The organism is Acidobacteriota bacterium (genome assembly GCA_038040445.1).
GTDB lineage: Bacteria > Acidobacteriota > Blastocatellia > UBA7656 > UBA7656 > Onstottus_A > Onstottus_A frigus.
The window spans coordinates 29,301-86,971 of record JBBPIG010000025.1; the positions used below are offsets into that span (position 1 = coordinate 29,301).

The following is a 57,671-nucleotide window of genomic DNA, read 5'->3' on the forward strand; positions in this document are numbered from 1 at the left end:
CGTAGTCCGTGGTCCGTGGTCCGTGGTCCGTGGTCCGTGGTCCGTAGTCCGTAGTCCGTGGTCCGTAGTCCGTAGTCCGTGGTCCGTGGTCCGTGGTCCGTGGTCCGTGGTCCGTAGTCCGTAGTAAGCGGTCAACAGTTGTCTACTGACCACAGACCACTGACCACCGAACTACGGACTACGGACCACGGACCACGGACTAAGGACTTCCGACCACTGACTACTGACAACTGACGCTTCATCCCTTAATATGTCTGCTATGCGACAGAAGACCGCGGCCATCGTCGTCATCGGCAACGAGATTCTGACGGGCAAATCCGAAGACCAGAACGCCAGCTTCCTTATCGGGGAGATGTACAGCCTTGGAGTGGCGCTCCGCCGAATCGTCACCATTCCCGACGACATCGACGTGATCGCGGCTGCGGTTCGCGAATGCGCCGAACAATTCGATTACGTGTTCACCTCAGGCGGAGTCGGGCCGACTCACGACGACGTGACTATCGAAGGCGTAGCTCGCGCGTTCGGCAGACCGGTCGTAAGGCATCCGGAGCTGGAGGCAATGCTGCGCGGCTACTTCGGCGACGGCATTGACGCCGCCCGATTGCGGATGGCCGATACGCCAGATGGCGCCGAGCTGATCCGGCAGGTCGATATGCGGTGGCCGGTGCTTGCGATGAAGAACGTCTATATGCTCCCGGGCGTACCCGAGTTGTTTCGCAAGAAGTTCGAGGCAATGCGCGAGCGCTTCCGTGCGGAGCCGTTTCACAGTCATACCCTCTACACTCGCGAAGACGAATTCGATATAGCACCTCGTCTTGACGAGGTTGCCGCCACTCACCCTGATGTAGACATCGGTTCGTACCCGACTTTTACTCGCGACGACTATCGGGTGAAGATCACCATCGAGTCAAAAGATCAGGCTGCGGTCGAACGCGCCCGCGATCAGTTGCTCACGCTGCTGGACCCCGCATCTCTCGCGCGGATCGAGTGACGAAGTGAACGTGGCTCCGACGGCACCGCTCAAATAGACAGAGCGGATTTCCATTCTCGCGGTCGGGCGGTGACCGGCAGTTTTGCAAAAGGAATATCAGCGGGCGGTGACTGGAAGTTTACAGACGAGTATCTGCGATTTGAGACGACCTATGAAGAAATCGATGACTGCTGCCGGCATAGTGCTCGCGCTGATAGCGTTTTGCACGCCACCTCAAAGCGCGCGGACGGCAGCGCTACGATTCGAAGTAACAATCGCACCGGGTCTGATCCCATCTCCACAAAACGGACGACTGTTCGTAGTGATGAGTCCCAAGAGTCAACCCGAACCGAGGCTCACCATAGGCCAGACTGGGCTTGAGGCTTCACCGGTGTTTGCTCGTGACATCAGCAACTTTGCGCCCGGCGCCGCAGGCTCAATCGATGAAAAGTGCGCCGCCTTTCCCCTGGACAGCCTCGCGCGTTTAGCTGCCGGCGACTACTTCGTGCAAGCGTTGTTCGATTCAAACACTGATCTGAAATCGGTGAACGCGCCCGGCAATCTCTACGGCACACCGCGGAAGGTTCATCTCGATCCCGCTCAAGGGGCGACGGTGAAGCTAGAGCTCACCGAGAAGGTCGCCCCCGAGCAGTTACCGCCGAACACCGAGTACGTCAAGTTTGTGAAGATTCAATCAACTCTGCTTAGCAAGTTTCACAGGCGGCCAATCTATCTGCGAGCCGGTGTGATACTTCCGCGTGGCTTCGACAGCGAGCCCGCCAAGCGTTACCCGTTGCGCGTCAACATCGGCGGCTACGGCGCGAGGTTTACTCGCGCGCAAAGAATGATGAGAGAGGGTTCGGGCTTTAGAAACACATGGCTCGCCGACGGCACGCCGCGAATGATCTTTCTACATCTGGACGGCGACGGCCCTTACGGCGATTGTTATCAAGTGAACTCCGACAACAACGGCCCGTACGGCGACGCGATCACTCAAGAGCTGATACCTTACGTCGAGCAGAAGTTCCGCTGCATCGGTCAGCCCTGGGCGCGCATGTTGGATGGAGGCTCGACGGGCGGCTGGGTCTCGCTCGCGCTCCAGATCTTCTACCCTGATTTTTTCAATGGGACGTGGTCGGGGTTTCCGGACGGCGTCGACTTTCGAGCATTTCAGCTCATCAATATCTACGAAGATCAGAATGCATACCTCAACAAGCACGGCTTTGAGCGGCCAAGCGCGCGCGACTTGAATGGAGATGTGCGCTTTACGATTGCACACGAGTGCCAGATGGAGAACGCGATGGGAGTCGGCGACAGCTACACCATGTCAGGCGAGCAGTGGGGCGCGTGGAACGCGACGTATGGACCCCGCGGAGTAGATGGCCGCCCTGCCCCGCTGTGGGACTCGAAGACTGGAAAAATCAATCGGGAGCTTGCAGAGCACTGGAAGAAGTACGACCTCCGAATGGTTCTCGAGCAGAACTGGAAGACGCTTGGACCGAAGCTGCGCGGCAAGCTCACGATCTGGGTGGGCGAGGCGGACGAATACTTCTTGAACAACGCGGTGCATCTGCTGGACGCGTTTCTTTCCAAGGCCGATCCGCCTTATGAAGGGAAGATCATCTACGGCCCCGGCAAGGGTCACGGTTGGATGGCCTTCAGCGAACGCGAGATGATGGATCAGATGTCGGCTGCAGTTGAAAAGGCCAGAAAATAGACCGCGGATGAAGCTGGTTTGACTGACGATTACGGATCCGATCCGCCTGAATCCGTCGCATCCGCGTTATCGGCATTCAATTCGGAGCGTGAGATCATTGTGAAGAAATCCGCCCTCAATCAATTTCTGCTCGAGCACTGCCTTGATGTGCTGCTGATCTTCATCCCGGTCGCGGCTGTCCTTCACTACTCGCACGCGCCGGAAATATGGTCGTTTATCGCCTCAGGGCTCGCGATCATCCCACTCGCCGGATGGATGGGCAAGGCGACGGAAAGTCTGGCGGTGAAACTGGGCGCGGGCGTCGGCGGGTTGCTAAACGCCACGTTTGGGAATGCCGCGGAAATGATCATCGCCGTTCAAGGTCTGCGCGCAGGTATGACCGACGTGGTCAAGGCATCGCTCACGGGCTCTATTCTCGGAAACATTCTGTTGGTGCTGGGCTTGAGCATATTGGCCGGCGGGCTCAAACATCGGCATCAGAAATTCAATCGCACCGCGGCTACGATGAGCGCGACCCTGATGGCGTTGAGCGCGATCGGGTTGCTGGTGCCGGCTCTCTTTCACTGGGTCACGCTCGGCTCGTCGGGAAGCGCGGAGAGGAACATCAGTCTCGAGATTTCGGTCGTGTTGTTTGTGACTTATGTTCTGAGCCTGGTCTTCGCCCTTCGCACTCACAAGGACCTGTATCTGGGACCCATCGGCGAGCACAAAGAGGCGGCGTCGATGCGGCCGAAGACTGCAGGTGTAGTACTACTGGGCGCAACCGCGCTGGTCGCGTGGATGAGCGAGCTGCTTGTGCACGCCGTCGAGCCCGCGTCAAAGGTCTTAGGACTAACAGAAGTCTTTGTCGGGGTCATCGTAGTAGCGATCATTGGCAACGCCGCCGAGCACAGTTCCGCAATACTCGTGGCGATGAAGAATCAGATGGACCTGGCATACCACATCGCCGTCGGGTCGAGCATGCAGATCGCCCTGTTTGTCGCTCCGGCGCTCGTGTTCTTGAGCTATGCGATCGGTAGTCCAATGGATTTGCTGTTCACTACATTTGAAGTGATAACAGTGGGGCTCGCGGTCGCGATCGTAAGCCTGGTCGCGGCCGACGGCGAGTCGAACTGGATGGAAGGTGTGCTGCTCATCGCCGTTTACCTGATCTTTGGTATTGCGTTTTTCTTCCTACCGGCGTCGCTTCCGGCAATGTAACAGAGCGAGACTCGACTGGGCAGTTGGCGTCACTGCTGGGCCGGAAGCATGGGCCGGCTCGCGGGGGCCACCTCGCGTCTCCGAAGGGCCAACAGGCTGAGTGCAGTTATCCCTCCAAGGATCGCACTCAGGAGCACCAGGCCGTCCACCCCGTTCCAATCGGCGAAGTAACCGCCCGCCGAGGTTCCAAGCAATTGACCAACGCCGAGAAAGACCGAGTACAGCCCCATTATCGAGCCGCGATCCGCCGCGTAACTCTCGGTCACATCCGCCAGATAGGTGAGCGCGGCAGGTGTGAACCCGCTTAAGATCAGGAGCTCAATCAGCAAGGTGCCGAGCAGCGAATAGTAGAACGGGCTGGAGAATGTCTCGAGGTGATTCAGGCCGAAGACCGTCAGCAGCAACGCGAACAGAGCAAGCGTGCTGATCAGCATGACGCTGGTCTTGCGAAAGCGGCCGAGGACGAAGCTCCAGGCGAGGATGCCTAACGCGAAGAAGCCTGCCAGCGTCGCGAACCCAACGCCGAACTTCTCCGGGGCCATCGCGCCGGTAAGCAGTTGCCCTTGAAAATGATCTTTGCCGGTCAGCAACCCCACGCTATGGTTAGTCCATACGCCTACAATCGAGAAGATCGAAATCCACGCCGGGCTAAACATCCACACCGTAGGCGACTTGAAGACTTCGTAGTAATGCTTCAGCCGTCTGTGCGCAGCCGCCGCATGGGAAATCACGCTCGGGTCAACAGGGCGGCGTGCTCGTCGCTTCTTATCCCGAAGTCCCCATGCAAAGATCGCCAGACTTGTCGCGAAGATCAGTCCATTGATGCTGAATGCCGGGCTGATCAGCTTGATTCCAGCAACTGTCCGCTCTTGGCCGAAGAACTTCCACAAATAGCCCCCGATGACCGCGCCTAAACCGATGCCTCCAACCAGCGTTATCTCGAACAGACCCATTACTCGCGCGCGGAGGTTCGGACGCCCCACGGTTGCTTCCGAAATGTAGCCCAGCGTTGCAGGCACCGAACTTCCGGTCGAGAGCCCGGCAAGCAATCTAACGAAGACCAGCAGCCACAGCGCTGACGTCATCGCGGTTATCTGAACCGCGATGGCGCCGAACACCGGGCCGAGGATAATAAAGATCTTCCTGCCGTAGCGATCGCTCATCGCGCCAAATACCAGCGAGCCGAGAAGTTCGGTGATGAAGAACGCAGCAATGACATAGCCCCGGGTCGTGTAAGAAATAGGATAGTAGTGGCGGCTGATGTGATCGAGGTAGAATTGAGTCATCTGCCCCATAGTCTGACTTGCGAGCCGCAAGATAAGACTGCCGACAAGGACGGCTATCAAAGAGCGGAGCAGGGATCGGCCAATTCGGCGCCGGGGCGACTTAGGGACTGGCGGTAGTCCGCCGGTTAACGAGTCAGAGGGTAGGGCTTGATCCGTTCGTCCAACCTCATCGCCGTCACGAGCTGAGAGATTGGTAGCGTCGGCGCGTGGAAGCTGGTTAGCATCGGCCATTCTCGTCTTAGTTTACTGAGACCCTGTTCGTCTTCACCGGAGTCACCGGGCGGCTTCTCTCGCCCCTTGGCGTCATTGTAGTTGGCGCGGTGACTATCCGGTCAACTACATCCATACCTTCAGTGACACGACCGAATATCGTATAGTCCGGCGCCAACTGACTCAATGAGCGATCGCCATGCATAATGAAAAACTGGCTTGACCCGGTTTCCGGCGTGCCCTTGTTCGCCATCGCTACCAGACCCCGACGGTAGCCGCCTTGATAGAGCGGCGAGTTTCGATTGATCTCGTTCGGAAGCATCGCGCCGGTCGCCGTCTGGCCCCCGGTCCCATCGCCGTTTGGATCGCCACCTTGAATCATGAAGCCGCTGATCACCCGATGAAAAATAGTCCCGTTGTAGTAACCGCGATCTGCCAGTAGACGAAAGTTCTCCGCTGTCTTCGGGGCTTCGTCCTCGAGCAGCTCGAACTTTATCGTACCGAGGTCGGTTTCGATTACGGCCGTTCGATTGGGGTGATTTGCGCTGGCGGGTTTCGGGGCGCCGCTTTCCTTCTCGCTGCAACCTGCCATCAAAATCGCCAACATCGTCACCAATGCGGCCGCGCCACTGCGTCTGCGTTCGCCCTTCCCTGCTTCACGATGTTGTGCGCGAGCCGGAGCGCCACTAAAGCTCATATGCTTCATCCCTCCAATGCAGAAGCGGCGAGCTATTGCGCGCGATGTGAATGCGCGACGCGCTCGCCGCTTGGTTTTCTCAAGTTCATTTGCCGGGTTCGGCTAGTGCAGCGTTCACAGAGGGACTCGATCACTTTGCCGTCGGATGGTCCTTCTTGTACGTCTCGACGCAATGATCGCAGCAGAAATAAACCTTGCGTCCTTCGAACTCCACTGACTTGGTTTTGTCGATGGGCTCTTTCGACACAGGACAAACTTCATTGATCGCAATCGCGTCTCGCTCTTCCTTGGACATCTTTGCCACAAAGGACTCGGGGTTCTTGTTGAACCCGGTGAGGCATCCTTCGCAGCAGACATAAACGTACTGCCCCTTATATTCCGTGCGGTACTTCTCACTCACCGGTCCGCCGCTCACGGGACAGATCTTATTAGTCACGTTCTTATTCTCGGTCCCATCGGGCGATGCGCTGGCGGCGACCCCGGCCGCGCTCGCAAGCATCCCCACCAAGAGAATCGCCAAAGCAATTTTTCGCATGAGCTTAGTCTCACTCCTCAGTTTATTCGATTGGCCAATAGCCGGGTTGATTATACTGATTGTCGTCGCGGCACGCAAAGCCGGCTCGCACGCGGCGCGGAGCTCCGGCGTTTAAGCAACGGCTGAAGCTCATCAAGCTACTCAGTGTAAGTAGATTTCAAGCACGCGATTCTGAAGCTGAGGATCGTAAATGACCGACACCACGTCCCCCTCGTTCAGCTCGGCAGCGGTTATCGTCTCGTCGTCGTGCGTGTCGTCGGACAGCAGACCCAGCAGGTCCGGCTCCCCGGATCTTCCGACGCCGGCGCCGACGAGATCGTTCTCGCGCGCAAGCACGGTCACCTCCTGAAATTCCTTCGCTGGTCTTACCGTGATCAACAACATGCCCTTGCCGGAGGGCGTCATCTTCAAGATCGCACCGCGAACCGCGGCGAGCTGTCTGGGGGGGCCCGCGCGTTGGCTCCGCTCGACTCTATCCGTTGGGTCGGGCAAGGTGTCGCGCTGGAGTGAAGGCACGACTGTAAGCAAGAGCGACATGCTCCATACCATCGCGAAGGTTTGCATGTAGTTAGTTTTCCTTAGGTTGATCTGCTCTGGAAGAAAGCTGGTTCGTGCCGTTGGGGAGAACTAGGAGAACGCCGTTATGCTACTACGGTGCCGTGTCGGGCTTCAAGTCTTTTGGCAGTTCTATACAGCATAGGGGTGACGGCGAGTGTCGGGTTGACGCTCTTTGTTACGCTCTGTTAGGTTCAAGCGTCGAATTTCTAGGCGCGTAGCTCAGGGGTAGAGCACTACCTTGACACGGTAGGGGTCTGGGGTTCAAATCCCCACGCGCCTACCATTACTTTTTAGATGGGACAAACTTTGCGGACCTCGACGGGTGGAACCGCGCTCAACTGCGCGTCCCTTGCCGAGCGCCGAGGCGCTTTGGTAGTATTTGCGCTTGAGATCAGCATGGCAGAAGTAGTGGGTCGAATCCACCATCGCTGCCATCGCGAACTTTCAGCTCTCACAAGAGAGACTGAGATCGTTATTTTACGTCAGCTCCGGAAGTCCTGAGGCTTTCGAACAACCCTCTGCTACAGACGGTAATGCCGAAGGCGCTGACGTAAGATCCGACCAAAGTGGTAGAAGGTAAACCGACGCTCGACAGATCAAACATTGGCCTTTCGTTGAACGGCGACGTTTTGCCTTCCGCGTGGACCAACGCGATGTTGCGCAGTGCTTGGAAAGTGTTCGCGCATTCGTGTCAACCCATACTGGCCGTTGGTAAGCCATGCGGCTAACGTTTAAGACTGTCAAACCAGCAATACCGGTTTAGGAGGATTCAATATCAGCAGCTTTCAGCGAAGAGGATTTAGAGACAGAGGACCCCGTGTCCCATCGGTCCGCGTCAATGAGCGGATACGGACTGCTGAGGTTCGGGTGATCGATGAGGACGGGGCCCAGATCGGCGTAATGCCGCCGCGACAGGCGCTGGAAATCGCTCGCGGAAAAGGCCTGGACCTCGTCGAAATTGCGCCGCAAGCTCAACCGCCGGTTTGCCGCATCATCAACTTCGGCAAATACCAATACGAACAAAAGAAGAAGCAGAAAGAAGCGAAGGCTAAACAGACTTTCATTACCGTAAAAGAGATCAAGTTCAGACCGGGCACTGACGAGCACGACTACGACTTCAAGAAGAACAACGCCGTGCGCATTCTTCACGACGGGGACAAGGTCAAGGCCACCGTTCACTTCCGCGGCCGGGAGATTACGCACAAAGAGCTTGGCTTCTCGTTGCTACAGCGGCTCGAGCAAGACCTCGCCGAGGCGGGAACAGTAGAAGTAAGGCCCAAGCTCGAAGGAATGAACATGTTTATTATGCTGGCGCCTAAGAAGAAATGAATCTCATAGATGTACCGTAGGTTTGTCTAACCTGCGGCGAGACTGCGAAGCAACCGCAGGGTAGGCAACCTACGACACATTTTTACAGGAGGAATAATGCCAAAACTCAAAACCCATAAGGGCGCTGCCAAGCGGTTCCGCCTCACGGCAACCGGCAAGGTCAAGCGGGGACATTCCCACGCACGCCACATCTTGACTAAGAAGTCTACCAAGCGGAAGCGTCATCTCGACATCGACGGCCTGGTCGCGAAACCTGATGAAAAACCGACCAAGAGAATGCTTCCTTACGGCCGGGACTAGAATCGCGATGCCATCCGTGAAACCGGCTCGTGACTTAGTGAAGATGGCGATAATTGGACCAATGTAATCATAGGAGGGACTTATGCCTCGCGCTAAACGTGGAAACAAGCGTCTGCAGAAACGAAAAGGTATTTTGAAACTCGCCCGCGGCTATCGCGGCACCAAGAGCAAGCTATATCGTCACGCGAAGGAGCAGGTCGAACGCTCGTTGAATTTCGCGTTCACGGGACGCAAGCTCAAAAAGCGAGACTTCCGCTCGTTGTGGATCGTCCGCATCGGCGCGGCCGCGCGCTTAAACGGACTCAGCTACAGCCAGTTTATGCACGGGCTGAAGCTTGCCGAGATCAAGCTTGATCGCAAGATCCTTGCTGATCTGGCGGTCCACGAACCCGCGGCGTTCACTGAGATATCCGGCAAGGCGAAGCAAGCCATTGAATCACACCGCGCTACTGCCGCTTGACATGCCGAACGAGTGAGGATGCGGGCGAGGCAGTAGCGTTGCTACCTGCCTCGCCCGCTACCGCGTATGGACGAGAATCTAGCGAAACTTCGTGAGCAGTTCATCGACGACTTGCGAGCTGTTTCAACCGCAGACGATTTGAGCGCGCTGCGCGACAAGTATCTTGGCAGAAAGTCCGGACTCATCGCCGCCGAGAAGAAGCGCATCGGATCTCTCTCTTCCGCCGAGCGCGCGGAGTTCGGCCGCCAGGTGAATGAGATCAGTGCCGAGGTAGAAGCCGAGATCGGTCGCCTGAGCGAACAGTTTGCGGCACAAGCGGAAGCCGGCGCGCTCGAGCGTGACAGGATCGATATCACGTTGCCAGGCACGCGTCCCAGACAAGGGCACCTTCATCCGATCACACTTGTTCGCCAGAAGATCGAAGACGTCTTCGTCTCGATGGGATATTCAGTGGAGGACGGACCCGAGATCGAAACGAGTTTCTATAACTTCGACGCGCTCAACATTCCGCCCGGCCACCCGGCGAGGGACTCGGCGGACACGTTCTACGTTTCCGAAGACCTTGCGCTGCGAAGCCAGACTTCTACGGTTCAAATACACACGATGCAGCGGCAGAAACCACCGCTCCGAGTCATCGCGCCCGGACGAGTGTTCCGCCGCGACACGCCCGACCCGACGCACAATCCCATGTTCTTTCAGGTCGAAGGACTCAACGTGGATCGGCACATCACGCTTGCCGATCTCAAAGGAACTCTGCAAAAGTTTGTCGAAATGATGTTCGGAGTAAACGTACGGACTCGTTTTCGGCCATCATATTTCCCGTTCACCGAGCCCTCGGCTGAAGTTGATTTCAGTTGCTACGTATGCGGCGGGACAGGGTGCCGCATTTGCAAGGGCTCGGGCTGGATCGAGCTTGGCGGAAGCGGGATGGTTCACCCCAACGTGCTCGAGAAAGTCGGCATCGATCCGGAAGAGTTCTCGGGTTTCGCGTTCGGACTCGGCATCGACCGCATGGCCGGATTGATGTATGACATCGATGATATCCGGCTGCTCTTCGAGAACGACATCAGGTTCCTCGAACAATTCGCGTGAACCCTGTTCCGGGTTCAGGGTTCAGGGTTCTGCATTTAGATGTACCACCCCAGACCTGCGAGAACCAAGAACCAGGAACCCAGAACTCGAAACCCTGAACCCTGAACCCTGAACCCTGAACTAAATAGATGCAGGCAAATTCAAATCAACCCTTAGATAAGACCGTATTCATCCTCGGCGGCGCCGGTCTTGTCGGCACGCAGATTTGCTATCAAGTTGCCCAAGACCTCAAGCCCGGGAAGATCATCATCGCCTCACTGTTTCAAAAAGAGGTTCGCGAGCTTGCTCACGAACTTCGCAAGGAATTCCCCTCGGTTCAGTTCATCGAGCTTTGGGGCAACATCTTCGTGCGATCCGAGTTCGCACGAGCTGATCGAGATGAGCTTCTAACCAGCGCCGTTCGCCGCCGGGGGTTGTATGACGACTTGTTCGGTCCGCTCGACGGCGCATACGAAAGATCAATGCTTGCCGCCTCGCTCCGCGAGCACGGCGCCGGCGTGTTGATCGATTGCGTCAACACGGCGTCCGGGATCAGCTATCAAGATGTATATACGAACTCGATCGAGGTTCGAAAGTCTCTCGACTTCATCGAGGAGCGCATCGAGGACCGCGACTTCAAACAGATCTCAGACAATCGCAAGCAAATAGAGCGCACGTTTGAAACGCTGTTGCTGTCGCAATCAATCCCGCAGTTGATCCGTCACACCCAACTGATCTACCGCGCGATGGTGGAGGTGGGGACTCGAGTCTACGTCAAGGTCGGCACTACCGGCACGGGCGGAATGGGACTCAACATCCCCTACACTCACGGCGAAGACAAGCCCTCCGCGAAGCTGATGTCCAAGACCGCGATTGGATTCGCCCACACTGGGTTGATGTTCCTGATGGCGCGCACACCGGGCGGGCCGATCGTCAAGGAGATCAAACCCGGGGCGATGATCGGCTACAAGAAGGTCACTTTTCAGTCGCTCAAGCATCATCGTGACAACACACCGATACACGTTTATGCGCCCTGCACTCAGCGCTTCGACGGTGAGCTCGAGCTCTCACTGCCAAATCAGGAATTCACGAAGCTCGGCGAGCTCGAGATGGTCGGCGTCGACACAGGAGAGAACGGCTTCTTTGCCAGAGGCGAGTTCGAAGCGGTGACTTCGATCAACCAGATGGAGTTCGTAACTCCCGAAGAGATAGCCAGCAACGTCGTGCTCGAGATCAAAGGCAGCAACACCGGCGTGGACGTGATCGCGGCCATCGATTCGGCGATAATGGTTCCGAGCTACCGAGCCGGTTATCTGCGCGGCTCGGCGATCGAAGCGATGCGAAGACTCGAACACGAAACCAACTCGCATTCGATCGCGACCGGCGAGCTCGGTCCGCCTAAGCTCACCAAGCTTCTGTACGAGGTTCACCTGTTGAAGACCAAGTACCGGACGCTTCAAGCAGTCGTCGAACAGGGCGCGGAAGAAATCTCCGAGGCGCTGTGGCGATACGTCCAGCGCAACCATAATCTGCGAAACACGATCATCTCAATCGGCATCCCGATACTTCCACCCGAGGGCGATCGCCTGATTCGCGGACCGCGAATCAACGTGCCCGAGTACGCGGGTCAAACGAAGCTGCCGGTTACTGAACCCTCCATCAACGAATGGGCCGAACGGGGTTGGCTCGACTTGAGGCCAAGGAACATGCGCCGCTGGCAGGAGCGTTTTAGCCGAATGCTGCGGTCAGCGCAAACGATTCACCGCCAGGGCTCGGCTGCGATTACAATGGAAGCATACCGGAGCGAGGAGATCAGAATCGGCGAAGTGGTGGGCTGGATTTTCAACAACGAGGAAGAGGGTTATCGGATCAAATGAAGATCAGTTACAACTGGCTGGGTGAGCTCGTTACCCTCACCCTCAACGCGAAAGAGCTTGCCGAAAGACTCACCATGGCCGGCCTTGCGGTCGAAGCCGTCGAGCGGATTCGCGACGATCACATTCTGGATTTCGATCTCACTTCGAATCGCCCCGACGCGCTCTCGCATCTGGGCATCGCTCGCGAAGCAGCGCTTATCTGCGGCACTTCTCTCGTTCCGCGAGCGGTCACACCAAAGGAAAGCGATGAACCCGTCGAAGCGGCCGCTTCGGTAGAGATTCTCGACCCGGACCTTTGCCCGCGTTACGCCGCTCGCGTTGTTCGAGGAGTGAGGGTCGCGCCGTCGCCGAAGTGGCTAGTTGATCGCCTCGAATCGATCGGCCAACGCGCGGTCAACAACATCGCCGACATCACCAACTATGTGATGTTCGAGATGAATCAACCCACTCACGCATTCGATCTGAATCTCTTGCACGGTCATCGCATCATCGTCAGACGCCCGCGCGCTGGCGAAGAGATAACCACGCTCGATGGACTCACCCGCGAGCTTTCTCCCGAGATGCTGGTTATCGCCGATGCCGACCGCCCGGTCGCCATAGCGGGTGTGATGGGAGGGTTCGACACCGAGATCAACGAGCAAACCAGTGACGTGTTGATCGAGAGCGCTTACTTCAACCCGGCGTCTATCCGTCACACCGCTCGATCGCTGGGGATGGACTCCGAGGCTTCATACAGGTTCGCTCGAGGAGCGGACTACGAAGCGCAGGTTCGCGCCGCCGATCGCGTTGCTCAAATGATCGCGGAGATCGCGGGCGGACAGTTGCTCAAAGGCGCCATCGATGTCTATCCCGCGCGCATTTCTCGAGATGCTGTTTCCTTGCGTGAATCGCGCATCGAACGGCTCACCGGGTTGAAGGTCCCAATCGAACAAGCCGCCGGGATTCTGCGCGCGCTCGAATTCGAAGTCGAGCTTCGCGAGGGCGAGAAACACCTGCGCGCCGCCGCGCCGTCCTTTCGCATAGACATCTCGCGCGAAGAAGATCTGGTTGAAGAAGTCGCGCGACACGTCGGGTACGATCTGGTTGACACCACGCTGCCAACCTGGAGTGGAACTGGAAGCTACCTCAGCGGAGACAAACAACGCCGCAGCGTCAGGCGCGCGCTAACGGCACTGGGCTTCGACGAAGCTTACTCGTTCAGCTTCGTAAATGGCGAACGCGATAGATTGTTTCGTCGAGACGATCAACCTGTCGCCACCCTTTCAAACCCCATCGACGTGAATCAATCCGAAATGCGAGCTTCGCTTGTCACCGGATTGCTCGAGGCGGTGCAGCACAACTTCAATCAAGGGACGCGCGATGTGAAGCTGTTCGAGATCGGCCGCGTGTTCGGAGCTGCAGGACCGGGCGAGCGGCCCGCTGAACGTGACCTTCTCGGCGTCGCGATGACCGGTTCGGTGTTGCCCGACGACTGGCGTGGCGCGAAGCAACTCGAGTATTACGACCTCAAGGGCGCTGTGGAAGTTGTGATGTCCGCGTTGAACATCTCAGGCTTTACAATTGATCGAGCCCGTGTAGAATACCTCCATCCTGGACAGTCGGCGGTGCTTGCCCGCGACGGAGAAGAGATAGCGCGATTCGGACGGCTGCATCCGCGGGTGGCCTCTCTCTATAAGTTCCGCCAGCCGGTCTTTATCGGCGAGCTCGAGTTTGAAAAGTTACTCGCGCTTCCAGCGGACCGAGTGCGCTACAGCGCGCTGGCCAGGTATCCGGCCGTGTCGCGCGACGTATCGGCGCTGGCGCCCGATACGGTGATGTGGGGCGACATCGAAAAGGCCGTGCGCGACCTCGGGATTCTCGAAATAGTTTCAGTGCGCGTCTTCGATATGTACAAGAGCAAAGAGATGCCTGAAGGTTTCCACTCCCTGGCGTTCAGGGTGACCTATCGAGGAAAAGGCCGCACTCTCAAGGATGAAGAAGTAGCTGGAATGCACGAGCAAGTGAGGGCGTTACTAGGAGATCGCTTCGGCGCGCAACTAAGATAGCGGTTCAGGGTTCAGGGTTCAAGGTTCAGGGTTAGGCTGCTGCACAACGTCTCGCAACCCCGAACCAGAAACCACGAACCAGAGACCCGGAACTCGGAACCCTGAACCCGGAACCGGCACGGAGGTCAGGTGAGCGGAATCTACGGTCTGGAAAAGTTCTCGCACCTCGAAGACAAAATCTATCGCACCATCGAGCAATTCAAGCGCGAGCGGCAGGAACGCGAGGCGCTCGAACGCGAGGTGCTGAGCCTCCGGCGCGAGATGAGCCGGGTGAGCGATGACAAAGAGCGGCTCGAGCGGCAGGTCGAGCATCTGATCACCGAGCGCGACGCGATAAAGCTCAAGGTGGAAGGGATGCTGGACGCCATCACCGGGCTGGACGTGGAAGCGGTGTGAGTGCGAAGAAATGAGGGCGCGTCGGCTCGCTGGGTATTGAAGCCTGCGGCCAACGCGGACGAATATGGACAACAATCCAAGCCAATCACATAAAGTTGTCATCTACAATCAGACATACACGCTTCGAAGCAGTCACGAGTCCGAGTACATTCAGGAACTCGCCGAGCACGTCAATAAACGGATGAACGAAATCGCCCGCGCGACGATGACCGTTGATTCGCTTCGCGTCGCGATACTGGCGGCGATTCAGGTCGCCGATGAGTTGTTTCAATCGCGGCGAGAGATGAAAGAGACCGAAGAAGAAATAGCCGAACGCAGCGCAAAGTACGCAGAGTTGCTCGATCAGTTTTTGCGCTCAGCTGAGATTAAACAAGAGCCCGCCGCCTCGAAGTGACTTTCGAACACATTCATCCGTCTTCCCTTGGATCCGGGTTTTCGAGTATCTTCGCAGCTTGAGCGTCGCGGTAGTCCCGAACGGCGTTTCGAAATTCCGGATGCTTTCCCCCAAGTATCGCCGCTGCGAAGAGCGCCGAATTCACTGCCCCGGCTCGTCCGATGGCAAGCGTCCCCACCGGAATTCCGGCTGGCATCTGGACCATCGACAGCAGCGAGTCCAACCCCTTCAACGCCTTCGATTCCATTGGAACTCCAAGCACCGGCAGAAGAGTCTTCGCCGCAGCGACGCCTGCCAGGTGCGCTGCCCCGCCTGCTGCCGCGATGATGACTTCGAGTCCTCGTTTCTCGGCTGAAGCAACGTACTCGAACAATTGATCCGGAGTGCGATGCGCGGACAGAACCCGCACTTCGAATGGGATGCCGAGAGTTTCTAGAGTCTGCGCAGCGTGGGACATCGTTTCCCAATCAGACTTCGAACCCATGATGATTCCGACTAAAGGTTGCATGATGTTTTTCACCGTCGAGCAGTTCTTGCGAGCTTCACTGACTTATTTGAAGATTTGGATTATAGCTTGCGAATGCAACGAAGGCGAATCAGTCAGCGATGAAGGCCGGATGCGCTCCGCCTTGATAGCCCGTCACCCGCTTCCTATAATCGTTGGGTTCATGACTTGCTCCAACAGGAGACTGTATGGCTATCACTAAAACCGATGTCGAGAAAATCGCAGAGCTCGCCAGGCTTGAGCTTACGCCGGAGGAGACCGACTTGTTTACTGAGCAGCTCAGCTCGATCATCGGCTACGTCGAGAAGCTGAACGAGCTCGATACCACGGATGTGCCGCCAATGTCGCATTGTTCTCCAGGGGGCGGCGACACCGAGTACGCGAAGCGCGACGATGAGGTTCGGCCCAGCCTGGGACAACGACTCGCGGTCGAGAATGCCCCTGATGCCGAAGCAGGATACTTCAAGGTCCCGAGGGTAATTGGCGGATGAGCATTGGTTTTCCGAGCACCGATTTTGGTCGGGAGGTTTCGGTGAAGCGAAAGCCCGATTCAAGTCAGTACTCTGAACACCCAATTGGTTCGACATTGGAGAACATCTTTGGAACTCAAAGGCCTATCGATCGGCTCGGTTCATGAACGCATTGCGTCAGGCGAGGTCAAAGCTGTCGACGTTTGCCGCGCGGCGCTCGACCGCATCGAGCGTCTCTCGGAGCTTAACGCATTCATAACGGTCACTGGCGATGCGGCGATAGCTCAGGCTCAACAAATTGATCGCCTGGTCGAGCGAGGCGAGCAGCTTCCGCCGCTTGCCGGAGCCGTGATCGCAATAAAAGACAATATGGTGCTGCGCGGCGTGCGGACCACCGCCGGCTCGCGGATTCTGTTCAACTACAAGCCGCCTTACACCGCGACTGCTGTCGAGCGCTTGCAGTCAGCGGGCGCAATCATTGTCGGCAAGACGAACCTGGATGAGTTCGCCATGGGATCGTCGACCGAGAACTCAGCCTATGGAGCGGTCAAGAATCCCTGGGACACTACGCGAGTGCCCGGCGGGTCGTCTGGTGGATCGGCCGTTGCAGTCGCCGCCGGGATCGCGATGGGCGCGCTGGGTTCCGACACCGGCGGCTCAATTCGTCAGCCCGCGAGCCTCTCAGGTGTTGTCGGGCTCAAGCCTACCTACGGTCGAGTATCGCGCTACGGCTTGATTGCTTTCGGCTCATCGCTCGACCAGATCGGGCCGTTCGGGAACTCTGTCGAAGATGTCGCGCGCATTCTGAACATCATCGCCGGACACGATCCAAACGACTCGACTTCGAGCAACGTCGAAGTCGACGACTATGTTGCGGCAATATCGGGCGACGTGCGCGGACTACGCGTGGGCGTGCCAAGCGAGTACTTCGGCGAGGGACTGGACCCCGAAGTGAAAGAGAACATCCAAGCCGCAATCAAGAAACTTGATGAGCTGGGAGCCGAAATCGTCGACATCAGCCTTCCTCATACTGAATATGCGGTACCGGTCTACTACTTAGTCGCGACCGCCGAAGCCAGCTCGAACCTGGCTCGCTTTGACGGCGTGCGATATGGCTTCCGCGCGGAAGAGGCGTCGACCTTGAAGGAGATGTACAGCCGCACGCGCGATCAGGGATTCGGCGCCGAAGTGAAGCGCCGAATAATGCTTGGCACTTATGCGCTGTCGGCAGGTTACTACGATCAATACTACGGCAAAGCGCAAAAGGTGCGTTCGCTCATCGAGCGCGATTTCCACAACGCCTTCCAGAAGTGCGACGTGATAGCTACGCCGACCTCACCCACATCTGCGTTCAAGCTGGGCGAGAAGACTGACGATCCGCTCGAGATGTATCTGTCCGACATCTACACGATTACGGCGAACCTGGCGGGCGTGCCGGCGTTAAGCCTGCCTTGCGGTCTAGCGTCAAACGGCTTGCCGATTGGAATACAACTGATCGGTAAGCAGTTCGATGAGGGGCGATTGCTAAGAGCTGCTCGTAACCTGGAGCAGGCTCTGGGACTTGAATTCGTGCCACCTGCGATTAGGAATATCTGAGCATCGATTCTGTCGAGTAAGCGTGTAGGGGCGGCCCTCCGTGGCCGCCCCTTTTCGCAAAAGGCGTCATTCCGTGATAACGAGGGCCGCCACAAACGGCCGCCTGTGCCTGGATCAATCGAATGTCAGAGACGGCGAAACAGACGCGGGCTCAGACTGAGGAGACTCAAACGAGCTTCGGCTCGACCGACTTGCTGTTGCTGTTGATGACCCTCATCTGGGGATCAAACTTCACGGCGATAAAGTACTCGCTCGAGGACTTGCTCCCGCTGAGCTTCAATGCGCTTCGATTCACCTTGGCTTCAATCGTGATGTTGATCGTCGCGTTCCTGGCGCAAACCGGCTTTAAGCTTGCGCCCGGAGATGGACGGCGGCTGTTTGCTTTGGGTCTGCTTGGGAACACTTGCTACCAGTCTCTCTTCATAACCGGGATGGCTCATACCGGAGCGGGCAACGCGGCGCTGATCCTGGCTACGACGCCGCTGTGTACGGCGATACTCGGGCGGATTCGCAAACACGAGTACTTCACCACACGCGGCGTAGCCGGATTGCTCCTGGCCTTCGCCGGGATTGTGATGATCGTAATCAGCGGGCGCGGTGAAGTTTCGCTCGGCGAAGCCGTGTTAGGGGACTCCTTACTCCTGGCATCCACGGTGTGCTGGTCTTTGTACACCGTCGGGTCGAAGCACCTGGTGCACAAGTACGGCTCGATGAAGGCGACCACCATAATGATGACCAGCGGTACGCCCTTCTTGCTCCTTCTATGCACGCCGTCGTTGATCAGACAGGACTGGTCGCGAGTTCGTCCGATGGCCTGGGCCGGACTCGTTTACAGCGGGTTGTTTGCTATTGCGCTCGCGTACCTCATCTGGAGTTATGGAGTTCGAAAGATCGGCTCAACGCGCACTGCGATCTATTCAAACATTACGCCGGTCGTAGCGTTGCTGGTGGCCTGGCTCGCGCTCGGCGAGACGCCGACGTTGGGACAACTCGCGGGCGCGATAGTGATCTTCGCAGGGATATACCTCGTGCGTCATGGATTGATTGCCGTCGCGCCCGCCGAAGCGATCGAAGAGGAGTTCGAGGGAGCTTCGCTCGGACCGGGCAAGAACTGATCAGCCCAAGGGTCCGGATTGATGGGCGCTACAGATCGGATCACCACCTACCGCCAGACTTTGTGAAAACCCCCAACTTCAGTTGGGGGATCGTTAGGTTCAGCCTACGTTGTGAGTGATGCTTGCCGTAGGTAGAAATGAAACATCCCCCAACTGAAGTTGGGGGGGTTCACACGGTCACTGCGTCACTCGGATTGTTCCACGTTCTGTCAACGAAACGATAACCCGACACGGAACTGAAAAAAGTGTGGGCTGTCGCTTGAGAACACGTGGTCCCGGAATTCGACACGCAATCCCAAGTGGTCCTTCATCCAATACTGCACGCCACCGCCAAAGTTCCCGCCGCTGCTTGTACCGTTCCGAAAAGCCAGCGAGTACCCTCCGGTCACAAAAGGGACCAACTTCGACGAGCCGTTCGAGAAGTGATATGACACGTCCGGGGATACGATTCCGAAGCCGTCGCCGGCGCTTCGGAACGGCGCGATGTATCCAACCTCCGCGCCCAATCCGAGCCCCTTATAAACCAACCCTTCGCCCCCGGCGCCGACAGAGAAGAAGGCTGTAGAAGACCCGCTGCCTGACGCGCCACCAACACCACCGAATCCGTAGCCCCAGCCTCTAGGCGGATTCGAACCCTGCGCGAGCGCGACTCCCGAAGCCACCATCAAGAACAAAACTCCTACAATGATCTTTCGCATGATTGCCTCCCGGTCATTTGATTTGGCGCCATCGTCTCCGACGCGCCCGACTTGTTCATTGCAACACGTATTCCACGTCAACGCCAGCTTCGTGGAGTGCATTTCGCGGGTTTTACTCCGTCCGAAAATCTAGCCGCAGTGATCGCGCGTCGCGTGTGGCCAGAATGTTGCGCCGCTTGGGGTGTAAGAGTTCTCAGCACTCGTCCAGCAGGGACCCAATTTCGTTTTACATCTCTGACCCACCGAATTACAATGACCCCGCTCTTCATTCGTCAATCTCAGGACAAATACAAAACAGATGGAAGATCACAAGCCACAAACGCTTGTTGAATTACTCAAGGAAGCAGTCGCAGCCGAGCCCGAAAGAGAGGCGCTCAGATACAAGCAAGATAAAGTGTGGGTCGGCATGACGGCCGAGCGATTGCTCGATCGCGTCCGCAATGTGGCGCTGGGACTCTATGGTCTTGGAATTCGCAAAGGCGCCCGGGTCGCGGTACTAGCCGAAAGCGGGCCGCTGTGGACCATCAGCGACTTCGCCGTCCTGTCGAACGGCGCGGTCAACGTTCCGATCTATCCGACGCAGCCGCCCCATCAGGTCGAATACATCTTGCGCGAGTCCGAACCAAAGCTTCTATTCGCTTCGACCGAGCGCCAGTTGCGAAGGGTCGATTCTGCGCTTAAGAAATTTCCGGACCTTCGCATTGTCTCGTTTCAAACGATAGCGGACGGCGAGAACTTGATACCGTTCGACTCGGTTGAAGAAGCCGGCGCCAAGCTCGGCGCAGAACGGCCGGAGATCTTCGACCTGATCGCATCCGACGTACACGCCGGCGATCTGGCTTCGATAATCTACACATCGGGGACGACCGGCGAGCCGAAGGGCGTGATGCTCACCCATGAAAACATCACCTTCAACGCGCTGGCGTCAGGCGACTTTCTCCGAATCGAGCCCGGCGGAGTGATGCTTTCTTTTCTTCCGTTGTCGCACATATTCGAGCGCATGGTCTTGTATCTTTGCCTGCACCGAGGAGTGCAGATTAACTACGCGACCGGCATCGAAACGGTGGCGGCGGATATCCAGGACGTGCGGCCTACGCTGATGTCCACCGTCCCACGATTATTGGAAAAGATTTACGCTCGCATGCAGAAGAACGCGGCTGACGGCGGACGACTGAAGAAGAAAATCTTCGAGTGGTCGCTGGGCGTCGCGCGCCGGTGCGCGCAGTTGTCCACGATGGGCAAGGCGCTGCCGCCTCTGCTTCAGCTTCAGAGGGAAGTCGCCGACGAACTGGTGTTCAAGAAGATTCGTGAAGCAGTCGGCGGACGAATAAGGCGCATGGTCTCGGGAGGCGCGGCGCTTCCGTCCGACATAGCGCTGGTGTTCACCGGCGCGGGAATACCGGTGCTTCAAGGATACGGTTTGACTGAGACGTCACCGGTGATCGCGGTCAACTCGCTCGAGCACAACCGCGTCGGATCGGTGGGACTCCCGCTGCCCGGCCTCGAAACGAAGATTGCAGAAGACGGCGAGATACTCACGCGCGGGCCTCACGTGTTTCAGGGCTATTTCAACAAGCACGAAGAGACCGCTACTTCGTTTGAAGAAAACTCCGGCGCAGGAGAGCGCTGGTTCAAGACCGGCGACATCGGTCACTTCGATTCGGATGGCTTTCTATTCATCACCGATCGCAAGAAGGATTTGATCAAGACTTCGAGCGGCAAATACGTCGCGCCTCAGATGATTGAAGGGATGATCAATCAAAGCGAGTTCATCGAACAGGCGGTCATCGTCGGAGACAAACGGAAGTATGTCTCGGCGCTGATCGTACCCGACTTCGAGCGGCTGCGCGCGTGGGCGAAGGAACAAGGAGTCCCGACTAGCGATAAGCGCGAACTGATCGCCGACCGCCGGGTAGTCGATATGATCAAGGCTGACGTGAATCGACTGACGCGGGAGCTTGCGGATTACGAAAGGGTGAAACGAATAGGACTGCTCGCTGAGGAGTTCAGCATCGACGGCGGCGAGCTTACGCCGACGCTCAAAGTGAAGCGGCGAGTGGTTGAAGAAAAGTATGGCGAGTTGATTGAGTCACTGTACTCCGGTGGCGAGTGAGACAGATAGAGGTTTACGACCTCAAAACGCGTTCACGCAAGGTCGTCTTCCCGGAGAATCCTTCGCGGCTTCGGCCAATGCTTCTACTTCCTTGAGCTGTCGCACTATCTCAGCGTCTAGCTCGGCCTGGTGGTCATAGTAGTAGGTAAGAGCGGCGTGAATCTGTGCTAAAGAAAGAGTCGGATGCTGAAAATGAATCTCTTCAGGGCTCCATCCATACGCGACCCTGTCGAGAACTACCTCGATGACTTTCGTGTTGGCGTCGGTGATCCATGCGACGCCGCGATCATCAATCTCAATATGTGTGGTCGCAACGCTCGACATCAAATTCCCCCGGTTCCAAGGTGAATCATAATCTATCACGGCTTTTCGATCAAAGAGGGCCTGACAGCTTCGCTCTCTCGACGCTGTTCTGTCCAAATAACAAAGGCTAAGTACTGAGCAGCAAGCTTTGAGGTTCGTTTCCCTTCCGATATAGTGAGTCATATCAACGGCTCACATTTTGACAAAGGTATATGAGTATGAACGTCTCACTAACCCCTGAACTCGAACAGCTCGTGAATGATGAAATCAAGAGCGGTGACTACAAGTCTGCAAAAGAAGTCGTGCGTGAAGGCCTGCGGCTCGTGCGACTCCGCAGAGAGAAGCTCGCGGGTCTGAGACGGGAAATCCAAATCGGGGTCGATGAGATCGAACGTGGTGAATACGTCGAGTACACTTCCGTCGAAGAGTTGTTTGAAGACATTGAAGCCGCAGTCGCAAAACGCATCCCAAAAAAGCCGAAACCGCGTTAATGAAACGCCTTGTCCTCTCACCCACTGCCCGCTCTGACCTCATGAACATTAGGGTGTACATTGCTTCTGAGAACAAGCCAGCGGCCAATCGCGTCATTCGCGAGATCAAGGCAAGGTTCAAAACACTACTTAGCTTTCCCGAATCAGGCAGACGGCGCGACGAACTGAAGAAGGGACTCCGCAGTTTTCCGGTGATACGTGGTTTTCTACTTCGTCATCAAAGACGGCGTTAAGATTGTCCGTGTACTGCACAGTGCACAAGATATTGAAAGCATATTCAACGAGTAAACGCTGCTCCGATTCTGCAAGTCTTAGCTCGGTATAGTGGCGGCGTTATGAAAGCGGTCGTCCGGCGGAGCAGAGCGTCATGGTGCCAGCGGCTCCATCATCGCGAACGGCTTCGTGAGAATATGCGCCCAGCGCAGCCGGCCCACCTGGCGCGCGAGAATCTGACGCCCACCCCCCTGCCAAAACTCGCTTTTACCCGGTTCGCACTCCGTGGTAAATTCGCTGCATGGCGCGGATGGTTGTTCGAAGCTGCGCAGTACTAATCGCCCTGGCCCTCGCAGGTTGTGTTGTGTGCGCCCAGACTCGGTCGTCAGTCATACCCTCCGAACAGAACACACGAAGCGTCGCGCCACGGAACGCGAGAATAATTTCACTGGTCGAGCAATTGGCCGATCAAGCGCGCGCATCCGATGATCTGACTTTTGCAGTGCGCGCCCAGTCACAAGCGGCGAAACTGCTTTGGCCGCTAGACCCTGAGCGAGCGCGTGCGATATACAGAAGGGCCTTTCAGTCACTTGCCTCGGGAGCCTCCAAGGAGGCTCCCGAACAGGCCGCGAACGCGAACCCCTATTCCACGTTTGAACCCAGTCGGGCGTTGATTCCCACACCAAACCCGCAACTGCGCAGCGAGCTGCTCAATCAGATAGCCGCCTGCGACCCTGAACTTGCCGAAGAGTTCGCCCGCGATCTAGCCGCTTCAATGGAGAGCTCAAAAACCGGATGTGCTGATTGCAATTCCAATGGCGGCGGCTCGTCCTGGCCCTTCGGCCAGGTTGCGGCATCTGCCCGCGAAGATGCCGAGCGTTGCGAGTTGCTGATGAGCGCGGCGCTACAGGTGGTCGAGCGCCAGCCGCAGCAAGCGATGGCATTCGCACAGATGAGCGTCGCATTGGGGATATCTTCGAATCTCGCACGGCTGCTTACGCTCATGCGAACGGTAGACGCGGAGCGCGCGGATTTGCTCTTCGCCAACGCAGTGGCGAGACTCGAGCAGTCTTCGCGAGTGGATCTCAAAGATATTCACACGCTGGGCTCGTACGTCGTCTCGACGATCAACTCATCAACCAGGCACCCTATGGGCAAGGCGTCCATAGTCCGGTTTTTGAACCTCGCTCTTAAACAAGTCGGGCAGATCGGGCAAAACCTGAGTGCGCCGCCGGCAAGCGGCGGGCGAGGCGATTCGGCGGTGCTGTACTTTATTGAGCGGCAACTCACTGACCTGCTGGCAAGCTATCTGCCTGATCGTCTCGATCAGTTGCAGCGCTACACGAGCGCCACGCGGGATGCGGGCACGTACGAGGCGATCGATCCGGAAAAACTCCGAATCAGCTCGCCCGGCGACATCGCTCGGGAAGCGAGCGAAGCTGCCGAAGGCGCCGAACGCGATTCGCTCTACGCCAGAGCGGCGCTTGCCTGGCTTGCGCAAGGCGAACCGGGAGAGGCGCAAGCCGCGGCGCTGAAGGTCTCGGCTGCCCCGATGCGCGATCGAGTGCTTATACAGATAGTGCGCCGGCTCGCCTCCGGGAAGCGCATCGAAGAATCGATTGGTCTGACTCGCCGGATAACCGGCCAGACCTCGCGCGTCGATCTTCTGGTGATGCTGAGCGCTGCGTCGCGGGCTTCAAACGACAACGTGCGAGCGGTTGAGTTGCTCAATGAAGCGGAGTCGTACTCTACGAAGCAGCCGCCCTCGATCGAGCGCGCGCGTTCGCTTGTCAAAATTGCCGGCAGCTTTTCCTCCTTCGATGCGTTGCGCAGTTTCGAGGTGCTGCAAACTGCAGTCAAGGCGATCGACGAAATCATCAAACAGCAGCAAGCCTTGAAGGATGACCCATCGGCTCACGGAACGCGAGCGACGGTTGCTCAAGTGTTCACTCTCGACGAGATGTACGGCACGAGTTTTGAAAGAACGCTCATAGAGCTGGGCAAGGCAGACTTCGACCGCGCGCTGTTTCTTGCTCAGCAGCTCACCGGAGAAGAAGCGCCGGTCATTGCGCAGTTGGCCGTTTGTCGAGGCGGGCTTGTTGAGAACCCGCCATCCGGACAATCAGCAGCCGGCGAGGAGGGCGACTCCGGCGTAAATCATTGACGCGTCCCGAAGGTTCGGAATTCAGAGTCGCAGCTTCAGATGGCCGCCGGCCCGAGCGCGCCTCGTTCAACAAAGAAGATGGAGAGGTGAAGATGAATTTGCTGATGGCTCGTGTTCCTCACTCGCGAGGCGAGATCTCCGCTCTGGAGCATTCCTGGTTTGGCCGGTGCGTTCGCAACCAGCATCACTCGAATCGGCGCGGCTTGGTGCGGGCGGCGGCGCTTCTGGCGCTGACCCTGATCGCCTCCGCGCCATCATCGACGGGGCAGTCGCTCTGGCGTTTTCGAGGACAGCCCGATCAAAGCGTATCCGCCGCCGAATTCTCTCGACTGTTCCGGGATCTATCGGAAGATGGGGGTTACTTTCGGTCGGACAACTTCACATCCAACGAGACCTCTTATCTGCACGTGGTGGACAAACTGCGCGCACTTGGCGCGGCCGGCGGCGCCTATATTGGCGTCGGACCTGAGCAGAATTTCACGTATATCGCCAAGGTTCGGCCACGGATCGCCTTTATCATCGACATCCGGCGGCAAGCGCTGATTCAGCATCTGATGTTCAAGGCGATTTTCCATCTCGCGCCAACCCGCGCCCAGTACCTTTCCTTACTGGTGAGCAAGCCGTTGCCAAAAGAGAAGTCTCCGGCGCCGGACGCTTCGGTGAATGAAATACTCGGCTCAATCAGCCAGGCCGCGGCGGACGATCGCGCGTACGCCGCGAATCTCGCCGCTATTCGCAAAGCGATACGAGAAGACTTTCAGGTCCAGCTTTCTGAGGCGGATCAGACGAGCCTCGAGTATGTGTACAAGAGTTTCCGCGACGACGGACTGGATATCGCTTACCGGATGGAGGGCTCGCGCGGCGGCTGGTTTCCGACTCTGAAAGAACTCGTCTTGCAGCCAGACCAACACGGAAAGCTCGGCAACTTCCTCGCTAGCAAAGACGACTATGAGTTTGTGCGCGACCTGCACCGCAAAAATCTCATCGTTCCTGTGGTTGGCGATTTCGGTGGAAAGAAAGCGCTAGCGGCGATTGGAGATTACTTGCGGAACAGCGGCTTCACGGTCACTGCATTCTACACATCGAATGTGGAGCAGTACCTGTTTCAGAATAGCGTGTTCACCGCTTTCGCTGAGAACGTGCGGAAGCTTCCAATCAATGATAAGAGCCTCTTCATCCGCGCCGTCCCCAACACTCGCTTCACACATCCGGCTCAACTGCCCGGGCATCGGACGACGACGTTGTTGCAACAGATGACTGTCTTCTTGAAGGACGTCGGCGAGGGGCGCTATCAGACCTACGCTGATCTGGTTATGACGCACTACATAGCCGCCGAGAGCCCTCAGTAGCTCAACTGACCTTGGCGGCTCGTCCGTCTGGCTAAATCGGTCTAGCCCGGCCAAATCATCAGGGCGACCGTTGTCACCACGAGCGCGACCAGGACCGTCAGCGGCGTGCCTACCCGCACAAAGTCCATGAATTGATAACGTCCTGGCCCGTACACCAACAGGTTTCCGTGATGACCGATCGGAGTAAGAAACGAAGTGACTGCCGCCATCGCCACGGTAACGACATACGGTTCAGGTGAATGGCCGAGCGCCTGCGCCAGAGCAAACGCTACGGGCGCGAATACGGCGGTCGTGGCGGCATCAGACAGGAACTGCGTTACCACCGCTACAATCGCGAAGATCGCCAGTAATACCAGGATTGGAGGCCACTGGCCAACGGCCTTTTCTAACCCTGCTGCCAGAAGCGCTGCCGTTCCGCTCTTTTGCATTGCTGCTCCAAGTGGAATCGCACCTGCAATGAACACGTAGATTCGAGCATCAATTGCCCGGTAGGCTTGACGCGAAGCGATGCAACCAAACAACACCATCGCTGCCGCGCCGGCAAGGGTTATGATGTCGAGGCTTAGGAAATTGAACGCGGCCAGAGCGATGGTCCCCAGCATGATCGCGGCTGTAAGACCGGCTTTCTTGCGCGCTCGTGATTCGCCGTGGAACGGAACGATGAGGAGAAAGGCGGGATCGTTGGCAATAGTGGCCAGCGATTGCTCATCGCCTTGAAGCACGAGAACGTCGCCCGGCTTAAGCTTGACCTGGGCCAATTGCTGCTGCACGAGGCCCTTTCGCCGCCAGAGTCCGATGACGATTGCTCCGTAACGGCGCTTGAAATCTATCTCGCCGAGAGTGCGCCCTATGAGTTCGGACCTGGGCGCGATCACGGCCTGAACCAACTGGTCGGAAATGTCCTCGAGGTTTGCCTCTGAAGCACCGTCGTCGTCTGCGTATTTTTCAACCGGGTGCAATTCGATGCCGCTGCCCTGCCGAAAACCAACAATATCTTCGGGCGTTGCGTGGACCAGCAGCACGTCCCCGTCCCTGATCTGCGGCCGGCCAAACGGCCCGCGAAGTCGCCGCCCCTCTCGCATCCATCCCACCACCGTGAAGCGATAGTGATCATCCTTCTTGATTTCATCCAGGGTCTTTCCAATGAACGTCGAGTCCGGCAGGATCTTGAGCTCGGTCAAGTAGCTGTCGAGGCGAAACCGGTCGCTCAGATCTTCCACGCCGTGACGCGACGGTAACAGGAAGCGGCCGATCAAAACCATAAACAGAATTCCGACGACCGAAATACTCAACCCAATCGGAGCGATCGAGAAGATTCCCAGTCCTGGCCGGCCGCCGCGTTGAAGCACGTCACTGGCGACGAGAAACGCAGGAGCGCCAATGATAGTTATGGATGTGCCTAACGAGGCTGCAAACGAAAGGGGTATTAGCAGCTTTGAAGCTGGGATGTCGCGTTCGCGTGACAGACTTAAGGTGACAGGCAGCATCACCGCGGTAGTCGTAACGTGGTGTGTGAAAGCTGACAACAGCGCGACCGAGGACATCAGCACAACGACTATCCTGCTGTAGCCCTTCCCCGCCAGCTTTCCAATCCTCAGGCCGATTGTTTCCGCCAGACCTGTTAGATGGAAAGCCGCGCTCATCACGAAGATGCACACGACGACGATGGCCGGCTCGCTGCCGAATCCGGATAGCGCTTCCGAGGGGCTCAATACGCGGGTGACTGCCAGCGAGAGCACGATTAGAACAGCGACAAGATCGCTCCGAATGCGCTCCGAAATAAGGAACACGAAAGCTAATGCGAGAATTATTAAGAAGCTGAGCTGTTGCGGGCTCAAATGCATTGATAGATCTCAGGGTTTCTTCAACTCAGCCTTCTGACGAGACGCATCTTTTACCAGCGCCTCGATGTTCTGTTCCTCCACCCCCGCCAGCGCTTCATTCTTCGAGCGGTGGTGCCGGGACGATCAGGTGGGTGCTCCAAACTCATCGAGAAACCTCGCCGAGAAAGTCTGAAAGATTGCGCCTGGGCTGTCGGCCGATTCGAGCAGCGCGAACAGACTATATCCGGATCGATAACCACGCAACCATCCCGTCAAACCTTGTGCGATCAAGTTGTAGGAGCGAAAACAATCGCGGGCGACGTGTTGAGCGGCGTCGGTTTCAGCGTTGTTCGAACGGCTCCATTACTAACAATGCACATACCCGAGCAGCCAAAAGACGATTATGAAAATGATGATCGTGGAAAAGATTCCGCCACCAAGCTTCCAGGAAATGAGCCCGGCCAGGCATCCGCGTGCAGGCCCTTCCATAGTAGATCGCTCCTTATCAGTTATGGTTGGAGATGAACGTTCAGAGTTCAAACTTTCGCTTGCGAAGTGAGGTTAGCAAGCTTCCACTGCTCCGTATCTTTCGGGCTGGAGCCGAGCTCTTTCAAAAGCTGCTTCACGACGTGGTGTTCCTCAAAAGCTTTGAACGGACCGCGGATCATCTCCGCGGCCGTATGCCCGCGTTTCTCTTCAGCCTATTCAGAAGACTGAACGGATATGTTGTTCGTAACGCTTCGGACGCCCTTGACCGTCCTGGCGATTGTTTCGGCTCGCGTCTTGAGTTCTTCGTTCGGTACGCGACCGCTGAGCACAGCAGTCCCTCCGTTGACCTTCACATCAATCGATTGTGATCGCAGATCCTGGTCGTCCAGAAACTTAGAGGTTATGTCTACCTCAACCTCGGTGCTCGTGGGCGCCGTTGCACTGGGCGCCTGCGAAGGAGCGGGGACAGGAACCACCACTGGCGCTGGCGCTGGCTGGGACTGGGGCATAACTATGACTGGCTGCTGCGGTGACGGCTGAGAAGGCTGCTGCGGCTGCTGCTGTTGAGCCGCTGCGGTCCTTGCTCTTTCCTGGGCCAGTTGGTCTTCACTATCCCTCTGCTGACTGTTTAGGATCAGCATTGTTATTACGACCGCGGCTGCGATGGCGGCCAGGACTAGAGCTGCGATCGCCCCGCCCGACATGCCTCGCGATTCGCTAACTACTGAATCGTATTGAGTCTCGACAACCGGTCGAGCACGTTTGATTGGTACATCTTCAACTACTGTTCGCGTTTCTCGATATTCGCTCATTGTATCCCCCTGAGTTCGTTTATTTCGCCGGCCCTCTGAGCCTGCGATTGAAACCTGCCAACCGAGACTGTGTTGGAATGCATCACCCATGCCTCTGACCATCGTATCGAAACCATCCGCTACAATGCATAAACAGTCTCGATAGACTGTCAGGGCAACATACGTGCCGCTATGTCGACAGCCCCAGCGGAAAGCTGATTGAGCACACACTGAGGGGGAGAAGATCCAAGAGGGTGAAGACGAGAGCAAAGCTGACTTTGTATAGGAGCGACCGGCGCCAGGTAGGAATATGACTAACCACAGAGACTCCGAAACCAGGCGGATATTCCGAGACTTGCAACCTTTGCAATGACCAACGCGACAAGCGTCGTAGTGCGACGAGAAACGTCCTCGACGGTACTCCTATCTGGGCTGATAGGACAAAATATCCGGTTTTGTATCGGCGTTCTCCCTTTCTGTTCTGTCCTGGCACTCCTGGCAATATGCCTCATTGGTAGCCGCTGGCTTATTGCAAGGCCCACCTCGATGATTGTCGTGCTGCGTAGTTGTACAGGTGCATTGTTGCATTGTTCTGCCTCCTTCACTCAGCAATCCCGCGAACCGTCGGGACCGGGGTTTCTTAACCTTGCTCACCGGGAGCAAGGCGCTGGTTTTCTCAACGCTACGCTCCCGTCCAGATTTACAGGAGCAGAATAGCCTTTGCCCAGGAGCGCCGCAATCTCGGCGACCACTTCTTTCGTCGATTGATCATGCGCGTCGCTTGCCGCTAGAGATGTTGTTGGCCTTCGGCACTTCTTGGTCTTGGTTAGTTGAATCAAGACAGAGCAGTCGCCCTCAACTGTCTGACCATGTCAGTACCAGTGAGTCTCCGGCATGCTGACAGTCAGTTATGATCAGGTCGGGATGCTCAGCGCCCGCCATGTAAAGTCCTTCCCGGCCATCGCTAGCAACGACTACGGCGAATCCTTCGATGTTAGGTGCAGGTAGCTTAATTCGCGTGTGTCGAGATTGGTCATCAACGACAAGAATCTTGCTCGGCATTAGGCGGCTGCCCTCTGATGGATACTCGCAAGCATCAACCCGGATAGAATACCCACGGTCCTAGCCATAGGCAAACCAATGCGTAATAATCAAAGCAAAAGAAGACAACCGACTCAAGCAATCATCGATTTTAGATAGGCGTTGGGATCGTGATCCATCGCGCCCTCCGGGAGCCATTCCCACAATGGCCCAAGATCCTTTCGCGCGAGGTCTACATAAAACTGCGGAAGCTCGGTCGTCTCGCGTTCGAAGTAGCGCCGGAACTGCCGGTCAGTGTCCAGCCGGCGACGCACTTCGCTGTGGTACTTGATTCTTCCAAAACCTTCCGAAGACACCGCGCGCACTACGTTCATCCACCGCGGGATCATGGTCTTGGTCGCCCGGTAGCGATTGAAGATCGCCCGCCACGAGTATGTATACTTGACCAGATCGATCACCCGCTCGTAGAAGTCAGGCCACGAATAGTTCTTTGGCTTCACGTTCATCGCTTGATTGTTGTTCAAGAACTGAAACGGAAATGGCAAAACACGATTGGCGCGCTGGTATTCCAAATTCAGCGGCGCAGCTTGTCCAAACGCTGACAGCAGGGAATAGCCGGGAAACGCGCCCGGCGCCAGGTCCACAAAACGCTTGGTCAGCTCAAACGGTTCTTCTCCTTCGTCCACGTCCAGGCCCAGTACAAAGTTCGTCTGGATGTAAGGCATGTATCTCAGAATCATGTTGACGTGATCGGAGACCTGCCTGACTTTGTCCATCCCTTTCATTTTCCCGGTCTTCGATTTATCGCCCAGGTCGTACCAGGACTCTATGCCCGGCAACAGTGCTTTGAATCCATTCTGTTTGAGCCGCTTCAGATGCGGCTCGGACAGAAGCGACAAGCTGCTTTCGGCGATGAAATCGATGCTGTCTGGCGGCACGGCTTCCTCGATCGCATCCATAATGTCGTTGAACCGAACACCGAAGTTTGGATCGTGCCAACCGACCAGCGGCCGCTTGAACTGCTGCAGCAGAAATCGCAGGTCTTCCTTGATCACATCGACATTGAGCGGCTGATACGGTATGACCGAGTCGATACAAAAGCTGCACGTATAAGGACAGCCCAGGCTGCCAATCATCGGGACCATCTTTATCAGCGGCGCCTTCTTGAGAGTCGGCTCGATGTACTTCCACCGCTCGCGCACTCCGGGAAGCGCCGCCGGTTGCTGCTTCGCCGCGACGCGTATTCCAGCGGGCCGGTGCTCCGAGCAGTCTTGCAGAACATCACGGACCGCCGCTTCGTCGGTGAATCCGAGTACGTAGTCGAAGTACTTCAGTGCGTCTTGCGGGTAGCAGCGGGCGTGGGGGCCGCCCAGCGCGGTGATCGCGCCCCTCGAACGGAACACATTGCTGAGCGCGTACGCGAGCTGCGCAGCCTCGGTGAACGCGCCTATGAAGACGAGGTCCACATTGTCGGGTAACTCGTCAACCAGATTCTCAAACCCTGTGTAGCACACAAGAGTGACGTCGTGACCTTGTTGCTCGCACCATACCGCTATTACCTGGGGCATGATCGCCGCGAAATTGGCATTCATCACGCGCGCGAACATTGCGCGAGTAGGTCCTTTGGAGACGAGGTCGATGACTCCGATACGAAGCTTTCTCATAATCGAAAGGGTATCCGCCGAGAAGAGAGGTGATTGTTGTTGGCCACGCGTGCCTTTGAATACTAAAGCTCAAGTACCGGTTGGCAAGCACCTATTCATTGAGTGCGCCCAATATATTGGATGTCGACTCATCTGTCAATGGGCAGGCTGTGTGTCCGGCTTCGCGGATTGTAAGGGATCAGATGCTTATTTGGCGAAGCGGGCCATCGACCACGGGCGATTGTGCTCGAGGGAGTCGAACCCAATCGGCCTAAATCCGCATCAGCTCACATTGCCGGCTTGCTGAGAGTCAGTCTGTAAGTCTAACGGGAGAGCCCGCCTCTCTATCTATTCGCGGGCTGCTCTGTCTGCTGCGGCGACGGGCCTCGGCCGGGGATCCGTTTCAAGATGTCGTTGACAATAACGAAACCCATCAACAGCATCAACATAACCAGTCCAACCTGCATCATTCGTTCTTTGATGCGCAGGCTTAGCGTTAACCCGAACAGGCCCAGAAGCGCTTCGAGCCCAAGCATGAATATCAGTCCGCCGTCGAGCACCGGTATGGGCAACAAGTTGAAGACGCCAAGGTTCAGCGAGAGTATTGCCATCAACCGGAAAACCTGTTCCGAACCGGCCTGAGCAGCCTGTCCAACTATCTGAGCAATCCCGACTGGACCAGTCAGCGTTTCGCTCGCGGAGCGTTTGCCTACAAACACCTGAGCAAGCGCCGTCTTTGTCAATTTGACTATCCGAATGTTCTCGTCGATCGAGAACTTGATCGCGGCGACCAGCGACAAGCGCTGATTCACCATCTCGCGGCCGGTTATCGTCTGGGTGAAGCCCAATCGCAACTCCCCGTCGTTCAGTCGCGGAGTCGCTTGAATATCTACCACACTCCCGTCGTCCCGCCGGACCGTGAGAGTTAGAGGCTTGTCGACGCTATTTCGAATCGCGCTGATCACGTCCATAGTCCCGTATTCACTCTGCTCGACGCGCTTCCCGTTGACCGCGATGATGTTGTCACCCGGTTTCAAACCGGCGACCTCCGCGGGCTCGCCTGGGGCTACATCCCTGACCGTGATTCGCTCGTCATTCGCTTTAAGCCCGGAGTATCCGATCTTCTCCTGATCGAAAGCGCGTGACCCCACGTGCAGCGTGATTTGCAGGGTCTCGCCGTCGCGCGCTACGACGAGAGGAAGATCCTGTTCGGGGTTAACCGCGATATGGTCTTCAAGGTCCTGCCACGTTGGGTTATTGATGCCGTCGATCCTGACGATCAAGTCGCCTGGCCGCAGGCCGGCGCGTTCGGCCGGTAAATTCGGCTCGACGGCTTTGACCAGGGCGGGCTGGTTCAGATAGGCCGGCACATCGTGGTGAATCATCGCCATCGCCGCAGGTATGGCAAGCGCTGTCAGGATGTTCATCATTGGACCGGCAACAGCAACGCACAATCGCTGCCATTTGGGTTTGGACATGAATTCATGGTCCGCGCCGGTCCGCTGCTCATCAAGGTTCTCGCCGGCCATCTTGACGTAGCCACCCAGCGGTATGAGGCTGATGCGATAGTCGGTGTCGCCCTTGCGAAATCCCCAGAGTCGCTTGCCAAATCCAACGCTGAATACGTCGACTCGAATTCCGAAAAACTTGGCGACGATGAAATGCCCGAACTCGTGTATTACAACCATCGCACCGAGCACGAGGATAAAAACTACTATCATCTGCAAAAAACTTGCCAAGACCGTCTCCTTCTTTTGGCGTGATCACGCTGCCGCCCGCGCCCGAATGATATTAAATCTGTTGTGCGATCGCCGCGCCGCAACTTCTTTCAAGTCTATCGTAGAGACCGAAGGGTGTCTACCGTGGGAGAGTTCGCGAACCGCGCACTAAACTTGAGAATAGCCAGTCGATGTAGTAGACTCTGCCTTGAACAAAACGTGGAGGAACTCTGTGAGCCCTGAATTGAATCAGCTCATTGAGCTCCAGGAACTCGATCTAGAGATACAGCGTATATCGGACCGCCTTTCGAGAATACCGGAAGAACGGGATAGGACAGAAAACGAATTCAAACAGCACGCCGCTGAGTTCCTGGACCTGAAGAGCAAGCACGAACGAACCCTCGAAGACCGCAAGCTGCTAGAAGCCGAACTGGCCACCACCCAACAAAACCACGAGAAGTTTGAGCGCGACAAAACGAAAGTGCAGAACGAGAAGGAGTATACCGCCGTCTTGCGCGAGATTGACACTGCTCGAAAACACATCAGCGCGCTGGAAACCGAAATCATCAAGCGGATGGAGGAGATTGAAACGTTTGACGCCGAGCTTGCCGTCAAAACACCCGGCGTCGAGCGATTGCGCGCCGAGGTTGATCTGAGTCTGGCCGCGTTGCAAAAGGAACAAGAGGAAGCTGACCACGTGTTGGTTGAATTCGGCGAGCGCAGAAAGAAGCTGGCGGGTCAGATGCCAAGACACCTTTTCTCCACCTACGAGCGGATGTCACGTCTGGGGCGAGGACAGGCCCTGGCTGAGGTTCGCAGCAACGGCATCTGCTCAGCATGCAGAGTAAGGGTCCGTCCCAAAATATTCAGCGACGTCCGCAAAGGCGATCAGTTGATTATTTGTGAGAACTGCGGCCGGATTCTTTACTACCGTGACCAGACTTCTCAGTCAGCGGGAGCTGCAACGCCTGACTAAGCACCTCAGCCTTCGGCGTTGTCTGCATAATTTCGGTCTGCGATACACCACGTACCGAACTTGTGGCATAGTTTCTAGCGTGATACGCAACCCGTGACCTTTAGCGAATACACAGCAGCGTCTCGATTGAATCCTCGTGAGCGGACAGGCACTCGAAAGACTGTATATCGAAGGGATCGCTGAATCCTGGCTTAAGACGGCCGACGGCCGCGATACCAGCACGCTGGTCTACCGGCCCGCGGTGCTTATCGAGTGCGCGGTCAACTACCGCAGCCTCCGAGCGGGACTCAATCACTCCGAGGAGCGCAGCTACTCTGCCTGGCTTCCGGAGTCGGATCTCGCCATAGACTGGGATTCCCCCGCCGGCGAGTTTGATGAGCGATCACAACTTGCTTCGCAACCCGATCCGGCCATAAGCTATCGCCCGGGAAACTACCTGACAACCTGGTCCGACTTCGAACAGTGCGTTGCCGACTTGACAGGAAAGCTCGTGAGAGCCGAACGCCTTAGTGTTTATTTCAATCCGGTGTTTGGACTCTACTCCGCGCCGGGCGATCGGCTCGATGATTTTCTTGGCCGCGTCGCCGACGCCGCGCTGGGCCGCATTGAGCCCGAGCTTAAGAGGCTGCGCAACCGGTTCGAGTTGCAGCTCGAGCAAGTGCGCGAAGCTCAAGCATTGAAAGGCCAGCTTGCGGAGAACCTTAACCTTGAGAGCTTTATTTCAAACAAGCTGCATTTCTTCCAAAGCGAAAACAGATTGGCTGGGATGTTCTCAACACTGGCAGGCGCCGTGTTCGGCTCTGCTGAGCCGCGATCTCAAGAGGAACCATACCGGGCCGATGAAGCGGAACTGCGCGAAGATCTCGAGCGCATCGAGCAAGAAGCCAGCGAAGCTCTACGCGCGCTATACGATGAATATCTGACGCTGGCCAATGAATACGATACCTTCGAAATCGGACTCCAGCCCGACAACATACAGGTGATTCGCGAAGTTTTGGTATGGGTGCCGGTCCATGAATAGAGCAAAGAGCAAAGAGCAAAGGGCAAAGGGCAACAAAGCAAGTGGAGCGGATTTGCTGTCTGCTTGTTGCCCTTTCCGCTTTGCTCTTTGCTCTTCGCCCTTTGCGTTTTGTGTGTGACTTATTCTTATGGCCCAGCAACCACCAGCGCGAATCGGTATCATCACCAAGCCAAACGAACCGCGCGCGGCGGAGCTTGCGGCGCGCATCGCGGAATGGGCGGCTGATCACGAAATCAACCTGTTCGTAAACGACCGCGTTAAAGATTTGCTGCCCGGCACCTTCTCCGCTTCGGCAAGAGAGATCGCCGACAACTGCGATGTGCTGATCGTGCTGGGAGGAGACGGCACGATGATCGCGACAGCACGCCTCGTAGGGGGACGCGGGACACCAGTCCTTGGCATCAACCTCGGGACGCTTGGTTACCTGACGGAGTTCGCTATCGACGAGGCGATCCCGGCGCTGGAGTTCGTGGTTCGCGGTGAGTACGAGATCGTCCAGCGAATGATGCTCGACTGGCGAGTGCTTCGCGATGGCGACCAGGTGGGCGCGGGCACGGCGCTCAATGACGTCGTCGTCAACAAATCAGCGCTGGCCCGGATCATAGACATTGACTGCTGGGTTGGCGCCCACTATGTCACCGGATACCGGTCGGATGGCCTGATCATCGCGACGCCCACCGGCTCGACCGCCTACAACCTCGCCGCCGGCGGACCGATCATCTTTCCGAGCGCTGAAGCGATTTCCATCTGTCCGATTTGTCCTCACACCCTCACGAATCGGCCTCTGGTGCTTCCCTTCAACGTCGATATCAAGCTCCAGATGAACACGCGCGAGCAGGAGGTCATGCTGACCGCCGACGGCCAGACGGGTCTGCCGTTGATGGCCGGCGATAGAGTCGAGATACGACGAAGCGCGAAGACCTTCAACACAGTGTGCGCGAAAGACCGCGATTACTTCGAGATCCTGCGAAGCAAACTGAAATGGAGCGGCAGGTAGCGTAATCTTAAACCTGCGCGCTATTGTAAAGCCTGAGTCTGAGTCCGACGCTACATCATCGAGGTCAACGATGCTCTTACCGATAGGAGACGACAATGAAGGTCGGCGGACAACACCCTATATCGTCTACATAATTATCGCCATCAACGTCGTGGTGTTCCTTCTCTTTCAAAAGGCGGTGATGTCCCCTGAGGGCGTTCGCTTCACGTACGGTTATTCGGTAGTGCCTTATGAGATAACGACCGGCGTCGACCTGAAAGGACCTATCGTATTGCCAGGCGCAGGGTCCGAGCTCGGACCTCGGCTTGGACAACGTCCGGTGGAGATACCGGAGGCGCCCGGCCCTTCCCCCATCTACTTGACTCTGCTCACGGCGATGTTCATGCACGGCGGCTGGATGCATATCATCGGCAACATGCTTTACCTGTTCATATTCGGAGACAACATCGAAGACAACTTCGGACACGGGAAGTTTCTGATCTTTTACTTGGTATGCGGATTCGCGGCGTCGTTCTCCCACATCTTCGTTGACCCGAATTCCCCGATCCCATCGCTGGGAGCGTCGGGCGCGATCGCTGGAGTGCTCGGCGCCTACCTTATCCTGTTCCCCCGCAATCGCGTTCGAACCTTACTGCCACTGGGATTCCTGTGGACGACGATCGAGCTTCCGGCCGTCGTCGTGCTTGGCTTCTGGATTGTGATTCAGATTTTCAGCCAGTATACGGCTACGTTCAGCCCAGGCTCTGGGGGAGGAGTCGCCTACATGGCGCACATCGGCGGCTTCGCCACCGGACTCTTGCTTTGCTTCCTGTTCCGCAACCGCAACAACGCTTCCTATCGGTGAAACCGGTTCGCATTGACCGGAATTGGTCTGCGCTAATATCAGTCTGGAGCCTCTCGCCTTAGTCAGAGGGGTGGAAGGAGCCGCCGATGTCCACAGAAGTCCTGGAACACTCAGGTCTGGTAATTGAAGAGACTCCGGCGGAGGCGATGAATCTTCCCGAGCTGGACACGTTCGGGTACAAGTACCAAGGCAAAGAGATAAACATATCGTTCACCTGTCCGGAATTCACGGCGATCTGCCCGTTCTCGGACTTCCCCGATTTCGCAACGATCAAGATCGACTACGTACCCGCTGAGCTTTGCGTCGAGTTGAAGTCGCTCAAGCTCTACATAAACGCGTTCAGGCCGGTGAAGATATTTCACGAACACGTCGTCAATCGGATCCTCGAAGACTTTGTGCGTGCCTGCGATCCGGTGGCCGTCGATATCGAAGGCGACTTCCACATCCGAGGCAATATCAAGACTGTCATCCGCGCTTCGTATCGGCGAGAGAAATAGTTCGGGGTTCGGGGTTCAGGGTTCAGGGTTCGGGGTCCAGGGTTCGGGGTTCAGGGTTCGGGGTCCAGGGTTCAGGGTTCGGGGTTCGGTTCAGGCTTAGGTGCCGGACGCTGATTGTTACGGCAAATAGGCAATCTAAGTAATTAACGTTCAACCGGGAACCTCAAACTCCGAACCCTGAACCCCGAACTCTGAACCCCGAACCCTGAACTCTGAACCCCGAACCCCGAGCATTCCCATGGAGATGGAGAAGACATTCTACGTGGTCACCTTCAAGCCCGCTTATCTGGAGCTTCTGCGGGAGAAGACCTCTCGCCCCGAGGCTCCGCGCGAAGAAGGTGAGGAGATCGGGACCCACCGAATGATCGTCGCAATCACTCAGGGTGGATTCGGTCAGGACGTCGTGGACGACGAACGGCAAGCGAAGGAACGATTTCTCGAGTATCTCTTTTTCTCGAGCGATGTCGATCTGGCGCGAACGGCTGAGGTCTTCGATCAGTATTTCGAGATGGAGCAGGCCGGCGAGTTTGTCGACCTCGATGAAGAGGTATGAACGTGCGCTTCGGTTGATAATCAAAGACTGCGGAATCACTCAATCGGCCGGGTAAAAGGGAAGGGCTCGGAAAGCGTGCCGTCCGGATTCTTTACCTTGAGCGTTACCGGAATGCCTTGCGGTATCTTCTTTCCTGCCTTCTTGCACCTGAGCAAGTGCGAAAAGTCCTCGTCGTTCAAAGTTCCTTGGTCTACCTCATCAAGAAAGACGATGGCGCCCATCTGGAAGCTCTCGCCAAACACCAGCAGTTTCTTTCCGTTGACCGAAGCGCTGAATATCTTGGGCAGCGTAGCTGACCCGTCGCCCGTTATTGTGAACGCGTCGCTGAGGGCCTGAACCGCGTCGCCCGACTTTTTGCCCACCAGGATTCGAATCACGGCGTGGGTAGTTGGAGTGTTCGGAACCGTCCAATCGTGACTGGTAACCTGCGGATCGGTCGTGAAGGCAACCAGGTTCGTTATCGGGAATGTCGCCCCGTCATCGGTTGAGTAACGCAGCTCGATGTTGTCGATGTTTGTTGGCCCGGTCGTGGCCCAATTGATCATGAAGTGGGAACCGGCCGGCAGCACCAGGCCACCCGGTTGTGATTGCAACGAAACGGTCACTGCGCTGGTCGGGGAATCGGAGGAGAGGTTGCTGGTGTAGATATAGTCCTCCTGATTGGTTCCGTCGCCGTTGGCTGCGTTGCCGGCAAACCAAAAGCGAACCGTGCCGATGTCAGTGGAAGGCGCAGTCCACCGAACTTGCCACGTTCGACTAGCCGCGCCGTTGGGAAAAGTTCCAATCTCGGCATGCTCGATGTATTGCCTTCCTCCGATGCCCGTCTCCAGGTTCACCAGCGTGTCGGAAGCCAGCGACGCAAGAGTCCCGGCTCTGTTCCCCTTCTGATCGATCGCCGTAAGCTGGAAGCCGAACCTCTTACGTTTGTTCTGTTGCTGTTGGACGGTCACCATCAGCGTGTATTGTTCTCCCGGGGTGTAGATCGAAGGCACTCCATCTATACGAACGCTGCCTGACCCGACATTTGGATCGTGAAAAGTATCGTGGCACGCGGTGCAGTTGCCAAGATCACCCGGCGCGTTGGTGTAACCCGCATCCGGGCCGGTGACCTTAGCGTAAGCCACGGCAGTCACAAACAAGATCACAACGACTGATTGCAGCTTTCGTGTACCGTACAGCCCAAACATAACCTGTCATCCTTCACATCCCGAGCTTGCCGCTCGCTTGTTGGCCAGATGAGTCGCAGGACCTGCGCGGCCAAACTCATCCTCCCGACGGCGCTAGCCCAGGAACCCCAAGTTGGGATAATTCGCTCCAAGTATCGACTGCGAATCCGCGCCGAGCCACTTGTCTAAAATCGTCGAATACATGGAACGGAAATCGACCTTGAACTTCATGTTGCCGGCGTTGTCGAGATCGCTGAGCGAAGGCTGCTCGCCGTAGAGCCCGCCATGCACCGGATTGCCGATGACAAACAACGGCGTCTGCGTCCCGTGATCGCATCCCTTGGAAGCATTCTCGTTGGGACGCCGGCCGAACTCGGTCCAGTTCATGATTACAACATTATCGGCGAGGTTGTGGGCCGCCAGATCGTCGTAAAAAGTCTTCACCCCGAGCGAGAAGGCCTTCAACAAGGTTGCGTGCTGACCTTTTGTCTTATCGGTAAAATTGTCCGCAGTCGTGCCGATCTCCTGCGAGTGATGATCGAAGCCGCCCAATCGCACGTAAAGCAGGTTCGCATCCGGGATAGTGATGATGAGCTGTGCAACCATCTTGAGCGCCGAAGCGAAACTTACAGCCGTGGCCGAGGGCTGGTTGTTGGTCGGATAGGTAGCCCCCGGCGTGTAGGTCCCAACGGCCGCCCTTATTTGCGCGGCGCCCTCTTCGGCATCGAACCCGGCTCTGGCGATGGCGTCGATGAAGCTGTTCGGTTGAAAGCTCCGGGTGCTGGTCGATTTAAAGGTGTTTAGCTGATTGTTCTTGTCTCCGGCAAACCGCGCATCAGTCTGAAATGTGTAGTTGACGAAGGGATCACTTCCACCGGCCGGCGCAATGTTGGGGATCACGACCTTGTCCGCATGAAGGGTCTTGGGTAGCACGTTCCCGATAGAAACAGCCGACAACCCGGGCTTACCAATCAGCTTCTGGTCGGCGTACCTTCCGAGCCACCCGCTCCCCGCGCCGGTTAGATTGGCCGTCTGCCAGATGTCCATCGAGAAGAAGTGAGATAGGTTGGGGCTCGGATAGCCCGCGCCAAGCACTATGGCTACGCGTCCCGCGTCGTAAAGCGATTTCAGTTCGCCCATCGCGGGATTCAAGCCGAACGGGTCGTTCCCGAGAATGGTGGACGCGCCGTTCTCGTCTTTGAGTTCCGTGTCTTTGAAACCGATAGTCGGACGAAGAGTCAAATAACGCGAATCGGTGTACGGCACTACCGTGTTGAGGCCATCGTTGCCACCCTCAAGCTGAATCACGACGAAAACTCTTCGATTCGGATCGGCCGCGGCTTGCTGACCCAGCGCCGCGCCGCCCATCCAAAGCCTGGGCATGATCAGACTGACGCTTACGGCTCCCGCGCTTCTCTTTATGAATTGTCTTCTGTTGATCGCCATAGCTCTCCTCCTAGTTCAACTGGAACTCCGGCAAGCACATGATCTGATGAACGAGGCCGCGAATCTTCTTATCGATCGTCGGGTCATCGTTCACGTAAGTCACCGGTTGCCCGTTGTCGCCCGTTTCCAGATACGCGCGCAGCGTCCCGAGAGCCTCGCCGACACTCAGCGGCCCAAGCCTCGAGAGGAACCTCTTCACCGTCTTCTTGCTTGACGGCTTTGTGATGGGCCTGAGCTGATCGTTGGTAATGAACACGCCCGGATTGGTGAAGTTGCGGTTGCTCATGAATGTGTTTGCGAAGTTGAATCGCTCGAGCATGCTTGCGGTGTTGACCCAGCCGAGGTTGAAGTCCCATCCGGCCACGTCTGGCGGACCAAACAGATCCTCGCCCATATTGCGCGACAACTGCGCCAGTGTGTTCGACCCTCGCGCATTGGTCCCCGGATTGTAAGTTCCGCCGAGCATCCTGACCGCGCCGACAACCAGCTCGACCGGCTGCTTGACCAGGGAGAAGAATGCCCGCTCGCTGAAGAATTCATCCGACGTCAGGATCGCGCGAACGAGTTCTTTGACCGAATGATTGTTGTTCAAATATACCTTTGAAAAGCGGTCAATCGTACTCTTGTCCGCGGCGCTGCCGGTCAACGGGTAGACAAAGAAGTTGAATAGTTTCCAGGTCAGATATCGCGCCGTCGCGGGACGCGCGCTGATAATCGTGATCACGTCCTCGCCGGAGAAGTTCGCCTGCTGACCGTAGATCGTCTTCACGCTGTTGTCGTGCTGGTTAGCCTTGAGTTGAAAAGCAAACGGCGCTCTTCTCACGTAGTCCCATCCTGTGAAAGCCTGGGCGACCGCCTTTACATCCTCCTCCGTGTAGTTCTGCTCGCCAGTGACCACGTCGTTGATTCCCATCGTGAACAGTTCCTGGAGTTCGCGCCCGAAATTCTCATTTGGCCTTCCAAGAACGTTGGTGATGTTGTCCAGCCAGATGAGCATCGCCGCGTCCTGCGAGACTTTCAGCAGCAAATTATCGAAGCGGTCCAGCGAGAATTGCCGAAGGAGCAGGTTCTGGTTCAACATGAAAAAGTCCTGCACCTTTGAACTCGAAGTGGCGAAGTGGTTATGCCAGAAGAGAGTCATCTTCTCCTCAAACTGGCGCTTCGTCGCGACCAGCCGCGTGAACCACCAACGCCGAATCTCGCCATTGGTTATGTCGCCTTGAGTCGAGAAGTCGAAGCTCGCGCTCAACAAGTTTTGGAGCGCCGTGTTGTCGATCTGGTTGAAGTTGATTAGATAATCAACGGCACCCTCGCGCCCGCGTGACGAGAGGTCATCGATCTCGTCAGGGCTGCCACCAAAGCCCGCCCTTCTAAGCAAGTGAGCGCCTTCTTCGTAGCTTAGGCTCGCCATAGGTTCTCTCCTCCTTGAGTTGACTGGCAGCCGGCCGAGGCCGCCAGCACCCACCGATCATGCACTCTTTTTATGGCAAAAAATCTAAAGCTCAGCTTCCGGAAACCGATCTTGTGAGGAAGGGGGAACTCGGCCTGCACGGTCACCTGATCTACTTTAGATAGACGGGATCAGAATCAATCCCGTGTGTTCAGACTGTTGGGGGTAGTCAAAAGTCTGAAAAGTTCCTGTTCTCTACTGTCGCGACGCCGGATCGGCGCCTAACGCTTCAGCCGGCTTTCCCACTCCGCCCGCGTTGCAAACGCCTGTGGCGAAATCGCTCGCTGTACAGCAAGTATCCCGTCGAGATGATCGATCTCGTGTTGAAGCAGCTCGGACAGGTCACCTTCCGCTTCGATTGTCCGTTTCAATCCTTGGTCGTCCTGATAGTCGACACGAATCCGAGCGGCTCGCGAGACTCGCACCATCAGCTCAGGGAAGCTGAAGCAATCATCCCATAGCTCGATCTGGCTTTCGCTCGCCCACACGATCTGCGGATTCACAAGGGGGCTCGAAAACCCCGCTGGTTGCATTCGCACAAAGATCACACGCTTGAGCACCCCAATCTGCGGCGCAGCGATTCCTCTGCCATAGCCGGTAGCCTCGCGGAACGCGCCGAGCGTATCGCTAAGGTCGCGAACCAGGCGTCCGATCTCCGTCGACTGAACATCAGCGACTTCGACAGACTTCTGCCAGAGCACCGGATTGCCTAGTTGTAGAATCTGTCTACTGGGCATGATTGTGACTTCGGATTAATCCGTTTCCCGGCCACTCCTCAGGTTCTTGTGAAAAATCCCCTCGCTTAACAGAGAGCACATTATACGTGCAAACCAGGGGGCACAACAGAGAGGTTCAGCGCCGGGCTCATCAAGCCAACATCCGCCGCGGCTCAATTAACCGAGAAAACCGACGTTGGGATACTGGGCGCCGAGCACCGCCTTTGAGTCAGCGCCAAGCCATCTGTCCAGAATAGTCGCGTACACCTCCCGGAAGTCTACGTTGAACTTCACGTTTCCGGCGGGGTCTAGTTCAGTCGCGGCCAGCGAAGGCTGGGCGCCATAGAGTCCGCTACGAACCGGATTGCCCAACACGAATATCGGCGCTGCGGTGCCGTGATCCGTCCCGAACGAAGCGTTCTCATCCGGGCGCCTTCCGAACTCCGACCATTGCATCATCAGCACGTCATCCGCCAGTCCGTGCTCCGTCAGATCGTCATGAAACAACTTGATCGCCTCCGAGAACCATTTAAGCAGAGTCGCGTGATCCCCAACACCCTTGTTGCCGCGATCGGCTTGCCTATCGCCAATCTGATCAGAGTGGCTATCAAACCCGCCCATCTGAACATATAGCAGCGATGCTTCGGGGACCGTGGTCATCAACTGAGCTACCATCTGCAATCCGGCCGCCAGCGGGTTGTTGGCCGGATACGCGATCGACGATTTGTAGTTGCTTATCGACTTCTGAACCTGCTGCGCGCCTCTGACGGATTCGAAAGCAGTGTTGTTTATCGCTCCAATAAAGCTTCCGGTTGACAGCGTTCTGCCGGCCGCGAAGTTGAACGTGTTTGTCTGGTTGTTGTAGTCACCTGGATAATTTGGATCCGCGATGAAGTTGTAAAGCGAGAAGTTTATGATGTTCGGAACGACGAATCTCTCAGCGCCGAAGCTCTTCGGTAAGTCGAGGCTTCCTATCGAGGCGGCCGTAAGACTCGGCTGGCCGATCAGCGCAAGGTCCGCGTACTTCCCAAGCCACCCCCTGCTCCCCACACCGTTGGGGTCGGCCGTGTGCCAAATATCCATAGACAAGAAGTGTGAGAGATTGGGATTGGGATAACCGACGCCAAGCACAATCGCGACACGGCCCTCATCATAGAGCGCCTTGATCTCGCCCATCGCGGGATGCAGTCCAAACTCATTTGAGATGATCGTTGATGTTCCGTTGTTGGTCTTGAGTTCCGCGTCTCTGAACGCCAGTGTCGGGCGCAGGCTGTGGTACCGCGCATCGGTGTAAGGGACAACCGTGTTGAAGCCGTCGTTGCCGCCGGCGAGTTGTATCACCACGAGCTTACGCCTTGGGGTGAAGTCGATCTGTTCGCCTCGCGCGGCGGACAGCCAGAATTTTGGGATGACGATGCCCACCGTCACCATCCCGGCGCCACGCTTGATGAACTGCCTTCTCGTGACCGGCATCGGTTCTCCCTCTAGTTGAGCTGGAACTCGGAGAGGCACATGATCAGATGGATCAACCCGCGCACCTTCTTATCGATGGTAAGATCGTCGGGCGCAAAGCCGGCCGAGTTGCCGCCGTCGTCGCTTTCAAGATAGTTTCGGAGCGCAGCCACTATCTCACTCCCGACATCGAGCGGCCCTAAAATTGACAGTAGCTTCTTTACAGTCTTCTTCGAGTTCTTCTTCGCTAAAGACCTCAATTGCTCTTGTGACAACCACAATCCCGGCGCATTCAGATCGCGCGTCCTGTTGATTGCCAGCAGATCTGCGTAGGTGAATCGGTTGAGCAGCGTCGACGTGTTGATCCACCCGAGATTGAGCTTCCACCCGGACACGTCGGGCGGGTTGAACAACTCTTGCCCCAGGAATATCGAGACCGCAGGCAGTATGTTGTTCGAGGCTGCTTCTCGCGCCGATGCCCCGGGATTGTACCTTGCGCCGAGCATGCGGATGGGGCCAACTATGATCTCGACAGGTGACTTCACCAGAGCGAACCGCGCACGCTGGCTGAAGAACTCATCCGAAGTGAATATGGCACTCACAAGCTCTTTGATCGAATGGTTGCGGTTCATGTAAACATCTGCGAACTTCTCAATCGTCGCGCGGTCAATAGCTTCGCCCAACGGATAGACAAAGAAATCGAAGAGCTTCTTGACGACGTATCGCGCAGTTGCGCGGCGCGCGCAAATCACCCCGATCACATCCGCACCGTCAAGGTTCCCAGTCCGCGCCCATTGTGTGCCACCGTAGATGGTCTTGGTGGTGTTGTCGTGCTCTGGAGGGTTCACGATGAACTGGTAGCTGAATGGGTTGGGATCATTTCGCGGGTGAAAGAACTTCCATCCGGTGAAGGCTCGCGCGATCTCTTTTACATCTTGCTCGGTGTAGTTCGGCTCGCCAGTCACCGCGTCGGTGATGCCCATCGTGAAAAGCTCCTGAAGCTCGCGAGCGAAGTTCTCGTTCGGCTTGCCGCGCACGTTGGTAATTCCGTCGAGCCACAGAAGCATCGCGGGATCCTGTGCAACTCTTAAGAGCAGGCTCTCGAACTGGTCCAGCGCGTGACTGCGGAGGGTCAGGTTTTGATTGTAGACAAAAAGATCGCCTGTCTTTGACGCTGATGTAGCGAAGTGGTTGTGCCAGAAGAGAGTCATCTTCTCTTCGAACGGGCGGCGGGTATACGTCATCCGGGTGAACCACCATCGCTGAAGCTCGCCTCGGTTGAACCTCGGAAAGTCGAACGGGTCCGAAAAATCGAAACTACTCCGCAGCATATCCTCCATTGCGCGATTGTCGATCTGCTCGTAGTTAATCAGGAGGTCGACAGCGCCTTCGCGGCCGCGTGAGGTGATGTCATCGATTTCGGCAGGGCTCCCGCCGAACCCCATTCGTCTGAGGAGATGAGCGGCCGCATCGTATGTAATACCCGCCATCGGCTTACACTCCTACGAGTCTGCGCGAAGGCCAACCATAGCTTGCTTCTGCGTTGCTGACGACAACCATTAGTCGCATAAACGCTCGCTCTATATGACAAGAGCTAAGCCGCAACACGTACAATTTGTTCGGTTGCCGGCAGGCTCACATTGTAACTGAGGCACGCGTTTCATCAACACAAATCCGGTGCGTTCCAGGCGAGGATACGATTGGATTCGACCGTTTTCCTTCAAGCCATTATGTTATGGAAATCCTCGATCGAGAGCTCCGGCATCTTGCAGGTTTTCTGTTGTATGGAAAACGCCGGGTGGTGTATTCTATGCAGTCGTAGTTCGAGTGATGCTGCAGGACCTGGAGCATCGCGAAAGGAGAACCAGCTTATGAGTGCTGTGGGTGCTTGTGCCCCCGCCGGTGACCGGACCGAGCTTAAGAACTTTCTACGCGCCCGTTGCGAGGTGAATGGAAATGGCCGTGATTGCAGGATTCGCAATCTCACTCCGCATGCGGTCTTCGTCGACAGCTTCGTTCCCGCCCTTACTGGAACAAGCGTCACGCTGCGATTTCGACTCCCCAACGGCCACCAGGTATGTACGACCGGCGTCGTGAGCGATCACAAATTTCAAGTCGGCTTCAGCGTCGACTTCATCGAGCTATCCGATCAGGACCGCGATCAGATCAACGGCCTAGTGGCTCGATAATCGCGCGATAATCGGGCGATAATCGGCCGTCGCGTCTTCAGCCTTAACACTCGCGCCAGGCGCGCTTCCAATTCAAAAGGGGTGGCACCGAGGCCACCCCTTTAGCTTCGCAATTTCCTTAAAGTCAGTAGTTCATTTCTTCGCGGCGGAAGCCTGCGTCGGGATTTGAACGTTGTTGCTCACAAGCGTCATGCCCGTGTACCTCTGAAGATCCGCAAGCGCTTTATTGTAGTCCGTAAGGGCGCGCACGGTAGTTCCTCGGGCAACTGACAGATCAGTCAGCCGTTGCAACACCACAAAGTTGGTCGAAAGTCCCGCTCGATACCTCTCCTGTTCTCCGTTGTACTGCGCCTGCGCTGCCAGTTCACCCGCTTTCGCCGCTCCGAGACGCTGTTCCGAGGCAACTACTGCCTGCAACGCGTTGCGAACGTCGATCTGAACAGTCTCTACAAGCTGCCGCTGGCGCGCATCGAGTTGCCGGGCTTCCGCGAGCGTGCGTCCGAGATTGCCCTCTGCGGCGCGATTCCGCCACGGGAAACTGAAGTGGATCCCGACCTGGTAAGCCTTGAAGTCCTGACCAAAGAGGTTGCTCAACGCCTGGAAATATCCGCCCTTGAACCGCGGGAGCACGCGTTCGCCGAGCACCGACGAGGTTGGGGCAGTGGGGTTGAAAGTCCCGAGATTGAGCGTTGTCAGAGCAACGTTCAAGTTGTCGAGAATCCCCTGGGTCAACGAATCAAATCCTCCGCCTCCTCCGCTTACTATGGTCGAAGGAGTTCCAGCCAATCCAATGCTGCCGTAGTTGCCGATGAAGTCGATCTGGGGCTTTGTCTGGTCTTTGTAGTACGCGATGTCGATGTTTTTCTGCTCTGTCTGAAGCCTCATCTGATCGAGCTCCGGGCGATTCTTCAACGCCAGCCGGGTTGCTTCATCGAGATCGAATGTGGAGTGTGTCGACAGTGGCTCATCGGTTGGCTTTATCTCTGCGTACCACATCTTGTCATTGGGGTCCTTAAGGAGCAGCCCCTTAAGAGTATTCTCGGCGGTCGTAACACCCTGCAGGGCGATGATCACATTACCTTTCGCCGATTCGAGCTGGGCCTCGGTGGAACGAAGCTCGATGGGAGCCAACGTGCCGGCATCCACCATCTTCCGATTGTTCTCGAGCTGGGTGCGCGCAAGTTCGACTGAATCCCGTGCGATCTTTTCATTGAGAATGGCGTAAACGAGGTCCCAGTACGCGCGCTGTACCGAGCTGATAACCTCTATCACCCGCTGTCGGAATTGACTGTCCGACAGGTCGAGCGATTTCTTGGCAATCTGAATCGAGCGGCGGTTCGCGTCGATCGCAAAGTTCCGCATCAACGGCTGCGTAAACTGAAGCGTAAGCTGTGGAGTGTACTGAGTCGTGAGCAGCGACGCCGTCGAGCTGGTGACCGTGCGGCTGTTGTTGAAGTCAGCTTCCCACAAGCCGCCCCCCCGTTGCACGAGTTGGCTGGTCGTGAAGTTATAGTTGAGTGACTTCTGCGTGAGCGAGGAAGTGTCGCCGCCGCCCCCAAATATTGATACTATCGGCTGCGTCGTGCTGCGATAGTTGATGTCCGAGGTCGAGAGTATGTCGTAGACGCCCTTAAGCGAATAGAGGTTTCGTTCCGCTATCTGCACGCCCTGGCGAAACTGCTCGATGTCGAGGTTGTTCTGCAGCGCCTGCGCGATCGCATCTTGAAGCGCCAGCGAATGTACCTCTCCAGGTTTGATGCCTACTCGCGCGGTGGTGACATCCGGAGAGAGCACGAGCGGTTGAGTGATCGAGTTTTGCGCGGGTGTACTCTGTTGCTGCGTTGCAGGCTGACTCGGCTGCTGCTGGCGCGCAACTACTCCCTCTTGAGCGAACACCGCAAGCGGCGACGCCGCAAATGAGATTGCCAGCAAGGCGATTGCTGCCGTGTGGCTCGATTGTTGAAGTTTTCTTAGTAGTGAACTCATAACCTTCCTCTCAAAGCAAAGTCCAGACACCTGCTCCCGGTTCTCTTGGTCGCCGGGCTCAGCAAATTGAATAGCGATGCCGTAGTCTGATTGGTCAAATGTTTGATACGACATCTCTGAAGTTGCCGTTTCAATAAAGTCTCTACGCTAAAGCCTTCGGCAACAATTCCTTCAAGCGTCCCGCGCCGGCCAAGAGTACGAACTCAAAGTTTACACGCCGCTCGCGGAATTACAAACGCTGCCAATAGCTTCATCGTTAACATCGCCATCAGTGTCTCTCGATTTCTCGCAGCGGAAATCTCATGAGCCAAATGCCGTGCCATGGGACTTTGAGGGCTTAAGTCGATGAATGGTTCAGGTTGAAAAAAAGAGAGGCGATCCGACAGCGGACATTGATGCCCATCTGTGGGATCGCCCTATCCCAAAATCGAATACGACCCAGGTCGCTGGCCGGCTCGCCAGAATCGAGTCAGACCGAAGCGCCTGTTTTCAGCTCAGAGCTTCGCATTACGCTCGATTGTTTACTCGAGCACGATTGCTTCGTTCTTTCCCTTGAACTCGATTCGCTTCAGTTGAAATGAACCATCGCCGGCGGCAGTGTAAGCCACCGAATTGTCAGCCGCGGGCTGAGCCAACTTGGTCACTTTGTAGGGGGCCCTCAGCACTTCCTTCTTCCCCTTGAGAAGAACCAGCTCACCATCCTTCCCCTCGACGAACTTGATGGAGTAATCGCCCTTCACCAGCGCCTGGCCGCCAAGTTTGCTGTCTCGCGTGATTGTAATTGAGCGGTTGACTTCCTGAGCGAAAGCCGGCGCTGCAACGGTCAGCCCCGTGGCCATCGCCAACCCAAGGATCAAAGAACTGATTAGTCGCTTCATTTTCTGACTCCTTCCTCGTATGACGTTAACAATGCCAAGTCAGGCGCCCTACTCCTGGCCGCCAGTTAGAACTGCGACTGCCGGCAGACCGGGCGGCCTAACGCTTCACCCCAACCCCTAGCTCGTCCGCACCCGGATCGCACCCCACCGAACCGAACCCTCGGGTTCACTCACCGGCCCACAAAGCTCTGCGCAATCGACAACTCGCCTTTACGACTCTCGCTTCATTAACGACTCTTAGTACGTTAACAGCGTTAAGCAAAGTTCCACAAACATTTCAGGCCCGCGAGCCGTCGATCAAAGTATCAATCATCAAGTCAATCAGCTCGCTCTTTTTTACCCACGGAAAGTCCGGCATCGAGATCAATAGCGAAGTGATTCCATGCCCGCCCGCCCAGATCATCTGAGTGACCGCCTCCACATTGGTCTCGTGGAACTTCTTTGCTTTAATGCACGCTTCGACTCCCGCTCGCAAGTTTCCGTAAGCCTTCATTCCCATCGACTCTTCTCGCAGATGACGCTTGTCATCGCGAGGATGCTGCGGGTGGTTAATAAACGTCAGCTTGTAATGATTGGGGTATTTCAGCCCGAAATCCACGTAGGCCCGGCACCCCCGCCGCAGCGCCTCGATCGGCTCATCGCTCTGCCTGGTGATCGCCTCCATCCGCTTTGCCAGCTTGGCGAAGGTTTCTTCGCAAATGGCGTAGAGCAGCGAAGCCTTGTCTTCAAAATAGAGGTATATGGTGGTGGGCGAGTATTCGATCTTTTCGGCGACACGTCTCATCGACACGTTCTCGTAGCCCTCTTTCACGAACAACTCGCGCGCGGCGTCAAGGATGTCCTGCCGCAACGCCTCCTTCTCTCGCTCTCTTCTTTGCTTCGTCCCCATAGCTGTCAGGATTTTAACAACGTCCCTTCACTTAACAGTGTTAAGCATACTATGAAACGGGTTTGTGTCAAGAAGTTTTCTTGCCGTGTTTCTTGCCGGAAGTTTCTCGCCGAATGTTTCTGCTCAACAGGGAGTCGCGACCAAGCTCTCCTTGCTCCGCCTTCGCGTCATTTGCTAGTGTGAAACGTAATATGGCGACTCTTCAGTTTCTCGGCGCGACTGGAACTGTGACCGGTTCAAAGTTTCTGATCGACGCCGCCGGTAGCCGGGCTTTGGTCGACTGCGGTCTTTTTCAAGGGCCCAAAGAACTGAGGCTGCGCAACTGGGAGAGTCTACCGGTCAGTCCTGCATCTATTACCTGGGTGCTGCTAACTCATGCGCACATAGACCATTCGGGATATTTGCCCCGGCTGGTGCGTGATGGCTTCACCGGGCCGGTTTATGCCACGACCGCAACGGCTGATCTGCTGAAGTTACTTTTGCCGGACTCCGCGCGGCTACAAGAAGAAGACGCCGAATACGCAAACCGCAAGGGCTTCTCTAGGCACAGTCCTGCGCTTCCGCTGTACACCGAGCAGGACGCGAACGCAGGATTAAGACTGATTCAAAGGGTTTCCTACGAACAGGATGTGCGGCTGAACAAGTTCATAGCTGCGCGCTTCGTACCCGCCGGGCACATACTCGGTTCGAGCTTCATCGAAGTTAATATTACCGAAGCGGGCCGGGCTCCAGTGAAGGTGGTTTTTTCAGGCGATCTAGGGCGCTACGACGAGCCGATACTGAATGATCCCGCGCCCGAGACTGAAGCAGATTATTTGCTGGTCGAATCTACCTATGGCGACAGACTGCACGATCACATAAATCCGAAGGATCGATTGGCCGAAATAATCAACACCACCGTCGCGCGCGGCGGGAAGATCATAATACCCGCGTTCGCCGTCGGGCGTACTCAATTGCTTGTCTACTACCTGCGCGAACTTGAAGATGAAGCTCGTATTCCCGTGCTTCCGGTAGCGGTAGATTCCCCGATGGGCGTGGAAGCCACTCGCCTGTACAGAAAACATCGTGAAGATCACGATCTCGACATGCAACGCGTGGAGAACCTTCAAAGAAATCCACTCGCCACGCGCAGCTTCAGCCTTGTGCAAGGGCGTAATGGATCGAAGGCTCTGAAAGATCAAAAGGGCTCGGCGATAATAATCTCAGCGTCTGGGATGGCAACCGGCGGGCGAGTGCTTCATCATCTGGCGCAGTGGCTGCCCGATCCCGCGAGCACCGTGGTCTTCGTGGGCTATCAGCCGGCGGGGACGCGCGGCAGACGATTGCAGGACGGCGAGAAGCTGATAAAAATTCACGGCCAGATGGTGCCGGTCCGCGCTCAGATTGAGAGCGTCAGCAGCCTGTCGGCTCACGCCGATTCGGGAGAGGTGATGAGATGGCTCGGCGGATTCAAGCGCCCCCCGCGTAAGACATTCGTCGTCCACGGCGAGGCTGGCTCGGCAAGCGCGCTTCGCGATCGGATCGTCAAGGAATTGGGCTGGGATGCGGTAATCCCAAACTACAAGGGAATCGTCGAGCTAACTTGATGTTCTCGCGATCGCGTACGCCGGTGTCAAACAGTTTGGCAACGGCACGAGCGGCTAAGGCTTCTTCTCGTCCTTCTTCTTGTCGCCTCCGGTTAGCTTATCCTTAAGCTTTCCAAATATGCCTTTCTTTTTCTCTTCCGGCTTCTTCTCGGGTTCCTTCTTATCGGCTTCCGGCTTCTTCTCAGCGGGAGGTGAGACCGCGACCTTTTCCGGTTTAGGCGCAGGTTGTGCAACCGGCGGAGGCGGCGGCTGTGCCGGCGGAGCTTCTGTCGCGACGGCAGGCACTCCCGCGGCGTTCTTCTGAGCTCGAGTATCGCGAGGGCGCCCGCTCGCGGAGCCGGCGGCTGGTTGGCTGTCTGTCGTTCCCGGCGCAGGCAACGGTGCGGTAATCGGCGTTGTTGCGGTTGGTTGTGCGCTCGGCGAAGGCGCGGCCTGAGGCGCGGGAGGTGGAGTCGGCGTCGAGGCCGCGGGTTCAACTGCGGCTGGTGCGGGTTGAGGCGTGGGGGGGTTGGCGCCGCCTCCGACTAGCGCGAACGTTAAGGCTACCAGGGCGACGAGTGCGGTCCCGACTCCCGCGTAGTGCTTCCAATTAAGCTTGCTCAAGAGAGAAGCTTGCGCGGGAGCCCCCTGCGCAACCGCCTGTGGTGGCGCGTAATGCGCCTGCGCGCCCTGCGAGTAGCCTGCCACCGCGGGACCCGGTTGCCCGAGGCGTGTCTCTTTGATTTGGCCAGTCGATGGCGGCGTGAGTCCTTGATCGCCTCCAAGCCGGGTCGCTTTTACAACCTCGCCAGATGGCGGAGTCATTCTCATTGTCTGGTTCGGTTGTGTCACCGGCGCGGCATGACCGCCAGTTCGCACCGACGGGTCATCGAGGCGTCTCGTGACCGCGCCGGTCGCGGTCCTCTGTATCAACGTCGCGCGAAACTCGCCTGCGCTCTGGTACCTCGCCTCCCGCTTCTTCGCGAGCGCTCGCATGATGCCTTGCTCGACCGCCAGCGGAATGTGAAACGCAAAGGCTCGGGGGGGAGTGGGCGCGTCCTCGATCTGACAGCGCATCAACTCATACTCGCTTGTGCTGTTGAACGGCACGCGCCCCGTAAGCATCTCGTAAAGCAGAATGCCGAGCGAATAGATATCCGAGCGAGCGTCCGTCTCTTCCCCGCGAACTTGCTCCGGCGACATGTACTCGACCGTGCCGATCAAGTTTCCGGCTTTCGTCATGCGATTCGTGCCCAGCACCCGCGCGATGCCGAAGTCCATTACCTTGATCGAGCCGGTCTCGGTCAGCATCATGTTCGCCGGCTTGATATCGCGGTGGATTATTCCCATCTTGTGCGCGTGGTCGATTCCCTCGAGCGCCATGCAAAACAATTCGACCGCGTGGTCGCACTGCATCGCGCCTTGCGCCCTTATTACGTCGTCGAGCGTTCTGCCACGCACGAATTCCATCACCATGAAAAAGTCTTCGCCCTGGCGGAAGAAGCTATGTAGCGTGGCTACGTTGGGATGATTCAGCTTCGCCAGGGTCACAGCTTCGGTGCGGAACCGTTCGACCACGTTCGGCTGTCGCGCCAACTCCGGCCGCAGCATCTTTATGGCGACCTCGCGTTCGAGCATCAGGTCGACGCCTTTGAACACCGCGCCCATTCCGCCTTCCCCGATTTTGTCGATGATCTTATAATTGCCAACAACACTGCCTATCATTTTTCAAACCTCATGGTATGAGCTTCTAACTCGCCGAACCCGGATTGCTACAAACCTACAGAGAGCCTGCCTGAATTCTCTGGCTTCTTCCAGAGTTATGAACAGCTACGGATTCTTTTTCTTACCGAAAATACCGCCAATTCTTTTTTTGATGGCTCCGCCGACCGCCTGAGCTTTCTCGCCGACCTTAGCCACTTTGCTCTTATTTGCGTTATCCCTTTCGTTGCGCGTTGCAGTCGTCGTCCCATCACCCTTTGTTCCAGCGGACGATCTGGTTTGGGCAGGAGTACGAGATTGACCCTGCGTACCTGTCTGGCTGCCGGCGCTACGCGAGCGCGTGGACTTGGTCGCGCCTCCTTGATCATCCGCCTGCACGGGGACGGATGTAGCCCCGGGCTGAACAATTGGCTGATTGGGATCCGGCACGACACTTTGCGTAGGCGCGGTTGCCGGGGCAGTTGGCGGCGGTTGACCGGCAGCAGGAGGCTGGGTCGTTGAGGACTTGTCTCCGCCACCGATCAGCGCGAGTGGCAAGCCCATGAGCGCGACGAGCACAAGCGCCGCTGCGGCGTAATGCTTCCAATTAAGCTTGCCGAGCAGCGAAGCGAGCGAGCCGCCCGCTTGCGGCTGAGCCGCGAAATACTGCGGCGATGTCTCCTGGTACCCAGTCGGCAGGCTGACCGTCGGCGAAAGGCGCGTCTCTTTGAGCTGGCCGCCCAAAGCGACAGGCACGCCCGGGTCGCTCGCCAGCCTGGTTTCTTTTATTACTTGTCCGGAAGACGGGGCGCTGACGAGCAGTTCGCTTACGCGCGTTACGTAGCTTGCCGGCGACGTATCCACTTTTGTGACCGAGCCGGTCGTCTTCTGTATCAGCATCGTGCGAAACTCGCTTGCGCTCTGATACCTGGCTTCCGGCTTCTTCGCGAGCGCGCACATGATGGCTTGCTCGACCGCCAGCGGTATGTGGGGCGCAAGAACTCTAGGCGGCGTGGGCGGGTCTTCGATCTGACAGCGCATCAACTCGTACTCGCTTGTGCTGTTGAACGGCACGCGCCCGGTAAGCATCTCGTAAAGCAGAATGCCGAGTGAATAAATATCCGAGCGAGCGTCGGTCTCTTCCCCGCGAATTTGCTCGGGCGACATGTACTCGACCGTGCCGATCAAGTGGCCGGCTTTCGTCATGCGATCCGTGCCCAGCACCCGCGCGATGCCGAAGTCCATCACCTTGATCGAGCCGGTCTCGTCCAGCATCATATTCGCCGGCTTGATATCGCGGTGGACTATTCCCATCTTGTGCGCGTGATCGATTCCCTCGAGCGCCATGCAGAACAATTCGACCGCGCGGTCGGCTTGCAGCGCGCCCTGTGCTTTTATCATGTCGCCGAGCGTCTCGCCGCGCACGAATTCCATCACCATGAAAAAATCTTCGCCCTGGCGAAAGAAGCTATGCAGCGTGGCTACGTTGGTATGATTCAGCTTCGCGAGCGTTACGGCTTCGGTGCGGAAGCGCTCGACTACGCTGGGTTGCCGCGCCAATTCCGGCCGCAGCATCTTTATGGCGACCTCGCGTTCGAGCATCAGGTCGACGCCTTTGAACACCGCGCCCATTCCGCCTTCGCCGATCTTGTCGATGATTTTATAATTCCCGACTACACTGCCTATCATCTTCCCACCCTCGTCTTGTTCGAGCTTCCACAAGGTCGCGCCCTTCGGCGGAACCAGTCTGCGTCCTACTGATAGCTATCGATTAAGCCTATGGTCAAGGTAGCCTCCGACTTTTGCCTGGTAGCGGGCGCAAAGTTGTAGGTGGTTCCCTTGCCCGCTCCCACTTTCAGATGATACGCGCCGTACTGCGCCCCAACGAAGCCGTTGATCTTCGCCTCTTTGATGTCACTACGAGTCGCTTCGAAGGTGTGATTGCCGTCATCCGCTCTGAATGTGACGTTCCTCTTCGAGACAAACAACGATCCCTGGCAAAACGTGTTGAAGAACTTATCGTGATCGTGATAGACGCGAAAAGGCGCGCCGCCGCCGCGTTCGATCGCCGCGCGCATCGAGCGCTCGGCCGCCAGGCTGTCATGATTGCCATAGAGCTGAGCAAAGCCGAGAAGCCCATAAGCCTGCGGTTTCGATGAATCAAGATTCACTGCCTGCTGCAGCAAGCGGACCGCCAAGGCTGTGTTGTTCGCCTGCATCGCGGCGAGCGCTTTGTCGGTCAGATCGTCGTAGTCCGGCCCGGCAGGAACGTTGTGGCGCGCCGGAGCGGATGGGCCGGGCGAAGTGGGAGCCGTCTCGCTCGCCTTCCCGGTTATTGCTCCGATCAATGCGTTGTCACCGCCAGCCGCCTTGATCTCACGCGCGATCTGAGGAGTGATGCTGAAGCTCACGCCGCGGGCCTCAACGAACTGTTCGACTCGTGTTGTTGGAACGCCGCTTTGCAACAGCGTGACGATCTCGTTCTTTGCCAGCGGCGGGCCCGCGGGCACATTCGCCGGCGGCCTTGGCGTCGCCGGTGGGCTGTTGCCGGGCGAGCTGGTTCTGGGCGGAGGGCTGGCCGCGCGATAGTTGGAGCGGATAGCATCGACTACCTCGGGACGCGCGCCCGCCCCGCGAAACTCTGACTCAACCCCTGATGTAAGTTGAAAATCAACTCCGCGCTGCTGAATTGCTTGGACGACTTCGGTGGTGGGCAGAGCATTCAGTTGCACGACTCTTAACAACTTGTCCTTATCGTAAGGCTGCTTGGCCTGCATCGATGCAGCACCCGTCATCATAAGCGCGAATAGCATCGAGGCTGCAACGGCGACGATCAGCCGGTCAGCCGGGAAGCAAGCCAGATTCTTAGATTGCGTCGTCATCGGTATCTCCGTAATTGCAGTTAGACCTCATCGCGTCTTCCGGACCACCTCACTGGTTAAGAAGCCTTCTGGCCTCGGCAGCCTTGCGCGCCTTCTCTTTGCGAGCAGCGGCTTCGGCGTCGGGCTCTCTTCGAGCGGTTTTCGCCGCCTTCCCCGCATTCGAATTCTCAACTGGAGTAAAAGCCGCGCCCGACAACCCACCGGTGGTTGGTTTCGGGTCAAGCTGAGGCGGTGGTTGCATGGGTATCGAAGGTTGACCCGCTCCGGGCGGAGGAGGAGGCGATGGAGTCGCCGACTGAGCAGGCTGCGTCACTGGAGCCGCAGGGGTCGGGTTAGGCTTTTTTCCAAAAGTGAGAAGAGCGACTGATACTCCAATGATAGCGACGAGCACGGTTGCGACCCCGATTCCGATGAAAAGCTTTGCGCTGGACTTCGCCGCGGGCGCAGCCATCGGAGCCGCCGGCTGATACATAGCATTTGCCACACCGCCATAGGCGAATGGCGGATTCCCTTCCCCGCCCAGCCGCGTTGCTTTCATCTGATCGGATTGGAATCCGGCTGAAGCATCGGTGCCGAGCCTGGTCTCTTTGGGCGCCGAGCCAGGACCCGCCGGCGGAGCGACCGGTGATCCGATAAGTTGCGTGGCCTGTGAACTCGAGGGCGCAACGTTGATCGAGGGGGCGGCCGCTGCGCCGCGAGCGCTCAAAAGAGCGTCACGAAAATCGGCGGCAGTTTGAAACCGGGCTTCCGGTCTCTTCGCCAGCGCCCGCATTGTCGCTTGCTCAACGGCCGGCGGAATGTGAGCCGCAAACACTCGGGGCGGCTGAGGCGCGTCGTCGATCTGCATCTTCATCAAGTCGAATTCGCTGTCGGACGAAAACGGCACCCGGCCAGTC

Annotated in this window: 51 protein-coding genes and 1 tRNA gene (1 of these 52 only partly in view); 27 read left to right on the top strand and 25 right to left on the bottom strand. The window is 57.0% G+C overall.

Annotated elements, in window-relative coordinates; translation table 11 throughout:
- The first annotated feature begins 259 nt into the window (after positions 1-259).
- From AABO57_22665 to cax, 3 genes are all read left to right on the top strand, one after another.
- Positions 260-991 carry a molybdopterin-binding protein gene (locus AABO57_22665; protein MEK6288530.1) on the top strand — a complete coding sequence of 244 codons (732 nt, stop codon included), beginning with the start codon at positions 260-262 and terminating at the stop codon, positions 989-991.
- A gap of 151 nt (positions 992-1,142) precedes the next feature.
- The gene (locus AABO57_22670) at positions 1,143-2,687 is read left to right on the top strand and encodes an alpha/beta hydrolase-fold protein (GenBank protein MEK6288531.1); all 1,545 of its coding nucleotides are present in this window, start codon (positions 1,143-1,145) and stop codon (positions 2,685-2,687) included.
- Positions 2,688-2,705: 18 nt separating this feature from the next.
- Positions 2,706-3,887, top strand: a complete 1,182-nt coding sequence (gene cax, locus AABO57_22675) for a calcium/proton exchanger (GenBank protein ID MEK6288532.1) — start codon at positions 2,706-2,708, stop codon at positions 3,885-3,887.
- A 29-nt stretch (positions 3,888-3,916) separates the two neighbouring features.
- Here the strand turns inward: cax and AABO57_22680 are convergent, their stop codons facing one another.
- The 4 genes from AABO57_22680 to AABO57_22695 form a co-directional block, all read right to left on the bottom strand.
- On the bottom strand, positions 3,917-5,173 hold the full coding sequence (locus tag AABO57_22680; GenBank protein MEK6288533.1) for an MFS transporter: 1,257 nt from the start codon (positions 5,171-5,173) through the stop codon (positions 3,917-3,919).
- Positions 5,174-5,411: 238 nt separating this feature from the next.
- Positions 5,412-6,080: a peptidylprolyl isomerase gene (locus tag AABO57_22685; GenBank protein MEK6288534.1), complete on the bottom strand. Its 669-nt coding sequence runs from the start codon at positions 6,078-6,080 to the stop codon at positions 5,412-5,414.
- A 130-nt stretch (positions 6,081-6,210) separates the two neighbouring features.
- Complete coding sequence (locus AABO57_22690) at positions 6,211-6,615, bottom strand: hypothetical protein (protein MEK6288535.1); 405 nt, start codon at positions 6,613-6,615, stop codon at positions 6,211-6,213.
- Positions 6,616-6,756: 141 nt separating this feature from the next.
- A complete protein-coding gene (locus AABO57_22695; GenBank protein ID MEK6288536.1) occupies positions 6,757-7,179 on the bottom strand; it encodes a hypothetical protein in 423 nt (140 codons plus the stop codon).
- Positions 7,180-7,381: 202 nt separating this feature from the next.
- Here AABO57_22695 and AABO57_22700 point away from each other — a divergent pair.
- From AABO57_22700 to AABO57_22740, 9 genes are all read left to right on the top strand, one after another.
- Positions 7,382-7,456, top strand: a tRNA-Val gene (locus tag AABO57_22700).
- A gap of 491 nt (positions 7,457-7,947) precedes the next feature.
- A complete protein-coding gene (gene infC, locus AABO57_22705) occupies positions 7,948-8,502 on the top strand; it encodes a translation initiation factor IF-3 (protein ID MEK6288537.1) in 555 nt (184 codons plus the stop codon).
- Positions 8,503-8,598: 96 nt separating this feature from the next.
- A complete protein-coding gene (gene rpmI, locus AABO57_22710) occupies positions 8,599-8,802 on the top strand; it encodes a 50S ribosomal protein L35 (GenBank protein MEK6288538.1) in 204 nt (67 codons plus the stop codon).
- Between the two features lie 82 nt (positions 8,803-8,884).
- Positions 8,885-9,262: a 50S ribosomal protein L20 gene (rplT, locus tag AABO57_22715; protein MEK6288539.1), complete on the top strand. Its 378-nt coding sequence runs from the start codon at positions 8,885-8,887 to the stop codon at positions 9,260-9,262.
- Positions 9,263-9,328: 66 nt separating this feature from the next.
- The gene (gene pheS / locus AABO57_22720) at positions 9,329-10,354 is read left to right on the top strand and encodes a phenylalanine--tRNA ligase subunit alpha (protein MEK6288540.1); all 1,026 of its coding nucleotides are present in this window, start codon (positions 9,329-9,331) and stop codon (positions 10,352-10,354) included.
- A gap of 128 nt (positions 10,355-10,482) precedes the next feature.
- On the top strand, positions 10,483-12,210 hold the full coding sequence (locus AABO57_22725) for a hypothetical protein (protein ID MEK6288541.1): 1,728 nt from the start codon (positions 10,483-10,485) through the stop codon (positions 12,208-12,210).
- Positions 12,207-14,255 (top strand): phenylalanine--tRNA ligase subunit beta, encoded by a 2,049-nt coding sequence (gene pheT, locus AABO57_22730; protein ID MEK6288542.1) that lies wholly within the window; start codon positions 12,207-12,209, stop codon positions 14,253-14,255. Before AABO57_22725 ends, pheT begins: the two co-directional genes overlap by 4 nt.
- A gap of 129 nt (positions 14,256-14,384) precedes the next feature.
- Positions 14,385-14,651, top strand: a complete 267-nt coding sequence (locus AABO57_22735) for a hypothetical protein (protein MEK6288543.1) — start codon at positions 14,385-14,387, stop codon at positions 14,649-14,651.
- A 64-nt stretch (positions 14,652-14,715) separates the two neighbouring features.
- Positions 14,716-15,045, top strand: a complete 330-nt coding sequence (locus tag AABO57_22740) for a cell division protein ZapA (GenBank protein ID MEK6288544.1) — start codon at positions 14,716-14,718, stop codon at positions 15,043-15,045.
- Between the two features lie 13 nt (positions 15,046-15,058).
- Here the strand turns inward: AABO57_22740 and purE are convergent, their stop codons facing one another.
- Positions 15,059-15,553, bottom strand: coding sequence for a 5-(carboxyamino)imidazole ribonucleotide mutase (gene purE / locus AABO57_22745; protein MEK6288545.1), 495 nt, complete (start codon positions 15,551-15,553; stop codon positions 15,059-15,061).
- Between the two features lie 185 nt (positions 15,554-15,738).
- Between purE and gatC the strand changes: the two genes are divergently transcribed.
- The 3 genes from gatC to AABO57_22760 all read left to right on the top strand — a co-directional run bounded on the left by gatC (position 15,739) and on the right by AABO57_22760 (position 18,731).
- Entirely contained in the window at positions 15,739-16,041 is a 303-nt protein-coding gene (gene gatC, locus AABO57_22750) for an Asp-tRNA(Asn)/Glu-tRNA(Gln) amidotransferase subunit GatC (GenBank protein MEK6288546.1), read from the top strand.
- A 108-nt stretch (positions 16,042-16,149) separates the two neighbouring features.
- A complete protein-coding gene (gene gatA, locus AABO57_22755) occupies positions 16,150-17,616 on the top strand; it encodes an Asp-tRNA(Asn)/Glu-tRNA(Gln) amidotransferase subunit GatA (GenBank protein MEK6288547.1) in 1,467 nt (488 codons plus the stop codon).
- Between the two features lie 122 nt (positions 17,617-17,738).
- Complete coding sequence (locus tag AABO57_22760) at positions 17,739-18,731, top strand: EamA family transporter (GenBank protein ID MEK6288548.1); 993 nt, start codon at positions 17,739-17,741, stop codon at positions 18,729-18,731.
- Between the two features lie 209 nt (positions 18,732-18,940).
- Here the strand turns inward: AABO57_22760 and AABO57_22765 are convergent, their stop codons facing one another.
- Positions 18,941-19,429: an outer membrane beta-barrel protein gene (locus tag AABO57_22765; protein MEK6288549.1), complete on the bottom strand. Its 489-nt coding sequence runs from the start codon at positions 19,427-19,429 to the stop codon at positions 18,941-18,943.
- A 298-nt stretch (positions 19,430-19,727) separates the two neighbouring features.
- On the opposite strand from AABO57_22765, the gene AABO57_22770 reads away from it, so the two are divergent.
- Positions 19,728-21,542 carry a long-chain fatty acid--CoA ligase gene (locus AABO57_22770; GenBank protein ID MEK6288550.1) on the top strand — a complete coding sequence of 605 codons (1,815 nt, stop codon included), beginning with the start codon at positions 19,728-19,730 and terminating at the stop codon, positions 21,540-21,542.
- A 21-nt stretch (positions 21,543-21,563) separates the two neighbouring features.
- Here the strand turns inward: AABO57_22770 and AABO57_22775 are convergent, their stop codons facing one another.
- Complete coding sequence (locus AABO57_22775) at positions 21,564-21,866, bottom strand: DUF433 domain-containing protein (protein ID MEK6288551.1); 303 nt, start codon at positions 21,864-21,866, stop codon at positions 21,564-21,566.
- A gap of 197 nt (positions 21,867-22,063) precedes the next feature.
- Here AABO57_22775 and AABO57_22780 point away from each other — a divergent pair, with 197 nt between their 5' ends.
- The 3 genes from AABO57_22780 to AABO57_22790 all read left to right on the top strand — a co-directional run bounded on the left by AABO57_22780 (position 22,064) and on the right by AABO57_22790 (position 26,062).
- Entirely contained in the window at positions 22,064-22,336 is a 273-nt protein-coding gene (locus AABO57_22780; protein MEK6288552.1) for a type II toxin-antitoxin system ParD family antitoxin, read from the top strand.
- Between the two features lie 577 nt (positions 22,337-22,913).
- Complete coding sequence (locus AABO57_22785; protein MEK6288553.1) at positions 22,914-24,713, top strand: hypothetical protein; 1,800 nt, start codon at positions 22,914-22,916, stop codon at positions 24,711-24,713.
- 92 nt (positions 24,714-24,805) lie between these two features.
- Positions 24,806-26,062 carry a hypothetical protein gene (locus AABO57_22790; GenBank protein ID MEK6288554.1) on the top strand — a complete coding sequence of 419 codons (1,257 nt, stop codon included), beginning with the start codon at positions 24,806-24,808 and terminating at the stop codon, positions 26,060-26,062.
- 41 nt (positions 26,063-26,103) lie between these two features.
- Here the strand turns inward: AABO57_22790 and AABO57_22795 are convergent, their stop codons facing one another.
- The 5 genes from AABO57_22795 to AABO57_22815 all read right to left on the bottom strand — a co-directional run bounded on the left by AABO57_22795 (position 26,104) and on the right by AABO57_22815 (position 33,588).
- Entirely contained in the window at positions 26,104-27,906 is a 1,803-nt protein-coding gene (locus tag AABO57_22795) for an SLC13 family permease (protein ID MEK6288555.1), read from the bottom strand.
- A 345-nt stretch (positions 27,907-28,251) separates the two neighbouring features.
- Positions 28,252-28,374, bottom strand: a complete 123-nt coding sequence (locus AABO57_22800; GenBank protein ID MEK6288556.1) for a hypothetical protein — start codon at positions 28,372-28,374, stop codon at positions 28,252-28,254.
- Positions 28,375-28,586: 212 nt separating this feature from the next.
- Positions 28,587-29,186, bottom strand: a complete 600-nt coding sequence (locus AABO57_22805) for a BON domain-containing protein (GenBank protein MEK6288557.1) — start codon at positions 29,184-29,186, stop codon at positions 28,587-28,589.
- Between the two features lie 1,154 nt (positions 29,187-30,340).
- On the bottom strand, positions 30,341-31,870 hold the full coding sequence (locus AABO57_22810; GenBank protein ID MEK6288558.1) for a radical SAM protein: 1,530 nt from the start codon (positions 31,868-31,870) through the stop codon (positions 30,341-30,343).
- Between the two features lie 323 nt (positions 31,871-32,193).
- Positions 32,194-33,588, bottom strand: coding sequence for a site-2 protease family protein (locus tag AABO57_22815; GenBank protein ID MEK6288559.1), 1,395 nt, complete (start codon positions 33,586-33,588; stop codon positions 32,194-32,196).
- A 211-nt stretch (positions 33,589-33,799) separates the two neighbouring features.
- Between AABO57_22815 and AABO57_22820 the strand changes: the two genes are divergently transcribed.
- The 6 genes from AABO57_22820 to AABO57_22845 all read left to right on the top strand — a co-directional run bounded on the left by AABO57_22820 (position 33,800) and on the right by AABO57_22845 (position 38,455).
- Complete coding sequence (locus AABO57_22820; GenBank protein MEK6288560.1) at positions 33,800-34,543, top strand: C4-type zinc ribbon domain-containing protein; 744 nt, start codon at positions 33,800-33,802, stop codon at positions 34,541-34,543.
- Positions 34,544-34,679: 136 nt separating this feature from the next.
- Positions 34,680-35,564 (top strand): hypothetical protein, encoded by an 885-nt coding sequence (locus AABO57_22825; GenBank protein ID MEK6288561.1) that lies wholly within the window; start codon positions 34,680-34,682, stop codon positions 35,562-35,564.
- 127 nt (positions 35,565-35,691) lie between these two features.
- Positions 35,692-36,561: an NAD(+)/NADH kinase gene (locus AABO57_22830; GenBank protein MEK6288562.1), complete on the top strand. Its 870-nt coding sequence runs from the start codon at positions 35,692-35,694 to the stop codon at positions 36,559-36,561.
- A 70-nt stretch (positions 36,562-36,631) separates the two neighbouring features.
- Entirely contained in the window at positions 36,632-37,405 is a 774-nt protein-coding gene (locus AABO57_22835) for a rhomboid family intramembrane serine protease (protein ID MEK6288563.1), read from the top strand.
- Between the two features lie 86 nt (positions 37,406-37,491).
- Positions 37,492-37,902 (top strand): preQ(1) synthase, encoded by a 411-nt coding sequence (queF, locus tag AABO57_22840; protein MEK6288564.1) that lies wholly within the window; start codon positions 37,492-37,494, stop codon positions 37,900-37,902.
- Between the two features lie 244 nt (positions 37,903-38,146).
- On the top strand, positions 38,147-38,455 hold the full coding sequence (locus AABO57_22845; protein ID MEK6288565.1) for a hypothetical protein: 309 nt from the start codon (positions 38,147-38,149) through the stop codon (positions 38,453-38,455).
- A gap of 35 nt (positions 38,456-38,490) precedes the next feature.
- Here AABO57_22845 and AABO57_22850 read toward each other — a convergent pair whose 3' ends face one another.
- The 6 genes from AABO57_22850 to AABO57_22875 form a co-directional block, all read right to left on the bottom strand.
- The gene (locus tag AABO57_22850) at positions 38,491-39,642 is read right to left on the bottom strand and encodes a choice-of-anchor V domain-containing protein (protein MEK6288566.1); all 1,152 of its coding nucleotides are present in this window, start codon (positions 39,640-39,642) and stop codon (positions 38,491-38,493) included.
- Positions 39,643-39,735: 93 nt separating this feature from the next.
- Positions 39,736-41,067, bottom strand: coding sequence for a DUF1501 domain-containing protein (locus AABO57_22855; protein MEK6288567.1), 1,332 nt, complete (start codon positions 41,065-41,067; stop codon positions 39,736-39,738).
- 10 nt (positions 41,068-41,077) lie between these two features.
- Positions 41,078-42,478, bottom strand: a complete 1,401-nt coding sequence (locus AABO57_22860; GenBank protein MEK6288568.1) for a DUF1800 domain-containing protein — start codon at positions 42,476-42,478, stop codon at positions 41,078-41,080.
- Between the two features lie 260 nt (positions 42,479-42,738).
- The gene (locus tag AABO57_22865) at positions 42,739-43,254 is read right to left on the bottom strand and encodes a peptide deformylase (GenBank protein ID MEK6288569.1); all 516 of its coding nucleotides are present in this window, start codon (positions 43,252-43,254) and stop codon (positions 42,739-42,741) included.
- Positions 43,255-43,410: 156 nt separating this feature from the next.
- Complete coding sequence (locus AABO57_22870) at positions 43,411-44,706, bottom strand: DUF1501 domain-containing protein (GenBank protein MEK6288570.1); 1,296 nt, start codon at positions 44,704-44,706, stop codon at positions 43,411-43,413.
- An 11-nt stretch (positions 44,707-44,717) separates the two neighbouring features.
- Complete coding sequence (locus tag AABO57_22875) at positions 44,718-46,175, bottom strand: DUF1800 domain-containing protein (GenBank protein MEK6288571.1); 1,458 nt, start codon at positions 46,173-46,175, stop codon at positions 44,718-44,720.
- A gap of 381 nt (positions 46,176-46,556) precedes the next feature.
- On the opposite strand from AABO57_22875, the gene AABO57_22880 reads away from it, so the two are divergent.
- Positions 46,557-46,874, top strand: a complete 318-nt coding sequence (locus AABO57_22880) for a hypothetical protein (protein MEK6288572.1) — start codon at positions 46,557-46,559, stop codon at positions 46,872-46,874.
- 132 nt (positions 46,875-47,006) lie between these two features.
- Here the strand turns inward: AABO57_22880 and AABO57_22885 are convergent, their stop codons facing one another.
- The 3 genes from AABO57_22885 to AABO57_22895 form a co-directional block, all read right to left on the bottom strand.
- A complete protein-coding gene (locus AABO57_22885; protein MEK6288573.1) occupies positions 47,007-48,860 on the bottom strand; it encodes a TolC family protein in 1,854 nt (617 codons plus the stop codon).
- A gap of 521 nt (positions 48,861-49,381) precedes the next feature.
- The gene (locus AABO57_22890; GenBank protein ID MEK6288574.1) at positions 49,382-49,738 is read right to left on the bottom strand and encodes a hypothetical protein; all 357 of its coding nucleotides are present in this window, start codon (positions 49,736-49,738) and stop codon (positions 49,382-49,384) included.
- A 277-nt stretch (positions 49,739-50,015) separates the two neighbouring features.
- Entirely contained in the window at positions 50,016-50,627 is a 612-nt protein-coding gene (locus AABO57_22895) for a TetR/AcrR family transcriptional regulator (protein ID MEK6288575.1), read from the bottom strand.
- 191 nt (positions 50,628-50,818) lie between these two features.
- On the opposite strand from AABO57_22895, the gene AABO57_22900 reads away from it, so the two are divergent.
- Positions 50,819-52,213, top strand: a complete 1,395-nt coding sequence (locus AABO57_22900; GenBank protein MEK6288576.1) for an MBL fold metallo-hydrolase — start codon at positions 50,819-50,821, stop codon at positions 52,211-52,213.
- A gap of 54 nt (positions 52,214-52,267) precedes the next feature.
- Here the strand turns inward: AABO57_22900 and AABO57_22905 are convergent, their stop codons facing one another.
- From AABO57_22905 to AABO57_22920, 4 genes are all read right to left on the bottom strand, one after another.
- Positions 52,268-53,917 (bottom strand): serine/threonine-protein kinase, encoded by a 1,650-nt coding sequence (locus AABO57_22905; protein ID MEK6288577.1) that lies wholly within the window; start codon positions 53,915-53,917, stop codon positions 52,268-52,270.
- Positions 53,918-54,022: 105 nt separating this feature from the next.
- Positions 54,023-55,582 (bottom strand): serine/threonine-protein kinase, encoded by a 1,560-nt coding sequence (locus AABO57_22910; protein MEK6288578.1) that lies wholly within the window; start codon positions 55,580-55,582, stop codon positions 54,023-54,025.
- 65 nt (positions 55,583-55,647) lie between these two features.
- Positions 55,648-56,775 (bottom strand): hypothetical protein, encoded by a 1,128-nt coding sequence (locus tag AABO57_22915; protein MEK6288579.1) that lies wholly within the window; start codon positions 56,773-56,775, stop codon positions 55,648-55,650.
- A gap of 49 nt (positions 56,776-56,824) precedes the next feature.
- On the bottom strand, positions 56,825-57,671 hold the 3' portion of the coding sequence (locus AABO57_22920; GenBank protein ID MEK6288580.1) for a protein kinase. 605 nt of this gene lie beyond the right edge of the window; 847 of the gene's 1,452 nt are visible here — the last part of the coding sequence; its start codon lies off the right edge, out of view — the gene reads right to left on this strand; the stop codon is at positions 56,825-56,827.

Excerpts from the sequence above, each read along its gene's own strand:
- AABO57_22795 (MEK6288555.1), bottom strand. The coding sequence starts at position 27,906 with ATGCATTTGAGCCCGCAACAGCTCAGCTTCTTAATAATTCTCGCATTA.
- AABO57_22865 (MEK6288569.1), bottom strand. The coding sequence starts at position 43,254 with ATGCCCAGTAGACAGATTCTACAACTAGGCAATCCGGTGCTCTGGCAG.
- AABO57_22890 (MEK6288574.1), bottom strand. The coding sequence starts at position 49,738 with ATGAAGCGACTAATCAGTTCTTTGATCCTTGGGTTGGCGATGGCCACG.
- AABO57_22870 (MEK6288570.1), bottom strand. The coding sequence starts at position 44,706 with ATGCCGGTCACGAGAAGGCAGTTCATCAAGCGTGGCGCCGGGATGGTG.
- AABO57_22900 (MEK6288576.1), top strand. The coding sequence starts at position 50,819 with ATGGCGACTCTTCAGTTTCTCGGCGCGACTGGAACTGTGACCGGTTCA.
- AABO57_22910 (MEK6288578.1), bottom strand. The coding sequence starts at position 55,582 with ATGATAGGCAGTGTAGTCGGGAATTATAAAATCATCGACAAGATCGGC.
- purE (MEK6288545.1), bottom strand. The coding sequence starts at position 15,553 with ATGCAACCTTTAGTCGGAATCATCATGGGTTCGAAGTCTGATTGGGAA.
- AABO57_22880 (MEK6288572.1), top strand. The coding sequence starts at position 46,557 with ATGAGTGCTGTGGGTGCTTGTGCCCCCGCCGGTGACCGGACCGAGCTT.
- AABO57_22835 (MEK6288563.1), top strand. The coding sequence starts at position 36,632 with ATGCTCTTACCGATAGGAGACGACAATGAAGGTCGGCGGACAACACCC.
- AABO57_22740 (MEK6288544.1), top strand. The coding sequence starts at position 14,716 with ATGGACAACAATCCAAGCCAATCACATAAAGTTGTCATCTACAATCAG.
- AABO57_22685 (MEK6288534.1), bottom strand. The coding sequence starts at position 6,080 with ATGAGCTTTAGTGGCGCTCCGGCTCGCGCACAACATCGTGAAGCAGGG.
- AABO57_22680 (MEK6288533.1), bottom strand. The coding sequence starts at position 5,173 with ATGACTCAATTCTACCTCGATCACATCAGCCGCCACTACTATCCTATT.
- AABO57_22670 (MEK6288531.1), top strand. The coding sequence starts at position 1,143 with ATGAAGAAATCGATGACTGCTGCCGGCATAGTGCTCGCGCTGATAGCG.
- AABO57_22875 (MEK6288571.1), bottom strand. The coding sequence starts at position 46,175 with ATGGCGGGTATTACATACGATGCGGCCGCTCATCTCCTCAGACGAATG.
- AABO57_22725 (MEK6288541.1), top strand. The coding sequence starts at position 10,483 with ATGCAGGCAAATTCAAATCAACCCTTAGATAAGACCGTATTCATCCTC.
- rplT (MEK6288539.1), top strand. The coding sequence starts at position 8,885 with ATGCCTCGCGCTAAACGTGGAAACAAGCGTCTGCAGAAACGAAAAGGT.
- AABO57_22885 (MEK6288573.1), bottom strand. The coding sequence starts at position 48,860 with ATGAGTTCACTACTAAGAAAACTTCAACAATCGAGCCACACGGCAGCA.
- AABO57_22805 (MEK6288557.1), bottom strand. The coding sequence starts at position 29,186 with ATGAGCGAATATCGAGAAACGCGAACAGTAGTTGAAGATGTACCAATC.
- AABO57_22895 (MEK6288575.1), bottom strand. The coding sequence starts at position 50,627 with ATGGGGACGAAGCAAAGAAGAGAGCGAGAGAAGGAGGCGTTGCGGCAG.
- AABO57_22770 (MEK6288550.1), top strand. The coding sequence starts at position 19,728 with ATGGAAGATCACAAGCCACAAACGCTTGTTGAATTACTCAAGGAAGCA.
- AABO57_22800 (MEK6288556.1), bottom strand. The coding sequence starts at position 28,374 with ATGGAAGGGCCTGCACGCGGATGCCTGGCCGGGCTCATTTCCTGGAAG.
- AABO57_22855 (MEK6288567.1), bottom strand. The coding sequence starts at position 41,067 with ATGGCGATCAACAGAAGACAATTCATAAAGAGAAGCGCGGGAGCCGTA.
- AABO57_22845 (MEK6288565.1), top strand. The coding sequence starts at position 38,147 with ATGGAGAAGACATTCTACGTGGTCACCTTCAAGCCCGCTTATCTGGAG.
- AABO57_22665 (MEK6288530.1), top strand. The coding sequence starts at position 260 with ATGCGACAGAAGACCGCGGCCATCGTCGTCATCGGCAACGAGATTCTG.
- AABO57_22775 (MEK6288551.1), bottom strand. The coding sequence starts at position 21,866 with ATGTCGAGCGTTGCGACCACACATATTGAGATTGATGATCGCGGCGTC.
- AABO57_22780 (MEK6288552.1), top strand. The coding sequence starts at position 22,064 with ATGAACGTCTCACTAACCCCTGAACTCGAACAGCTCGTGAATGATGAA.
- AABO57_22905 (MEK6288577.1), bottom strand. The coding sequence starts at position 53,917 with ATGATAGGCAGTGTTGTTGGCAATTATAAGATCATCGACAAAATCGGG.
- AABO57_22860 (MEK6288568.1), bottom strand. The coding sequence starts at position 42,478 with ATGGCGAGCCTAAGCTACGAAGAAGGCGCTCACTTGCTTAGAAGGGCG.
- AABO57_22810 (MEK6288558.1), bottom strand. The coding sequence starts at position 31,870 with ATGAGAAAGCTTCGTATCGGAGTCATCGACCTCGTCTCCAAAGGACCT.
- queF (MEK6288564.1), top strand. The coding sequence starts at position 37,492 with ATGTCCACAGAAGTCCTGGAACACTCAGGTCTGGTAATTGAAGAGACT.
- AABO57_22850 (MEK6288566.1), bottom strand. The coding sequence starts at position 39,642 with ATGTTTGGGCTGTACGGTACACGAAAGCTGCAATCAGTCGTTGTGATC.
- AABO57_22690 (MEK6288535.1), bottom strand. The coding sequence starts at position 6,615 with ATGCGAAAAATTGCTTTGGCGATTCTCTTGGTGGGGATGCTTGCGAGC.
- AABO57_22695 (MEK6288536.1), bottom strand. The coding sequence starts at position 7,179 with ATGCAAACCTTCGCGATGGTATGGAGCATGTCGCTCTTGCTTACAGTC.
- pheT (MEK6288542.1), top strand. The coding sequence starts at position 12,207 with ATGAAGATCAGTTACAACTGGCTGGGTGAGCTCGTTACCCTCACCCTC.
- AABO57_22760 (MEK6288548.1), top strand. The coding sequence starts at position 17,739 with ATGTCAGAGACGGCGAAACAGACGCGGGCTCAGACTGAGGAGACTCAA.
- AABO57_22765 (MEK6288549.1), bottom strand. The coding sequence starts at position 19,429 with ATGCGAAAGATCATTGTAGGAGTTTTGTTCTTGATGGTGGCTTCGGGA.
- rpmI (MEK6288538.1), top strand. The coding sequence starts at position 8,599 with ATGCCAAAACTCAAAACCCATAAGGGCGCTGCCAAGCGGTTCCGCCTC.
- AABO57_22915 (MEK6288579.1), bottom strand. The coding sequence starts at position 56,775 with ATGACGACGCAATCTAAGAATCTGGCTTGCTTCCCGGCTGACCGGCTG.
- AABO57_22790 (MEK6288554.1), top strand. The coding sequence starts at position 24,806 with ATGAATTTGCTGATGGCTCGTGTTCCTCACTCGCGAGGCGAGATCTCC.
- gatC (MEK6288546.1), top strand. The coding sequence starts at position 15,739 with ATGGCTATCACTAAAACCGATGTCGAGAAAATCGCAGAGCTCGCCAGG.
- AABO57_22830 (MEK6288562.1), top strand. The coding sequence starts at position 35,692 with ATGGCCCAGCAACCACCAGCGCGAATCGGTATCATCACCAAGCCAAAC.
- pheS (MEK6288540.1), top strand. The coding sequence starts at position 9,329 with ATGGACGAGAATCTAGCGAAACTTCGTGAGCAGTTCATCGACGACTTG.